The sequence below is a fragment of the Cellulosimicrobium sp. CUA-896 genome (genome assembly GCF_001942335.1).
Classification (GTDB): domain Bacteria; phylum Actinomycetota; class Actinomycetes; order Actinomycetales; family Cellulomonadaceae; genus Cellulosimicrobium.
Genome location: NZ_MKKH01000017.1, coordinates 1 through 55,440, shown reverse-complemented (window position 1 = coordinate 55,440; position 55,440 = coordinate 1). Strand labels below are relative to the sequence as shown.

The following is a 55,440-nucleotide window of genomic DNA, read 5'->3' as shown; positions in this document are numbered from 1 at the left end:
CCCGCACCCGGCGCGGACGCCGGGCGCGAGGCCCCCTGGTGCGGACGTCAGCCGCAGCTGGTCGCGTCGTACGGCAGCTCGAGCGCCGCCGTCCGACCGTCACCGGACGCGGTCACCTGGGCCGCTCCGGCGTCCACCGACGTCGCCCGCGCGGGGAACGCCTGGTAGGCCGACTTCCCGGGCTCGACGCCCTCGACCACCTTCTCGCCGAACGGCGTGGTGAGCGTGACGTCGGCCGGCACCGTGTCGGCGTTGGTCGCGCGGACCGCGACGTACGCCTTGCCGGCGAGGCACCGCACCTGGACCGTCGCGTCGACGGCCAGCTCCTCGGCCGCCGTGAGGTCCTTGACCCGGATGTTGCGGTACGAGACCGCCTCGCCCGCGCCGTGGTTCTGGATGCCGATGAACCCGCTCGACAGGTCGCGCGCCGGGTCGGTGCTCGTGAAGTCGTTGACGAGCACGTCGTTGAGGTAGATCCGGATGCGGTCTCCCTCGACGCGGATGTCGTACGCGTTCCACTGCCCGACCGGGTTGAGCGCCTCGTCCACGGCGTCGAGGTCGGCGCCCTGGAACGTGTAGATCGCACCGGTCGTGCGGTCGTCGGCGTCCGTGGCGTCGATCTGGATCTCGTAGCCCTGGTTCACGGCGACCCACGGGTCGTCGCCCGGGTTCGGGAACCCGACGAAGACGCCGCCGTTGTCGTCCTTGACGAGCTTCCAGTCGAGCTTGAGCGAGTACGCGTCGCCCAGCTCCTCCTGGGTGTACCAGAGCAGGCCCATGCCGCCCTCGCCGCGGATGGTGCAGTCGTCCTGGCGGCCGAAGCCACCCGGACCGGCCATGCGCCAGCCCTCGTTGAGGCTCTCGAGCGTGCCGTCGAAGAGGGCGGTGTAGCCGTCCTCGACGTCGGCCGGGGTGCAGATGTCCGTCGTGTCGCCGACGGACAGCACGTCGAGGTTCACGTTGCCCTCGTCGCCCTCGTCCTGCTGGACGCGATGGTGTTGACGCCGGCCTGGAGCTCGACGTCACGCGTGGCGGTGCCCCACGTCTTCCAGTCGCCGGTCGTGGGCAGCGTCCACGGCCCGATCTTCTCGCCGTTGACGTAGAGGGACACGTCCTTGTCGCGCAGCTCCGGGAACGGGTGGATGCCGTTCGCGTAGCGCAGGTGGATCGGGTACGTGCCCGCCTCGTCGACGTCCACGGAGAACTGCCGGCCGCTGCCGGTGGCCTGCATGTTCGCGGCGAAGCCGGAGCCGGAGTAGTTGCTGTGGTCGAACGCGATGGTCGACGCGCCGAGCGGCTGCGCCGTCTCGGCCTCGTACCATCCGCGCTCGGCGGGGGCGACGTAGCCCGGGACCGAGTTCATCGTGTACCACGCCTCGGTGCTGAGGAGCTCCGCACCACCCGTGGAGGCGAACGGACGCGGCGAGCGCAGGTGCACCACGTAGCCGGGCTTGAGGCCGTCGACCGTGAGGGTCACGGTGGTGCGGTCCTCGGACACGGTGGCGTCCGTGACGAACAGCGGCTGCTCGTCGACCTTCGGGCCGCCGTACTGCTGCGTCGGCACGTAGGTCCACTGCTTGAGCTGGTAGGCGTCGGCCAGGTTCGCGACGACCTCGTCGGAGACGGGGTCGGTGTACTCGATCTCGAAGCCGCCCTCGACGAGCCGCATCTCCTTCATGTCGAAGGAGTCCTCGGCCACGGGGACGAGCTTCTGCAGGCCGTACCGGAGCTTGCCGGACTCGCCCCAGTTGCCGCCCTCACCGGTGCCGCCGACGTACAGCGCGCCGTCGGGGCCGTAGAGGATGCGGTTGGCGCCGACCTCGAGGCCCGCGGTGTGGCGGAAGACCGCGCCCTGGTACTCGCCGTCGACCTTCTCGAGGAACGCGCGCTGGATGCCGCCGTAGGTGACGTCGCCGAGGAGCATCTGCCCCGCGAACTCGCCGTCCTCGACGAGGATCGGGTTGCCCGGGGAGTTGGCGATCTCGTTCTGCGGCAGCCACAGGGCCGGCTGGCTCACCGGCTGGTCGTCGAACGGACCGGCCGGGTTCGTGTAGTGGTTGTAGAAGTGGTCCGGCTGGATGTGGATGAGCTTGTTGGCCGGGAGCCACGCGCCTGGTTGTCCGTGGCGAACAGGTCGCCCTCGGGACCGAAGCCGATGCCGTTGGGGGTGCGCAGGCCGCCCGCGACGTACGTGACCTCGCCGGTCTCGCGGTCGATCTTGATCGACGTGCCGCGGTTCTCGCCCGGCTGCGGGTTCGTCGTCGCGCCGCCGTTGTCGATGGCGACGGACAGGTTGACGTAGAAGTAGTCCTCGTCGTGGACGAGGCCGAACGCGAACTCGTGGAAGTTGCCGCCGTCGGGCCACTCCGCGATCTTCGTGTGGACGTCGTAGAACCCGTCGCCGTCGGGGTCGGTGAGCTGCGTGAGCTGGTACCGCTCCGAGACGAAGATCGAGTCCTCGATGACCTGGATGCCCATGGGGTTGAGGAGCTCGTCGGCGACCTTCGTCACCGTGACGTCCTCGGGGCCGTCGGCCTCGACGGCACGTCGAGGAAGTAGACCTCGCCCGACGTGGGGTCCGGGCGCCAGCCGCCGGAGCTGACCTCGCCCGTCGTGACGACGGCGAGCTGCTCGTCCGGGGTGAACGCGAGGCCGGAGACCTTGGGCTCGAAGCCCTCGGGGCGCAGGTCGACGAGCTCGTAGTTCGGGTTCACCGAGTCGAGGCGCAGTCCGTCGCCCGCGGAGTCGGTGTCGCCCTCGCAGTACTTGTAGCCCGGGGCGGTGACGCGCACGACGCCCGCCTCGGTGCTGAGCGCCGACTCCGGGACCAGCTCGAAGGTCGAGCTGCCGGGCGCCTTCCACTCGAGGTGGAGCTCCTGGCCGCCGCCGGCCTCGAAGAACTCGACGAACAGCGCGTGCGTGCCCGCCGTGAGCGTCGTCGTGCCCTCCTTGGGCTCGGCGCCGTGCAGACCGTCGTGGTCGACGACGAGCTGGTCGTCGATGCTCAGCCGCGAGCCGTCGTCGCTCGTGAGCCGGAACGTGTACTCCCCGTCGGTGGGCACCGCGAGGTTCGCGATCACGTGCGAGACGAAGTTGTCCTCCGCGCCGAACTGCTCCGCGGTGTCCCAGCTGATCGTGGGCATGAGCTTGTCGACGTTGGGGGTCTGGCCGGACTTGAGCGTGCAGATCGCGTCCTGGCCCTGAGCGAGCTGGAAGGTGCGCAGCGTGACACCGGGCTCCTGCTCGGGGAGGTCCGCGGCCGCGGGGACGGCCCAGCCACCGACGGCGACGACGGCGCCGAGCGTCACGGCGGCGATGCCGCGGCGCCTGGTCACGGATCGCCTCGGGTCGCTGGGCGGGCGTGGGGTACGTACGAGCATCCTTGCTCCCTTGATCGTTCACCGCGTCGAGAGGATGCCCCTGCCGTCCCCGTCGACTGACAACGCTGGACAGGCTAACCGCGGTTGTGCCGCGATGTCTACAACTTCGGATCGGCGCCCGACAAAAGTGGCATGCGGGACGCGCGGCCCGGCGGCGGTGGCTATCGTCGCCCCATGAGCGCGCGGCACGCCGAGACCAGCCCGGCCAGCATGACACGGCCGGAGGCCCGTCCGTTCGCCCAGGTGGACGTCTTCACCCGCACCGCGACGCGGGGCAACCCGGTCGCCGTCGTGCTCGACGGCGAGGGCCTCGACGAGGCGCAGATGGCCGCGTTCGCGCGCTGGACCAACCTCTCCGAGACGACCTTCGTCCTGCCGCCCACGGAGCAGGGCGCGGCGGACGGCGCCGACTACCGGCTGCGCATCTTCACCCCCGCGGGAGAGCTGCCGTTCGCCGGGCACCCCACCCTGGGGTCCTGCCACGCCTGGCTCCAGGCCGGCGGGGCGTCGCGCGAGGACGGGGTCGTCGTGCAGGAGTGCGGCGTCGGGCTCGTGCGGATCCGCCGTGAGGGCGACGGCTCCCGGCTCACGTTCGCGGCTCCCGACCCGATCACCGAGACCCCGCTCGACGCGGACGAGCTGGAGGCGGTCGTCGCCGCGCTCGGCGTGCCCGCGGACGCGGTCCTCGACCACCGCCTGCTCGACAACGGTCCCGGCTGGCGCGTCCTGCTGCTCGACTCCGCGGAGCGGGTCGCGGGCATCTCCCCCGACTTCACGAGGCTGCGCGTCTCGCACCCCGACCTCTCCGTCGGCGTCGCCGGTCTCTACCCGGACGGCACGCCGGGACCGGACGGTGCCGCCGTCGAGGTGCGCGGTTTCGCGCTCGGCATGGGGATCCCGGAGGATCCCGTGACGGGGAGCCTCCAGGCGGTCGTCGGTCAGTGGCTGACGGGCGACGGGCGGCTGCCCGGGCGGTACGTCGCCGCGCAGGGCGCCGCGCTCGGCCGGGCGGGGCGCGTGCACGTCGCGCGCGACGCCGCGGGCACCGTGTGGGTCGGCGGGGACAGCGTGACGGTCGTCGCGGGCACGGTGCGCCTCTGAGACGGCAGGGCCCCGCGCGGCACCGTCAGTCGATCGGGAAGGTCACCCAGATGTTCTTGGTCTCCTCCGTCGAGTACCAGCCGACGTCGAGCGACAGCGTGCGCGCGAGGTGGAGCCCCAGGCCGCCCGCGCCGGGGATGCGCTCGCCCGCGTAGACCGGTGCCGACCCGCGGTCGTGGTCCGCGACCTCGAGCAGCCAGCACGAGTGGTCCCGCATGAGGCGCACGATGGTCGGCGGGTGGCCGTGCTCGAGCGCGTTCGTCGCGAGCTCGGACGCCACGAGCACGAGCTTCTCGGGCGTCGCGCCGAGCCCCTCGTCCGGCGCCGCGGTCCCCGTGCGCAGGATCGCTCCGAGTCCGGAGCGCAGGGCGCTCAGCTCCTCGACCCCGTCGAGCGACCACTGCTCGACGGGGTGGAAGCGCTCGGGCGGTCGCGAGAAGGGCAGCCCGGCATCGGTGGCAGGCACGTCGATCGAGACGTCCTCGGACGGGGTCACGGGCGCTCTCCTTCACGGCCGCGGTGGCGGCCTGCTGCAAGACGGGACCGGGCGTGGACCGGCCCGTACGAGACTGGCACGCGGACCGTCGGACCGCACCCGCAACCGCGACACCCGACGACCGCGCGCGGCCCCGCGCCGCGACGTCGTCGTCGGCCGGATTCGACGCCGGGCCCTGCTGCGGCAACGATGGAGACGGTCCGGGCGTGCGACCGGGAGGACGGAGAACCACGAGCGTGAGCGATCGCCGAGACGTCGAGCCGGTCCCGCCCGCCGGGGCGGTGCTGGTCCTCGACCTGACGCGCGACGCCGTCGTGCACCAGGACGAGCGGGCCCGCCGCTTCGCCCACGGGGTGTCCGCACCGGCACCCGCACTCGACTGGGCCCGCGCCGCGGACCTGCGCCACGCCGACGACGGCACCCCGGTCGACCTGCGCAAGGTGGCGACGGGACCGGCCGAGGGCATCCCCGTGGTCGCCGCCGCGCCCGACGGCGTCGCCGACACCGTGCGCTGCCTGCTCACCAGCACCGGGCCGGCGGGCGGGGACGGCACCCTCGCCGTCGTCGTGATCGAGCCGGTCGGCGCCGGGACGCTCGAGCGTCGCGCCGTCCTGGCGAGCGACCTGTCGTTCACGATCGCGGACGCACGGCTCCCCGACGTCCCGCTCGTGTGGGTCAACCCGGCGTTCACCGCGACGACCGGGTACACCGAGGAGGACGTCCTCGGGCACAACTGCCGGTTCCTCCAGGGCCCGGGCACCGACCTCGCAGCCGTGGACCGGGTCCGGGACGGCCTGCGCGCCCGGACCACGATCGGCGAGACGCTCCTCAACTACCGCAAGGACGGCACGCCGTTCTGGAACCAGCTCGTCATCTCCCCGATCACGGACGCGCGCGGCGACGTCACGCACTTCGTCGGCGTCCAGGCCGACGTGACGGCGCGCGTCGAGAGCGAGCAGGTCCGCGACCGCCAGCTCGACGACGCCCGGTCGTCGAACCGACGGCTGAGCGCCGCCATGGGCATCACGCAGCGCCTCACGCAGATCCTCGACGTGGACGACCAGCTCGAGGAGGCGGCCTGCGAGCTCGCGACGACGTTCGGCGGCTGGGCGGTGCTCATCACCTTCCCGGGCGGCCGGTCGCGGTCCGACGTGGCGACGACCGACCCCACCCTGCGCGACGCCGCGCGCCTGCTGTCGCGGGACGCCGGCTGGGCGGACCGCTCGCTCGCGGCGGTCGACGCTCTCGCGGGCGGGTCGAGCTACTCCGAGCCGTTCGACATCACGCCCGAGATGGTCTCCTCGTACGCCAGCCCTGCCCAGCGCGACGCGATGCACGCGCTCGGTCTCGGCTCGGCGATGACGGTCCCGCTGCGCGCGCGGGGCACGATCACCGGGGTCGCCGCCGTCATCAGTCCCGACGCCGGCGCGTTCGACGGCGAGGACGCGGTCATGCTCGAGGACCTCGGCCAGCGCCTCGGGCTGATCCTCGACAACGCACGGCTCTACGCGGCCGAGCGCGAGGCGGCGCGCGCCCTGCAGGAGCGGATGCTCCCGACGATCGACGACGTGGAGGGCCTCGACGTCGCGGTGACGTACCGCCCCGCCTCGGACGGGAAGCAGGCCAGCGCCTCCGTGGGTGGGGACTGGTTCGACGTCCTCGCGCGCCCGGACGGCACCGTCGCGCTCGTCGTGGGCGACGTCGTGGGGCACGACATGCACGCGGCCGCGTCGATGGGGCAGCTGCGCTCCGTCCTGCGCGCGGTCGCCTGGGACCTCGAGGACCCGGCCGCGGTCCTCGCGCGCGTGAACCACCTCGTCACGGTGCTCGCGCTCGCCGACATCGCGACGTGCGCCTTCGCGTCCCTGGGGCCCGCCGCACCCGACGGGACCCGTCGGCTCGCGTACTCCCGGGCAGGCCACCTGCCGCCGCTCCTGCTGCGCCCCGACGGCGCCGTGACGGTGCTCGACGGCGCGCTGACGACACCGGTCGGCGTGCCCGACCTCGACGACGTGACGTCGAACGAGGTCGAGCTCCCCGCGGGGTCCGTCGTCGTGCTGTACACCGACGGTCTGGTGGAGTCCCGTGCCCGGGACCAGCGCGCCGGGATCGCGACCGTCGTGCGGGCGCTCGAGGCGGCCCCACAGGACCTCGACGCGGCCGGCGTGCGCGACCTCGTGCTCGCCGCCGCGCGCACGGACCACCAGGAGGACGACCTCTGCGTCCTCGTGGTGCGCACGTAGCGCCGGCCGCGCGCTCAGCGGCCCAGGAGCCGGAGCGAGAGCTGCCACAGCCTGTCGGCCCCCTCGGGGTCGAGCGCGTAGCGCGCCACGCTCCCGGTGAGCGCCTGCGGGTCCGCGGGTCGCTCGTCGACGGTCCGGGCCTCCTGGCAGTCGTCGAGGTAGCGTCCGCCGATGCCGTCGAGCAACGGCGAGACGGCCGCGAAGACCGTGGTCGCCGCGCCCTGCCGGACCGTCTTGCGCTGCTCGGGAGGAGTGGAGAGACGCCCGCCGACATGGCGCTGCAGGTCGGTCGCGATCGCGCCGGGGTTCACCGCGTTGACGGTGATCCCGTCCTCGTGCCACCGGCTGCTGGCGCCGACGGCGAACAGGACCTGGGCGGTCTTGGACTGCGCGTAGGCGCTCAGCGGGTCGTAGGGCCGGAAGCGGTAGTCGACGTCGTCGTGGACGACGGGACCGAACAGGTGGCCGGACGAGCTGAGCACGACGACCCGGGCGCCCCCGGCCGCCGCGAGCGCCCCGTGCAGGCGGGTGGTCAGGTCGACGTGCCCCAGGTGGTTGGTCGCGAGCTGCATCTCGTGCCCCGAGGCGTCGCGGGTGAGCTCCGGGATCATCATCACCCCGGCGTTGTTGACGAGCAGGTGGAGGGGCCCCGTCCACGCGTCGGCGAACGCGGCGACGGAGCGCCGGTCGGTGAGCTCGAGCGGCGCGGCGCGCACCAGGGGGTTGCCGGTGTCGTCGCGGATCTGCTCGGCGACGCGGGTCGCGGCGTCGACCCGGCGCGCGGCGATGGTGACGTCGGCGCCCCGGCGCGCCAGGGTCCGCGCCGTCTCGACGCCGATGCCCGACGCCGCGCCCGTGACGATCGCGCGCGTGCCGGTGAGGTCGACGCCCTCGCTGACGTCGTCGGCGGTGGCGTGGCGGTCGAACGGTGAGGTGAGGAGGGTGGTCATGCCGTCCCGACCACGCGGCAGGTCGGGACGTGACACACCGGCCTAGCGACGCTCCCGGTCGACCAGGGCGGGGTGGCGCGGGTCGTCGAGGCGCACGACGACGTCCGCCGTCCGCTCGGGGTCCGTCTCGGCCGCGTACCGCGCGTACGCGGCGAGCGTCCACGCGTCGTCGGGCCCGGTGCGGCGCTCGGTCGTCGCCGCACGCAGCGCGAGGTGCACGGTGAGGTCGAGCGGCAGTCCCCGACCGAGCGCGAGCGAGCCGTCGAGCACGACGACGAGCCCCGGCTCCGCGGTCGCGTACGGCGCCCGGGTCGCGCGGTCGGTGACGGGGTCGCGCAGGCTCGGCAGGTAGCGCCCGGTCCCACCGGGCCCGACGCGTCGAGCACCTCGCGACGCAGGCCCGCGACGTCGATGCGCTCGTCGAGGAGCGCGTCGGGGTCGGTGCGCCCGCGCTCGAGGCGCAGCGACGCCGGGCGCAGAAGTCGTGCACGTGGATCCGGGCGACCGGACGGCCGGCAGCGCGCAGCGGGTCGACGAGCGCGTCCGCGAGCGCCTCGGGGTGCGTCGTCGGGTGCCCGTCGACGAGGACGCGCAGCGCGTGCCCCGGCGCCGGCCGCGCGAGGACGCGACCGACGACCCGGTCGACGAGCACCTGCTCGGTCACCGGCTCGACGCGCACCCGGCCAGCATCGCACCTCCTGGTGCCGGTGGGCGGCGGGAGCCGGCCGGCCCCGCGCGGCCCTACGCCGGCCGGCGCGGGACGGTGACGACCCAGAGGAAGTCGACGGCGTCCGAGGCGGTCCCGAACGTGACGGGCGACGTGCTCGGGAGCGTCGCCGACGCGCCCTCCGTGACGCGCAGGTCGGCGACGGCCGAGGTGGCACGGAGCACGCCCTGCAGGACGGTCACCATCGAGTCGGGGGCGTCCGCCGGGGCCGACCGGTAGGTGTCGCTCCCGGTGATGTGCCACTTCCACAGCTCCACCGACGTGTGGCTCGTCTCGACACCGTTGAGGAGGTAGGCCCAGCTCCCGGCCGGCGTCGACCACATCTCGACCCCGTCCGGCGAGGTCTCGTCCAGCACGCCGACGAGGGCCGAGAAGGTGGTCCCGAGCGCGGACGCGACCTTGTCGACCGTCGCGAGGCTGGGTTCGCCTGCCCGAGCTCGATCTGGGTGAGCATCCGCCGGCTGACGTCGCTGAGCGAGGCGAGCCTCGTGACGCTCAGGCCGGCGCTCGTCCGGGCCGCGCGGATGCGCCGGCCCACCAGCACCGCCACGTCGGGTCGTAGCCGCTCGACCACATGCCCTCGCTTCGTCGTCACGTGCACGATGGGGTGAGCAATATACTGCTCACCCCGGCGTCTCACCCCGGCGTCCGACGACGCCCGGCAGTCGCCCCGACCGTACCTGCTGGTCCCCGAGACGAGGTGAGGCGCTCTTGGCACCGACCCGCGCGCCCGCGCCGGCCTCCGCGGTGAGCACGTCCCGCGCCCGGCTCGACGTGCTGCGGTGGCAGGCCGGGTACGGCATGTTCGGCGTGCCTCAGGCCGCCGCCCCGATCGCGTTCGCGCTCGTCGCCCTGCCCCTCACCGGCACGGCGAGCTCCGGCGCCGCCCTGGTCCTCGCGATGACGGCCGCCCAGGTCCTCGGCGCCGTCCCGGTCTCGCGCCTGGGGCGCCGGTGGAACGGCGTGCGCTTCCTGCGCGCGCTCATCGCGGTCCGCACCGTCGCGCTCGCCGCCGTGACGGTGCTGGCGGCGGCGACGGCTCCGTTCGCGCTGCTCGTGGTCGCCGTGCTCGCCGCCGGCGCCGTCAACGGCGCCGCGTACGGGTACCAACGGCTCCTGCTCAACCACCTCGTCGAGCCGCGCAGCCTGCCGCGCGCGCTGGGCGTGGCCGCGACGCTGAACGAGGTCACGTTCGCGCTCGCTCCCGTGCTCGCGTCCGTGGTCGGTTCGGTGTCCCCCGTGTGGGCCATGGCGGCGGTCACGGTCCTCGGGGTCGGGCCGATGCTCCTCATGCCGAGCATCCCCAAGGCTCACGGCCTCGAGGTCGGCGGGACGTCGCGGACACGTCGGCGCGTGCCGCGCGCGGTGCTCGTGTGGCTGTGCTGCGCGGGGGCGACCGGAGGAGCAGTCGCCGCGGTGGAGGTCGGAGCCGTGTCCTTCGCGCTGTCCTTCGGGCTCGAGCCGTCCTGGGCCTTCCTCTTCGCGCTCGCGCTGTGCGCGGGCTCGGTGCTCGGCGGGATCTGGGTCAGCGTCCGCAACCGCATGCCGTCCGGGCGGAGGGTCGTCGGCTTCCTCGCCGCCACCACCGCGGGGTCCGGCGCGACCCTCGCCGGCGGGCACCTGGCGCTCACCCTCGCCGGTGCCACCGTCATCGGGCTCTTCCTCCCGATGCTGGGGACGTACTACTCCCTCGTCCTCGACCGCCTCGCCCCGCCCGGTCGACGCGCGGAGATGTTCGCCCTCCTGCGCACGTCGAGCTCGCTGGGCGTCATCGCCGTCAGCGGCCTCCTCGCCGCGTTCGGCCTCCGCGCCGCGCTGCTCGGTGGCTTCGCCCTCCTGGTGCTCGCGTCCGCGCTCGCCACGCTCCACGTCGCGCGCCGCCACGACGCCTGACGGCGGGGCCCGACCGCGACGTCAGGCCCGGGCGCCGTCCAGCGGGACGAGGCGCGCGAGCTGCGTGACGTGCCGCGGCTCGAGCTCGGCGATGCTCGTGACCTGGAGCAGCTTCATGGTGCGCTCGACCTGCTCGGTGAGGATCTGGATCGTGCGGTCGACGCCGGCCCGGCCGCCCGCCATGAGGCCGTAGAGGTACGCGCGGCCGATCAGCGTGAACCGGGCGCCGAGCGCGCACGCCGCGACGACGTCCGCGCCGTTCATGATGCCCGTGTCGACCATGACCTCGACGTCCGCGCCGACCTCGCGCACGACGCGCGGCAGGAGGTGGAACGGGACGGGCGCCCGGTCGAGCTGGCGGCCGCCGTGGTTGGACAGGACGATCCCGTCGACGCCGAGGCCGGCGAGGCGCTTCGCGTCCTCGACGTTCTGCACCCCCTTGACGACGAGCTTCCCGGGCCAGATCTCACGGATGGCGTCGAGGTCCGCGAAGCCGATGGACGGGTCCATCGCGGAGTCGAGGAGCTCGCCGACCGTGCCGCCCGTGGAGGTGAGCGACGCGAACTCGAGCTTGGGCGTCGTGAGGAAGTCGAACCACCACCACGGCCGCGGGATCGCGTCCGCGATCGTGCGCAGCGTCAGCTGCGGCGGGATGGAGAAGCCGTTGCGCTTGTCGCGCAGGCGCGCGCCGGCGACCGGGGTGTCGACGGTGAACATCAGCGTGTCGAAGCCGGCCGCGGCCGCGCGCTCCGCGAGCGCGAAGGAGATCTCGCGCTGCCGCATCACGTAGAGCTGGAACCAGTTGCGCCCGTGCGGGTTCGCGGCCCTGACGCCCTCGATCGACGTCGTGCCGAGCGTCGAGAGCGTGAACGGGATGCCCGCCGCCCCCGCCGCGCCCGCGCCCGCGGTCTCGCCCTCGGTCTGCATGAGCCGCGTGAACCCGGTCGGCGCGATGCCGAACGGCAGCGCCGACGGCCCGCCCAGCACGGTCGTGGACGTGTCGACCGTGGAGACGTCGCGCAGGATCGACGGGTGGAACTCGACGTCGAGGAACGCCTGGCGGGCGCGGGCGAGCGAGATCTCGTTCTCCGCGGCGCCTCGGTGTACTCGAACGCCGCGCGCGGGGTGCGGCGCCTCGCGACCGCGCGCAGGTCCTCGATGGTCAGGGCGGCGTCCAGGCGGCGGCGCAGCGGGTCGAGCTGCGGCTTCTTCAGGCGCACGAGCTCGAGGAGGTCGCGCGGGTCGGGGAGCTGTCGGGCGGTCACCGGTCACCTCGGGGGTCGAGTCGGACGGGGGCGAAGGAGGAGGCGACGAGCGCGCGCAGGTCGTCGAGGCCGCCGCTGACGAGGCCCGCGGCACGGGCCTGGACCAGCACGTTACCGATCGCCGTCGCCTCGACGGGACCGGCGAGCACGGGCAGGCCGGACCGGTCGGCCGTCGCCTGGCAGAGCAGCGTGTTCTGCGCTCCCCCGCCGACGACGTGGATCGCGGAGACCCTGCGGCCCGCGAGACGGGCGGCGGTGCGGACGGCGTCGGCGAACCCCTGGGCGAGGCTCTCGACGATGCTGCGGACGACCTCCCCGCGCGTCGCGGGGACAGGCTGGTCGTGCTCGCGGCACCAGTCGGCGATGCGTGCGGGGATGTCGCCGGGCGGCAGGAACCGGGGGTCGTCGACGTCGAACACGGCGACGGGGGTCGTGACGGCGGCGGCCTCGCCCAGCAGCTCCTGGAGCGAGCTCGAGCGCTGGGACGCCGTCGCGCCGCGGTCCCACGTGCGGATCGACTCCGAGAGCAGCCACAGGCCCATGACGTTGTGCAGGAAGCGGGTGCGGCCGTCGACGCCGCCCTCGTTCGTGAACCCGGCGGCGCGCGACTCCTGGGTGAGCACCGGGGCGTCGAGCTCGAGACCGACGAGCCCCCACGTGCCGCACGAGACGTACGCGACGTCGGGCTCGGTGCTCGGCACCGCGACGACCGCGGAGGCCGTGTCGTGGGACCCCACCGCGACCACGGGCACGTCCCGTCCGACGACGGCGGCGACCTCGGGCGCCATCCGCCCGAGCGCGGTGCCGGGGTCGACGAGCGGGGCCAGGACCCGCGCCGGGATGCCCACGAGCTCCGCGAGCTCGAGGTCCCACTCGCCCGTGCGCGGGTCGAGCAGGCCCGTGGTCGAGGCGTTCGTGCGCTCCGTCGCCTCGGTGCCGGTGAGCCAGTACGCGAGCAGGTCCGGCACGAGGAGCATCCGGTCCGCGAGGTCGAGGACCGGGCCCTCCGTGGCGAGCTGGAAGACCGTGTTGAACGGCAGGTGCTGCAGACCGTTGCGCTCGTACAGCCTCTCGGGGCCGAGCACCCCGTGCACCCGCTCCACGCCGGCCGCCGTGCGGTCGTCGCGGTAGTGGAACGGCACGCCGAGGAGGCGCCCGTCGCGCAGCAGCCCGTAGTCGACCGCCCAGGAGTCGATGCCGACGCTCGCGAGCTGCGCGGACGTCTCGCGCTCGGCCGCCGCGACGCCGTCGAGCACCTGCCGGTACAGCTCGAGCAGGTTCCAGTGCAGGCCGTCGCGCGTGCGCACGGGCTCGTTGACGAAGCGCGCGACGTGACGCAGCCGCAGGGCGCCGCCGTCGACGTGCCCGACGATGACCCGCCCGCTCGTCGCGCCCAGGTCGACGGCGGCGACGTCCCGGCTCGCGTCACCGGAGGAACGCCGCGGCCACGCCCGAGTCGACGGGGACGTGCAGGCCGGTGGTCTGGACGAGGTCCGGCCCGGTGAGGGCGAGGACCGCGGCCGCGACGTGCTCGGGGAGCACCTCGCGCTTGAGCAGCGTGCGCTGGGCGTAGAACGCGCCCAGGTCCTTCTCCTCCACGCCGTAGACCGCCGCCCGCTGGGCGCCCCAGCCGCCGGCGAAGATCCCGGAGCCGCGCACGACCCCGTCGGGGTTGACGCCGTTGACGCGGATCTGGTGCTCGCCGAGCTCGGCCGCGAGCAGGCGCACCTGGTGCGCCTGGTCCGCCTTCGTCGCGGAGTAGGCGATGTTGTTCGGGCCGGCGAAGAGCGAGTTCTTCGACGCGATGTAGACGATGTCGCCGCCCATGCCCTGCGCGATCATCGCGCGCGCGGCCTCGCGCGCGACGAGGAACGAGCCCTTCGCCATGACGTCGTGCTGGAGGTCCCAGTCCGCCTCGGTCGTCTCGAGCAGCGGCTTGGAGATCGACAGGCCGGCGTTGTTGACGACGAGGTCGACCCCGCCGAAGGCGAGCGCCGCGGCGTCGACCATCGCGGCGACGTCGGACGACGACGTGACGTCCCCGCCCACGGCGACCGCGACGTCCGGCCCGCCGAGGGCCTCGGCGACCTCGCGCGCCCCGTCGAGGTTGCGGTCCGCGACGACGACGCACGCGCCCTCGGCGGCGAGCCGCTCCGCGATGGCCTTGCCGATGCCGGACCCGCCGCCGGTGACGAGCGCGACGCGCGTCGCCAGCGTCTTCGGCGCCGGCATCCGCCGGAGCTTGGCCTCCTCGAGCGCCCAGTACTCGATGCGGAACTTCTCGGACTCCTCGATGGGCGCGTACGTGCTGATCGCCTCGGCGCCGCGCATCACGTTGATCGCGTTGACGTAGAACTCGCCCGCGACGCGCGCGGTCTGCTTGTTCCGGCCGAACGAGAACATGCCGACGCCCGGGACGAGCACGACCGCCGGGTCGGCGCCGCGGATCGCGGGGCTGTCCGGCGTCGCGTGCCGGTCGTAGTACGCGCGGTACGCCTCGCGGTACGCCGTGTGCGCCTCGCGCAGTGCCGCGACCGTGTCCTCGACCGACGCGTCGGCCGGGACGTCGACGACGAGCGGGCTGACCTTGGTGCGCAGGAAGTGGTCGGGGCAGCTCGTGCCGAGCGCGGCGAGCAGCGCGAGCTTCTCGCGGGCCAGGAAGTCGAGCACGACGTCGGAGTCCGTGAAGTGCCCGACCTGCGGCGCGTCGGTCGACGCCAGGCCGCGGATCGTCGGCGCGAGCGCGGCGGCCTTGGCGCGGCGCTCGGCCTCGGGCAGGGCCTCGTGGCCAGGGCGCACGGCGCCGAAGGGGTGCTCGGCGAGCTCCGCCGTCCGGCGCGCGATGAACTCCTCCGCCGTGCGGACGATCCGCAGCGAGCGCTCCTCGGCCTCGGCCGAGGTGTCGCCCCAGGCCGTGATGCCGTGCCCGCCGAGGACGCAGCCGATCGCCTGCGGGTTGTCGGCCTTGATGGCGGCGATGTCGAGCCCGAGCTGGAAGCCGGGCCGGCGCCACGGCACCCACACGACCTCGTCGCCGAACACCTCGCGGGTCAGCGCCTCGCCGTCGGCCGCGGTCGCGAGGGCGATGCCCGCGTCCGGGTGCAGGTGGTCGACGTGCACGGCGTCGACCAGGCCGTGCATGGCCGTGTCGATCGACGGCGCGGCGCCGCCCTTGCCGTGCAGGCAGTAGTCGAACGCCGCGACCATCTCGTCCTCGCGCTCGACGCCCGGGTAGACGCCGGTCAGCGCGCGCAGGCGGTCGAGGCGCAGCACCGCGAGGTTCTTCTCGGTCAGCGTGCCGAGGTCGCCGCCGGAGCCCTTGACCCACAGCAGCTCGACGTCCTCGCCCGTCACCGGATCCGTCGCCGTGCCCTTCGCGGACGTGTTGCCGCCCGCGTAGTTCGTCACGCGCGGGTCGGAGCCGAGCCGGTTCGAGCGCGCGACGAGGTCGGCGACCGTCCCGGCCGCGGAGGTCGACGTGGTCGTGCCGGTCATCTCAGGCTCCCCATCCGGCCTGCGTGCCACCGACACGCTCGGCCACGATCGTCTCGGTGTAGCCCGACGCCGCGAACGCGGCCATCGGGTCGGGCGCGAGGCCCTGCTCGGTGCGCAGGTCCGCGAGCAGCGGCCGCACGTCCGTGCTGTACGCGTCCATGAGGACGCCGTTCGCCGTGAGGACGTCACCGGAGACCTGCGCGGCCTCGAGCGCCTCGACGTCCACGAGCAGCGCCTTCGCCGTCGCCTCCTGGACGTTCATCACGGACCGGATCTGGCCCGGGATCTTCGCCTCGACGTTGTGGCACTGGTCGAGCATGAAGTTCACGCCGCTGTCCGGGGCCAGCGCCCCGGCCTGGACGATCTCGTGCATGATCCGGAAGAGCTGGAACGGGTCCGCCGCGCCGGCCATGAGGTCGTCGTCGGCGTAGAACCGCGAGTTGAAGTCGAACGCCCCGAGCCGGCCCTGGCGCAGGAGCTGGGCGACGATGAACTCGATGTTCGTCCCGGGCGCGTGGTGGCCCGTGTCGAGCACGACCTTCGCCCGGTCCCCCAGCGCGAGGCAGTGCAGCAGCGACGTGCCCCAGTCCGGGATGTCGGTCGCGTAGAACGCGGGCTCGAAGAACTTGTACTCGAGCACGAGCCGGTTCTCCGGGTGCGCGGCCGTGAGCGCGGCGTAGACCTCCGCGAGGGAGTCCGCGAGACGGTCCTGGCGCGCGCGGATCGAGTCCTGGCCGGGGTAGTTGATGCCGTCCGGGAGCCACAGCTTGAGCTCGCGCGAGCCCGTCGCCGCCATGACGTCGATGCACTGGAGGTGGTGCGCGACCGCCTTCTTGCGCACGACCGGGTCCGGGTGCGTGAGCGAGCCCAGCTTGTAGTCGTCGTCCTGGAACAGGTTCGAGTTGATCATGCCGATCGACACGCCGAGCTCCGCCGCGTGACGCGACAGGTCCGCGTAGTCGTCGACCAGGTCCCACGGGATGTGCAGCGACACGCGCGGCGCGACGCCGGTGTAGCGGTGCACCTGCGCCGCGTCCGCGATCTTCTCGTACGGGTCGCGCGGCACGCCCGGCTGGGCGAACACCTTGAACCGCGTCCCCGAGTTCCCGAACGCCCAGGACGGCAGCTCGATCGTCTGCTGCCGGAGCGCGGCCCGTGCCGCCTCGATGCGGTCGCTCATGGTCCTCCTCGCGCACCCGTGCGCAGCCGTGCAGGACCGTCGGCGGCCGCGCCGGGATCCTCGCGTGAATCGTTTCAATGCTCACCGTAGGGGTGTGCGCGACGGCGGTCAAGGGCCGCGGAGACCGCCGCCGCACCACCGCCGTCCGCGCTCAGCCGGTCGGCAGGCCCGCGCGCTCGAGCTGCGCCTCGAGGTGGAAGACCTCGTCGAGCACGACGAACCCCTCGTCCGGGTTCCCGCCGTCGACGAAGAAGTCGCCCATCGCGGCCTGCCAGCGCGCGTTGACCGCCGTGCGCGCCATGGCCTCCTGGGCGGCCGCGTAGTCGTCGGTCTCCAGGAACCCGACGAGCAGGCCGTCGGGGCGCAGGAAGAGGCGGTAGTCGCGCCATCCGGCGTCGCGCAGCGCCTCGAGCATCTCCGGCCAGACCTCCGCGTGCGCGGCGCGGTACGCGTCGAGACGGTCGGGGCGCACCTGGGACGTGAAGCAGACGCGGGCGGGACGGCGGTCGGGCATCGGTGGCCTCCGGGTGGTGTCGGTCGGTGCCGCTCACGAGGGATGAATCGGTTCAGCAGCCTAGCTCCGAGACGTCAGGCGGTCGCGTGCGCGCCCACGACCGACAGGAGCTGCAGCTTCTCGTAGCTCTCGCTGCCCGGAACCGCGGTGTACACGAGCAGCAGGTGCGACTGCTCCGGGTCGACCAGCGTCTGGCAGTGCAGCTCGAGCGCTCCGACGTCCGGATGGAGGAACCGCTTCGTCGCCTCGGGCTGGAGGCGGTGGCCGACCTCGTGCGTGTCCCACAGCCGGCGCAGCTCCTCGCTGCGCGCGAGGGCGACGTCGGCCAGGCGGGCCGCCCGCGAGCCGGGCCCGCGCAGGGTGACGACCTGGCGCAGGTGCGAGGCGTACACGCGCGACATGCGCTCGTGGTCGTCCGGCGGGTACAGCGCTCGGGTGGCCGGCTCGGTGAACCACCGGAAGCCGACGCTCCGGGCGGGGCCGACGTGCCGCGTCGCGTCGCCGGTCAGGGCCACGCTCAAGGACGTCTGCCGCAGCGTCTCCCCCAGCTCCGTCACGACCTCCGCGGCGGTGTCGGTCAGCCGGTCGAGGATGCGCAGCAGGCCCGGGCTGACATGGTCGCTCACCGCTCCGCGCGGGGGCGGCTGGTGGCCTGCGAGCCGGAAGAGGTGGTCGCGCTCGTCGAGACCGAGATGCAGCCCTTGCGCGATCGACGCGACCATCTGCGCGGACGGGTGGGGACCACGCTCGCGCTCCAACCGCGCGTAGTAGTCGGTCGACATGTGGCACAGCGCCGCGACCTCCTCGCGGCGCAGCCCGGCCGTCCGGCGACGCTGCCCGCGGGGAAGGCCGACGTCCTCCGGCTGCAACGCCCGCCGCCGGGAGCGGAGGAACTCCGCGAGCCCTGCTCTGTCGATCATCGCTCCACGTCCTCCCCGCCGGTCCGGCTCCTTTCCTACCGCGTGCGCGCGGCGCGAGCCACGGTCTGCCGATCCCCCTCTGCGCGCCCGTCAGGGGCGGATCGCCAGGCCCTGGATGCACCACCGACGCGGTGTGACCGTGGCAGCACGAGTCCACCCCTCATGACAGGAGCACCACCATGCCCCGCACACCCCGTCTCGACCTGCCCGACCTCTCCGGCCGGCGCGCCCTCGTCACCGGAGGCAGCGACGGCATCGGTCTCCGCATAGTGCAGCGCCTCGCCGCCGCCGGGGCCGAGGTCGTCGTCCCGGTCCGCAACCGCGCCAAGGGCGAGGCGGCGGTCTCGACGATCCGCCGCACCCACCCCACCGCCCACGTCGTGGTCAAGGACCTCGACCTCGCGTCCCTGGGCTCCGTCGCCGCCCTGGGCGACGAGCTGCGCGCGGAGGGCCGCCCGATCCACGTGCTCGTCAACAACGCCGGTGTCATGGTCCCGCCCCAGCGGCGGACCACCGACGACGGGTTCGAGCTGCAGCTCGGCACCAACCACCTCGGGCACGTCGCGCTCGTCGCCCACCTGCTGCCCCTGCTGTCCGCAGGAGAAGCCCGGGTCACCTCCCAGCTCAGCATCGCCGCCCGCAGCGGAGCGATGCACTGGGACGACATCAGCTGGGAGACCCGGTACGACGCACGACGCGCCTACAGCCAGTCCAAGATCGCCCTCGGTCTCTTCGCGCTCGAGCTCGACCGGCGCAGCCGGGCCGCCGGCTGGGGCATCACGAGCAACGCCTCTCACCCCGGCGTCGCCCCGACGAGCCTTCTCGGGGCGCGGCCCGAGATCGGACGGGACCGCGACACCCCACAGAACGCGCTCATCCGGCGGCTCTCCCGCGCGGGGATCCTGCTCGGGACCCCCGAGAGTGCGGCGCTCCCGGCGCTGTTCGCCGCCACGTCGCCGCGGGCCCGCGGTGGCGCGCTCTACGGCCCCGACGGCCTCGGCAACCTCGGCGGCGCCCCCGCGGAGCAGCGCCTGTTCCGCCCGCTGCGCGACCCCGCGGAGGCCGACCGCGTCTGGCGGGTCTCCACGGAGCTGTCGGGCGTGTCGTTCACGACGGCCGCCCGTACACCCTGAGCGGACGCGGGGTCCGCCGGCTCCGCCACGTGCGGCAGGATGACGGGGACGCGTCGCGGCGGCGCGCGCGTCCCCGTCACCGAGGAGGACGTATGACCACGGCGAGCCCGCGACGTCGGGCGTCGGTCAGCGACGTCGCGCGCCACGCCCAGGTCTCGGTCGGCACGGTCTCGAACGTGCTCAACCGGCCCGACCGCGTCTCCGAGGCCACGCGCGACCGCGTGCTCGCCGCGATCGCCGAGCTGTCGTTCGTCCCGAACGGCCCGGCACGACAGCTTCGCGCGGGCACGATCACCACGGTCGGCGCCATCGTGCTCGACATCGCGAACCCGTTCTTCACGGACGTGGCGCGCGGGATCGAGGACCGGCTCGCGCGCGACGACTACACGCTCATGGTCGCGAGCTCCGAGGAGGACCCCGAGCGCGAGTCGCGGTACCTGCGGCTGTTCGAGGAGCACGGCGTCCGGGGCGTCATGGTCGTCCCTGCCACCGACGACGTCGGCCACCTCCTGACTCTGCAGGCCCGAGGGGTCGGCGTCGTGCTGCTCGACCGGCCGTCGCCGACGCCGGCGCTGTCGTCCGTCGCCGTCGACGACGTGCACGGCGGCGAGCTCGCCGCACGGCATCTCCTGGAGCAGGGCCACCGGCGGATCGCGTTCCTCAACGGGCCGCACTCCATCCGGCAGTGCGCGGACCGGCTGCGCGGCGTCGAGACCGCGCTCGCCTCCGCCGGGCTCGACCCCGCCGAGCACCTCGTCGAGATCGCGCTCGGCTCGCTCAACGCCGACGGCGGCGAGTCCGCGACGAACGCCCTGCTCGCGCTCGAGGACCGGCCCACCGCCGTCTTCTGCGTCAACGACCTCGTGGCGCTCGGGGCGCTGCGCACGCTGCGGCGCGAGGGCGTCGACGTCCCGGGCGACATCGCGGTGGTCGGCTACGACGACGTCGCGTTCGCCGCCGAGCTGTTCACCCCGCTCACGTCCGTGCGCCAGCCGACGCACCGCCTCGGCGAGACCGCGGCGGACCTGCTGCTCGCGGGCCACGACGCCCCCGCCGAGCACGTCGTCTTCGAGCCCGAGCTGGTCGTGCGCACCTCGAGCACCGCCCCCGGCGGGGCGTGATCCTGCCGCGCGTCCACGGCTCGGCGACCGTCGCCGTCCAGCGATCGGCGAGGCTCAGGGAACGGCAGGGAGGACCGCCGTGTGCACGCACCGCCACCGGCCGTCGCGGTGCACGAACGTGTCGACGGACCACTCCTCGTCGCGGAACGGCGTGCCGCGCCACGTGCCCGCGGAGACGCCACGCGCGAGGGTGACCGCGACGTCGTCGTGCACCCGCACGGACACCAGCTCGGACGACATCTCGGTGTGCACGAGCTCGCCGGAGGCGACGAGCGCGAGGAAGCCGGCGCGCTCCTGCACGTCGCCGTCGGTGCCGGCGATCGTCCAGCCGGGGTCGACGAACGCGTCGACCGCGGCGGGGTCGTTCGCGACGATCGCGTCGCCCCACGCGCGCAGGAGCCCCGCGAAGCGTCGTGGGCCGCGCCGTCGCCGAGGTCGCCGGCCGGGCCGCCGGGCCCGTCCGCGGTCATGACGACGTCCACTCCTTGCGCTCGGCCGCGGGCAGCTTCTCGACGGCCGCGCGCAGCGCCGCGGCCTCCATGGCCCCGGCGTGCTGGGCGAGGAAGCCGCGGAGCCGGTCCGGCTCGACGTCGCCGACGGTGCGCAGCATCCACCCGATGCCCCGCTGGACGTACGGCTCGGGGTCGTCGCGCAGCCGCTCCGCGAGCGCGAGCGTGTCGTCGACCTGGCCCTGGCGCAGGAACGCGGCCGTCGCGACGATCGCGGTGCGGCGCCGCGGCCAGTCGCGCGCCTCGGCGAGCTCGTACAGCGGGTCGCGGGGGCGGTCGAGCAGCCAGGTGCCGAGCACCTGGTGGGCCGTGAGGTCGACGAGGTCCCACGTGTCCACCCGGTCGTGGCGGCGCAGGAACAGCGCGACGAGCTCGGCGTGCCGCTCCGGCGCGACGCGGCGCGCGGTCGAGGCCTTGCCCATGATCGAGCAGGCGCCGGCGCGGACCTCGTGGACGTCGTCCTCGAGCAGCGTCTCGATCTCCGCGACCGGCAGCTCGATCGCCGCCTTGGCGAGCGTGAACACGTCCCCCATCCGCACTCCCGCGAACGAGTCGTCGCCGGGGAAGAAGCGTGCGTACTTGCGGCGCTGCTCCGCGGACGCGAGGGCGAGCAGCTCGGTGCGGAACACGGCGGCGCTCTGCGGCGGTGCCGCGGGGGGCGTGCCGCGCGCACCGGGGCGCGGCACGCCCGCTCGCGCCCGGCGCCCCCGCACGCCGCTCGCGGGTGCCGTCCTCCTCGTGGGCATGGTCCTCGCTCCTTCGTCGTCTCGCGGCGTCGCGGCAGGCCCGGCGGTCACCGCGGCGCCATGCGGATCGCCCCGTCGAGGCGGATCACCTCGCCGTTGAGCATGGGGTTCTCGACGACGGCGCGGACGAGCCGCGCGTACTCCTCCGGCCGGCCGAGGCGGCTCGGGTGGGGCACCTGCGCGGCGAGAGACTCCTGCGCCGCCTCGGGTAGCGACGCCATCATCGGGGTGCTGAAGATCCCCGGGGCGATCGTCGCGACGCGGATGCGGTGCTGCGCGAGGTCGCGCGCGAGCGCGAGCGTCATCCCCGCCACCCCGGCCTTGGACGCCGCGTACGCGGCCTGGCCGACCTGCCCGTCGAACGCCGCGACCGAGGCGGTGTGGACGAGCACGCCGCGCTCCTCGCCGTCCGGCGCGAGGGGGTCGAGGCGCAGCATGCGCTCCGCCGCGAGCCGCGCGACGTTGAACGTGCCGACGAGGTTGACGTCGACGACGCGGCGGAACGCGTCGAGCGGGTGCACCCCCGACCTCCCCAGCACCCGCTGGGCGAGCACGACCCCGGCGCAGCTCACGACGACGCGTGCCCCGCCGAGCTCGTCGGCGGCGTCGAGGGCCCGAGCGACGTCGTCCTCGCTCGTCACGTCCGCGGGGACGAAGCGCGCCGCGTGGTCGAGCGCGTCGGCGACCGCCGCGCCGTCGGACGACGCCAGGTCGGCGACGACGACGCGCGCGCCCGCCGCGGCGAGGCCCTCCGCCGTCGCCCTCCCGAGCCCGGACGCTCCTCCGGTCACCAGGGCGACGCTGCCCCCGATCTGCATGCCTGCTCCTCCGTCGGCTCCGTCGTCCGTGCACGGGCCGCGGTGCCCGCACGACGACCGTACCCAGGTCGGCCGGTCCGCCGCGACGTCGGCCCGGCACGGGCGACCGACCGCGTGCCCCCGGACCGCTCCCCGCGGTGCAGGATGGGGGCACCACGACGAGAGGTGAGCCGATGAGCCTGTACGACATCCCCTTCCAGGCGATGGACGGGTCGACCCGCACGCTCGGCGAGCACCGCGACGAGGTGGTCATGGTCGTCAACGTCGCGTCGCGGTGCGGGCTCGCGCCCCAGTACGCGACGCTCGAGACGCTGCAGCGCACCTACGGCGACCGCGGCTTCCAGGTGATCGGCTTCCCCAGCAACCAGTTCCTCCAGGAGCTCGGCAGCAACGACGCGATCCAGCAGTTCTGCTCGACGACGTACGGCGTCACCTTCCCGGTGGTGGACCGCGTGCGCGTCAACGGCCGGCACGAGCACCCGCTGTACACCGAGCTGAAGAAGACGCCCGACGCCGACGGCAGGGCCGGGCGCGTGACGTGGAACTTCGAGAAGTTCCTCGTCGTCCCGGGCGGCGAGGTGCACCGGTTCCGGCCGCGCACCGAGCCGGACGAGCCCGCGGTCGTCGGGCTCATCGAGAAGCACCTGCCGCGCTGAGCCACCGGCCCGGGGCCGCCTCCGGGGTCGCTAGGCCGTCGTCGCCGTCGCCGCGGACGTCGCCGGCGTCGCGGGTGCGCCCTCCGGGACGCGCTCCTCGGGCCCCGTCCGCAGCGCCACGATGGCGACGTCGTCCTCGCCCGGGCCCGGAAGCATGCGAGCGAGCGCGGTCTTGACCACCTCGTCGACGCTCAGCGTGTGCGAGCCGTGCAGCGTCCGCGCGAGCTCCGCGATGTCGGCGCGGAGGTCGTGGCCGCGACGCTCGACGAGCCCGTCGGTGTAGAGCACGAGGGTCTCGTCGGGCCGGAGCTCGACGGAGTGGTCGTGCCGGGGCGTGCCGGGGCAGAGACCGATCGGCAGGTCGGTGCGCCGCTCGAGGACGTCGACGCTGCCGTTGGCGCGCACCAGCAGCGGCGGCAGGTGCCCCGCGCTCGACCACCGCACGGTGCGCACGCCGAGGCGGCGCTCGTCCTCCGTCTGCTCGATGCGCGCGACGATCACCGTCGCGATCGCGGAGTCGCCGAGCGCGAGCCCGCGGACGGCGTCGTCCACGCGCTCGAGCACGCGCGCCGGTGCCTCGCCGCTGTCGTACCCGATCGCGCGCACGAGCCCCCGCAGCTGCCCCATCGTCGCGGCCGCGGTGAGGTCGTGGCCCACGACGTCACCGATGACGAGCGTCGTCGCACCGTCGCGCGTCACGAACGCGTCGTACCAGTCCCCACCGATGTCGCGCTCGAGCGCCGCGGGCTGGTAGTGCGCGGCCAGCTCGAGGTGGTCGGGGGCGGGCGGCGCGGTGAGCACGGCCTGCTGCAGCGCGAGGGACACCTCGCGCACGCGCGCGGCCTCCTGCTCCGAGCGCTGGGCACGCTGGCGCAGCGCGTCGAGCGTGGAGCGCAGCCGCACGGCGTCGCGCAGGGCGGCGCCGATCGTCGACGCGAGGACGGACAGGTAGCGGGCGTAGTCGCCGTCCCACGGCCGGCCGGTGGCGGCGCGGAGCACCACGATGCCGGCGATCCCGCCGCGGCTCGTGTCGCGCAGCGGCTTGACGACGAGACCGTCGACGACCTCGCGCTGATGGGTCGCGAAGGCACGGGCGACGAGCCGCCGCTCCTCGTCGTCCGCCGGATCACCCGTCTCCAGCAGGAGCGCCGGCCGGGTGCCGTCGACGTCGTAGAACACGGCGCGCGCGACGTCCGCGCACTCACCGAGCACCGCGACGACCGGGCGGGCGAAGGAGCGCAGGTCGCCGAACCGCGTCGGGAGCGCGGCGTGCAGCTCACCGAGCGTCACGAGGCGCCGCTGGTTGACGACCTCCTGGGTGGTCTCGGTCGAGATGTCCAGCACGCCGGCGATGCGCCCGCCGTCGTCGCGCAGCGGACTGTAGGAGAAGGTGAAGAACGTCTCTTCGTCGAACCCGGACCGGTTCACGATCAGCCGCAGGTCCTCGTGCCACGTCGCGCGCCCGCTGCGGAGCACCTCGTCGAACAGGGCCCGACGTCGGCCCACACCTCGCGCCACACCACCGCGGCCGGCGCGCCCAGCGCCGCCTGGTGCTTGTGGGTGCCGAGCATCGCCCGGTAGCCGTCGTTGTAGATCAGCGTGAGGTCCGGGCCCCAGACCATCATGATGGGGAACTTCGACGAGAAGCACAGGCGCACCGCATGGCGCAGCGCGTGCGGCCAGGTCCCCGGGTGGCCCAACGGGGTGTCCTCCCACGCGACCTCGCGCGCCTCGAGGCCGACGGCGCTGCCCGACGTCGCCTCGACGAACCACTCCGCATCCATCCGTGAATCGTACGGTCCGGTGCGACGGCACCCCCGCCATGACCGGTCGGTGGCGCGGGTCAGTGCGCCGGCATCTCCAGGCACCCGCCGTCGGCGATCGGACGCCCGAGTCGAGCGTGACGCCGTCGGGCGCGACGCCACCGAACACGCACCCGCCCGGCACGCTCACGCCGACGCCGAAGCTCGTCGCGACCAGACCGAGCGGCGACGTCTCCGGCGTGACGGCCGCGTGCTCGAACCCGGCGCCGCGGAGCGCGGCCACGACGTCGTCGCGCTGGAGCGGCTCGCCGGTGACGAGCGGCGCGAGCGCGGCCTCGACGGCCGGGACGGACTCCGCCGCGAGCGCGTCGCCCTCGGGCGTGCCCGAGCGCTGCCGGTACGCCTCGTTCGCCCGCATCGCCGCGTCACCGTCGACCGTGACCTCGGCCGACGGCGCGCCGGTCGCCTCGGGTGACGCGGCGTCGTCGGCCCCGTCGCTCCACGCCCCGACGGCCACGACGACGAGGACGACGTACCCGAGGAGCGCAACGACGCCCAGGCCGAGGACCCACGCGACGACGCGCGCGAGCCGGCCCGGGACCGGCGAGCTGTTCTCCTCCATGACGGCACCCTCGCACAGGCTCGCGGCTCGTGGGACGGCCCGCCGCCCGGTCTGCACCACGTCCGCACACCGTGGCCGCCGGCACGACCGGGAGATCGGGCGCGTGCGCTCCGGCGTGTGAGCGCGTGGCGCCAGTGCTTCACTGGCGGACACCCCACCGAGAGGAGCGACGGATGCGAGCGCTGACCTGGCAGGGACGCGAGCACGTGAGCGTCGAGGACGTCCCGGACCCGCGCGTCGAGGAACCCACGGACGCCGTGATCCGTGTGACGTCGACCGCGATCTGCGGGTCCGACCTGCACCTGTACGGGGTGCTGGGCATGTTCCTGGACCGCGGCGACGTTCTGGGGCACGAGGCGATGGGCGTCGTGGAGGAGGTGGGCGCGGCGACGGGCGATCTCAAGGTCGGCGACCGCGTCGTCGTGCCGTTCAACATCGCGTGCGGCCGGTGCTGGATGTGCCAGCGGGGCCTGCAGACCCAGTGCGAGACGACGCAGGTGCGCTCGCAGGACAAGGGCGCGGCGCTCTTCGGGTACACGAAGCTCTACGGGCAGGTGCCGGGCGGGCAGGCGCAGTACCTGCGCGTCCCCCAGGCGCACTACGGCCCGGTGGTCGTGCCGGACGACGGCTCGCCCGACGAGCAGTACCTCTACCTCTCCGACGTGCTGCCGACCGCGTGGCAGGCCGTGGAGTACGCGGAGGTGCCGGAGGGCGGGAGCGTCGTGGTGCTCGGGCTGGGCCCGATCGGCCAGATGTCGGCACGCATCGCGCGGCAGCGCGGCGCGGGGCTCGTCGTCGGCGTCGACCTCGTGCCGGAGCGCCGCGCGATGGCGGAGCGGCACGGCGTGCGCACGATCGACCCGGCCGCCGTCGGCGACCTCCACGACGCGGTCCGCGACCTCACCGGCGGACGCGGGCCCGACTCGGTGATCGACGCCGTCGGCATGGAGGCGCACGGCTCCCCCGTCGCCGAGGCGACGCAGAAGGTCGTCGGCACGCTGCCGGACGCCCTCGCCGCCCCGCTCACCGAGCGCGCGGCCACAGACCGGCTCGCCGCGCTGTACACCGCGTTCTCGCTCGTGCGCCGCGGGGGCACCGTGTCGATCTCGGGCGTGTACGGCGGGGCCAAGGACCCGCTGCCGATGATGCAGCTCTTCGACAAGCAGCTCACGCTGCGCATGGGCCAGGCGAACGTGCGCCACTGGACCGACGACGTCCTGCCGCTCGTGCAGGACGCGTCCGACCCGCTCGGCGTGCTCGACCTGCGCACGCACCGCGTGCCGCTCGAGAAGGCCCCCGAGGCGTACAGCACGGTCCAGCGCAAGGAGGACGGCTGCATCAAGGTCGTGCTCGACCCCTGGGCGGATCAGGCCTGAGGCACGGGCTCGGCGGTCCGCACCCGGCGCGCGACGCGTCGGTTCAGGCGCTCCGACATGACGACGCCGAGCACCACGAACACGGCGAGGAACAGCGGGAGCACCCAGGTGCCCGTCCAGGCGGAGAGCGCGCCGAACGCCGGTGGTGCGAGCGTCGAGCCGGTGTAGGCCGCGGCCATCTGGATGCCGACGACGGCCTGCGAGCTCCGGCGGCCGAAGTTGGCCGGGGTCGAGTGGATGATCGCCGGGTAGATCGGCGCGCAGCCGAGACCGGCGACCACGAGCCCCACGAGCGCGAGGACGTCGGTGCCCACGGGGAGGGCGATCATGAGCACGCCGAGCCCGACCGTGGCGAACCCGCCGCGGATCAGCTGCGTGTCGCCGGCCCGGTCGGCGAAGAACCCGGCGAGGAACCGCCCGGCGGTGATGCCCAGGAGGAAGAGCGAGGCGAACGCGGCGGCGGTGGCCGGGGCGACCCCGCGGTCGGTGACCAGGTAGGTCGACGCCCACAGGATCGCGGTGCTCTCCACGGCGCAGTACGCGAAGAAGGCCGTGAGCATCAGCACGACTCCCGGGATCCTCAACGCCTGCGCGAGCGGCACGTGGGACCCGGCGCGACCGGGTGGCCGGTCGCCTGCGCCGTCCGCGCCGTCCGCGCCGTCCGCGCCGTCCGCGTCATCGTGCTCGTCGGCGTGCCCGACGGGAACGACCGGGTTGACCCTCCCCCACAGCGGGAGGCTGACGAGGAGGACGACGGTGAGGGCGCCTGGACGGCCCCGATGACGAGGTAGGCGCCACGCCACCCCGGTCCGGACGTGAGGGCGTAGCTCATGACGAACGGGCTGATCGACGCGCCCACGCCCCAGAAGCTGTGCAGCCAGTTCATGTGGCGCGCGGCGTAGTGCAGGGCGACGTAGTTGTTGAGGGCCGCGTCGACCGCGCCCGCGCCGAGCCCGTAGGGCACCGCCCACAGGCACAGCATCCAGAACGAGCCGGAGAGGGAGAAGCCCCCGAGCGCCGCAGCGGTCATCCCGACGCTGACGGCCGTGACGACGCCGACGCCGAACCGGCGCGTGAGCCGCTCGGAGGCGAGGCTGGAGGCGATGGTGCCCGCGGCGATGATCGTGGTGACGATGCCGGCGAACGCGACGGGGACGCCGAGGTCCCGATGCATCACGGGCCAGCCCGCCCCGACCAGGGAGTCGGGCAGCCCGAGGCTGACGAAGGCGATGTAGATGATCGCGAGCAGGAGCGAGTACACGGGTGGTCGGTCTGCCTTTCGCGAGGGCGCCGGACGGCACGGACGGCGAGCGGCCGTCGGTCGGCGGACTTCACGCGCTCGGACGCTCTGGGTACGAGCGTACACAGCGAGTGTACGTTCGTACACACTCGCGGTAGGTTGGGACGCATGGCCATCGACCACTTCGCCGGCGACCCGCGGACCAACCGGGAACGGATGCTCGCCGGGGACCTCTACATCGCCGACGACCCCGAGAACGAGCGGCTGCACCGGCGGGGCGTCCGGCTCGCCGACGACTACTACCGCGCCGACGTCGCGGGCGACCCCGGCGCGCGACGCCTCCTCGCCGAGCTGCTCGGCTCGCTCGGGGAGGGTGCCCACATCAACCCGCCGCTGTTCGTGGACTACGGCGAGAACATCCACGTCGGCGCGAGGACCTTCGTCAACTACCACCTCACCGCGCTGGACGTGGCGACCATCACGATCGGCGAGGACTGCCAGATCGGACCCAACGTCCAGCTCCTCACCCCGACCCACCCCGTCGACCCGGAGCCCCGCCGCGACAAGCTCGAGGCCGCGAGGCCGATCACCATCGAGGACAACGTGTGGCTCGGCGGTGGCGTCATCGTCTGCCCGGGCGTGACCATCGGGCGCAACTCGGTGGTCGGCGCCGGGTCGGTCGTCGTCAAGGACGTCCCGCCGGACGTCGTCGCCGTCGGCAACCCCGCCCGCGTGGTCCGGACGATCGGCTAGCCCGATGGACGCGCACGACCGGCCGCCGGGCTCGCGGCTCGGACGCCGCAACGACCCCGACCGACGCGACCGCATCATCGACGCCTGCCTCGAGGTCGTCGCCGGCTCCGGGGTCGCCGGCACCTCCCACCGCAAGGTCGCCGCTCGCGCCGACGTCCCGCTCGGCGCGATGACGTACTACTTCGACGGCATGGACGACCTCCTGCGCGAGGCCTTCACGCGGTTCGCGACCAGCGTCAGCGACCGGTTCGAGCGGCGCATGGCCGAGGCACCCGACGTCGACGCGGCGCGCGAGGCGGTCGTCGCGATCATCCTCGAGGACGTGTTCGGCGACGACCGCGACCTCGTCCTGTCGCACGAGCTCTACACCCTCGCCGCCCGCGAGCCGGCCTACCGAGCCATCACCGCCGGCTGGATGGCCCGCAGCCGCGCGGCGCTCGAGCGTCACTTCGACCCCGACACCGCGCGCGTCCTGGACGCGCTCATCGAGGGGCTCACCATCACCGCGCCCTGGACTCCCAGGCCCGCGACCCCCGCGAGGTCGAGCTCGCGGTCCGACGGATCACCGCGGGGTAGCGCGGCCCCGACCTGCCGGGCGGCGGCCGGCGGCCGGCGTCACCACTGACACGAGCGACCGCGGCATAGAGGCCGCGCGGATGCATCTGACGGAACGTTCCTGCTCGACGCGCCGGTGCGAGCGAGGCGACGGACGAGGCGCCCGGTGACCACGGCGCGCGACGGCGCCCCGGCCACTCTCCGCCGCCCATCGCGCACCATCCCACCTCCATCGAGGAGCGACCATGAAGGTCCGTCGTACCGCAGCCGCCTCCGCCGTCTCGGCAGCACTCGTCCTGGGTGCTCCTCTCGCGGCGCACGCGTCCGACACCGAGGCGACGCCCGTCGCCGACCCCGCCACCACCACGGCGACGTCCTCCGAGCCCAGCGCGACGGACCTGACGCCCGTCGAGCCGGACGACCCGGGTCAGCCGGACGCGGCGGTCGAGCCGGTCGCCGAGGAGACGGTCGCCGAGGAGACGACCGCGACGCCGGACCTTCCGGCGGACGGGATCGCGGCGCCCGCCGGCGCGGTCGGGACGGCGTCCGAGGACCTCGCCGCCGACGCGGGCGCACCGGCACCCGCCGACCCCGTCGCGGTGGGCACCGAGCCCAAGGAGGACGCGACCGGCGTCGACGCCCACGAGGACGACGTCGACCCGCTCCACGACCACGACCACGACCACCCGGTGGGCGTCAGCGCGTCCGTGGCGATGATGGCGGCGACGTCGGCCGCGACGACGCTGGCCGCGGACCAGGCGGCGTACCCGCACCCCGAGTACGAGGCGCACTGGCACGACGGCGGCGCCGACGGCTTCGGCTGCGACTACTGGTACTTCCACGACCCCGTCGTCGGCGGGTCCGGAAAGGACTGGAGCGGCTGGTCGAACAACCCGCAGCTGCACTTCCTGCACCACACGATCGTGGAGGCCGACGGGACGACGAACCTCGCCTACGACCGGGACATCGCGGCGTCGTGGTGGCACGCCTGGAACGGCGAGGTGGTGCACGCCGACCCGGAGGGCATGACGTGGGACAACACCGATGCCCACCAGACGGTGCTGTTCAACGGGTACGCGGGCGGCGCCGACCTCGCGGCGCGCGCGGTGAGCGCGCGCGACCTCCTCGCCCGGGCGGGTGTCACGTCGGCCTCGTCGGCGACGGACGACCGGACCGCGGAGTACACCGCGTACGAGGCGACGCAGTTCGCCGTCTGGTACTTCTCGACCGGCCGCGACGTCATGGGCCTGTTCTTCGACGTCGACAGCGCCAACCGGGTCACGGTGAGCGACATGGCCCGTCAGGAGCTCGCGGGCTCGTGGTCGTCCGGGGCGAGCGACCGGACCGCGACCATGGAGGTCGCGGCGTGGCTCATCGAGAAGGCGCTGACGGAGAACGTCGTGGTCCCGCAGCCCGGGTTCGTCCCCGACGGGTTCGTGCGCAACGGTGACGGCTCGACCGACTACGGGTTCACGTCCACGCTGCTCGGCGGCACGGGCGACGTGCACGTCGAGCTGCGCACGGCCGACGGGTCGCCGATGCCGGCGGGGATCGTCCTCGTCGACGCCCAAGGGCGCGTCGTCACGTCCGTGACGCCCGGGCAGAAGGTGTTCGTGCGCGTCCCGGCGGGCACGGACGTCACGCGCCTGCCGGCGTTCCAGGTGTGGGGTTCGGCCGTGGGCACGACCATGGGCAGCCCGCGGTTCTACACCGGGTGGGACAACATGACCTCGCCCGGTCAGCAGCACTGGCTCATCGGACTGGGCGCCCTCGACCAGCCGTCCGTCGCGTGGGGCTGGACCGGCGTGACCCTCGCGGACCTCGTGGCAGGTCCGGGCGGCCCGGTGCGCGGCGACACGGGCACGGCCGTGCCCGTCGGGGCACCGTCGACCGACCCGGCCAACCTGGGACTGTCCGACGCGCAGCCGGTCGCCGCCGTCGCGGCGGCGAGGACGGCGACCGCGCTGGCGTCCACGGGCGGCGACACCGGCGCCTTGCTGGCGACTGGGGCGCTCGTCGTCCTCGCCGGCACGGGCCTGGTCCTGGTGAGCCGCCGCCGCGCCGTCGCTCCCTGACGGGCGCGCAGCGCGGGCCCGGCCCCCACTCGGGGTGCCGGGCCCGTCGGCGGCAGGCCGGGCGGTCTCACGCGGCGGGCGGTAGGGCCACCACCTTGCCGTGGACCTCGCCCGCGTCGGACTGCCGGTGGATCTCCGGCAGCTCGCTCAACGGCACGCGGCGGGCGATCTCCACGCGCAGCTCGCCGCTGTCGACGAGCGCGACGAGCCGGGAGAGCACGTCGCGTCGGGGTGGACGTAGATCGTCACGGCGCGCACGCCGCGGTCCTCGTCGCTCGGCGTCGTGACCATCGGGGTGGTGGACACGACCACGCCGCCGTCGCGAACGCGCGGCACCAGGGCGGTGAAACGCTCGGGCGTGATGGGCGCCAGGTTGAGCAGCACGTCGACCGGCTCCTGGACGGCGTCGAGCAGGGACGTCGTCGTGTGGTCGACCACCTGGTCCGCGCCCGACGCCTCGACGACGTCGCGGCTGCGCGGGCTCGCGGTCGCGACGACGTACGCCCCGGCGCGCTTGGCCAGCTGGACGGCGTACCCGCCGACGGGACCGCCGGCCCCGTTGACGAGGACGCGCTGCCCGGCCTCGAGCCCGCCCGCCTCGAACAGCGCCTGCCAGGCGGTGAGGGCGACCGACGGCAGCCCGGCGGCGTCGGCCAGCGGGATGCGCGTCGGCGCCGTCACCAGGGCGTCCGCCGGCGCGACGACGTGCTGCGCCGCCGAGCCGTCCGCGGCCATCGGGATGAACCCGACGACCTCGTCGCCGACCGCGAGCCCGTCCACGCCGTCGCCGATCGCGTCGACCGTCCCGGAGACGTCGTAGCCGGGGGTGTGCGGCAGGGTGATCGGGATCGGCAGGAACCCGCCGCGCATCCCGCCGTCGGCCGGGTTGAACGCGGAGCCCGCGACCCGCACGCGCACCTCTCCCGCGCCCGGGACCGGCACGTCGACGTCCTCGTACCGCAGGACCTCGGGACCGCCCGTCTCGTGGAACCGCATTGCCTTCATGGTGTCCTCTACTCGTATTGCTTCGGATTCGAAGCGATTGATCGTGACGCTACACCTCCTTCGAATTGGAAGCAACCCCTGCGGATTCGAAGCACCGGTAGTCTGACGACATGCCCTCTGCACCACGCCCCCTGGACGCGACACAGCTCGGGGCGTACTTCGCCCTCATCGAGGCGAGCAGCCTGCTGCGGCACGCCGTGGAGCAGCAGCTGCACGAGGCCGGGGACCTCAGCTACGTCCAGTTCCAGCTCCTGGCCACCCTCGGCGACTCGCCCGCGGGCAGCCGGCGGATGACCGACCTGGCCGACGGCGTCGTCTACAGCCGCAGCGGGCTGACCTACCAGGCCCAGACGCTCGAGAAGCGGGGGCTCGTCACCCGCTCCCCGTCGCCGGACGACGAACGCAGCGTGACCGTCACCATCACCGACGCCGGGCGTGCCGTGCTCGCCGACGTCTTCCCGGGGCACGTCGGCATCCTCGAGGAGCTGCTGTTCGCCGCGTTGTCGCGCGCCGACGTCGAGGCGTTGGCCGACATCCTCGGTCGCGCACGGGACCACATGCGCCAGGCACCCCCGCGGTCCGCGGCGCCGCGGCGGCGCAGGAGCGCGGCCGGGAGGACACCGGGCTGACGACGTCCGGAGCCTCGTCGACGAATCTCGCGCCGCGCCGGCTCAGCCCATGAACGGCGCGACGACGGCGGCGACAGCCCCGGCGGCACCGTCGGGGTCGCCGACGGCGATCGCGTCGACCAGCTCACGGTGGTGGCGGTGCGCCGTCTCCGGGTCCCCGCCCTCGTCGTCGCGCATGTGGACGGCGAAGACGTCGAGCATGCTCGAGTACAGCGTGACGTACAGCGGGTTGTGCGTCGCCTCGACGACCGCGCGGTGCAGGGCGAGGTCTGCGTGCGCGCGGGCGTCGGGGTCGTCGCTCGACCAGGCGGCCTCCCGGCGGTCGCACAGCTCGCGCAGCAGAGCGACGTCCGCGTCGGTGCGGCTTCGCGCGGCGAGCGACGCCGCGGTGCTGTCCAGAGCGAGCCGCAGCTCCAGGTAGTGGCGCCGCGTACCGCCCGCGAGCTGCCGCTCGAGCGTGCCGGTCAGCTCGGAGCTGGAGATGACGAAGGTGCCGCGCCCCTGCTCCCGGCGCAGCAGCCCGGCGTGCACGAGCGACTGGAGCGCCTCGCGGACGGTGTTCCGCCCGACGCCGAACTCCGCCACGAGCGCCGGCTCGGTGGGGATCCGCTCGCCGACCGGCCAGCGGCCGGAGACGACCTCGTCGCGGAAGCGCGCGGCGGCCTGGTCGATGAGACCCACTCGACGCATCGGCCCGCCTGTGGAAGACTCCCCGCGATTCATCCCATGATCCCATCACCCGTCGACACCGCTCGGAGTCTAGCGTGACCACACTCGTCCGAGACCGCGTCCCCGCGCGGCGTCCGACCCTCGCCCTGTGGGCGGGGCTCGCCATCGCGCTGACCGCGGTCAACCTCCGGACGGCGGTGACCGGCTTCACCCCGCTCCTGGAGATCATCGGTGCCGACCTCGGCTTCGGGGTGGCGCTGGCGGGGCTGCTCGGCACCGTCCCGGCGGCGTCGTTCGCCGTCTTCGGGTTCCTCGCCCCGGTCGTGACCCGGAGGTTCGGGCTCGAACGCACGGCGACGGTGGCGCTCGGGCTGACCGCCCTGTCGCTCCTGCTGCGCGCCCTCTCCCCGACGCCGGTCGTGCTCGTGGCGTCGACCGTCCTGGCCCTCGCCGGGATCGGGGCCGCGAACGTCGTCATCGTCCCGCTGGTCAAGACCTGGTTCCCCGACCGGCTCGCCCTGTGGACCTCGCTCTACCTGCTCCTCATGCAGACCGGCCAGTTCGTCGCCCCGCTCCTGGCGGTCCCCGTGTCCGACGCCGCGTCCTGGCGGGTCTCGGTCGGGGTCTGGGCGGCGCCGGCCGCGGTGGCCGCCGCCGTCTGGTTCGTCCTGGCCGCGAGGCTCCCCGCCGCCCGCCGCCCGCCCGGCCCGCGGCAGCGGCCGCGACGCCGACGACGGCCGCGACGACGACCGCGACGGGGCGACGGATCAGCAGGTCGTCGACCGTCTGGGGACTGGTGGTCCTGTTCGCGACGCTGTCGCTGTCCAACTACGGGATCATCACCTGGGTGCCGGCCGTCCTCACCGCGCCGGAGGCAGCGCCGCCCTGGGCGGCTCCATGGTGGCGCTCTACTCGGCCTGGGGCGTGGTCGCGGCCCTCGTGGTCCCTCAGGTGGCCACCCGCACGGCCAACCCGTTCGCCGTGGTGGTCGCGAGCTCGGTCTTCCTCGTCGCGGGGTACCTGGGCCTGCTGCTGTCCCCGCTCGACGGCACGCCGGTCTGGATGTGCGCGCTCGGCATCGGGGTGAGCACCTTCCCGCTCTGCATGACGCTCATCAACCGCCGGACCAGGACGCCGCAGACGGCCTCGGCCGTGTCGGGCTTCGTCCAGGGGATCGGGTACGGACTGGCGTGCCTCGGGCCGATCGGGCTGGGCCTCCTGCGCGAGGCGACCGGGTCGTGGTCGGTGCCGCTGCTGGCGCTCGCCGCGACCGTGGTCCCCGGCGCGGTCGCCGGCTGGTACGCCTGCCGGCCCCGCTTCGTGGAGGACCCCGCACCAGGTCCGCGGAGCACGACGCCGACCGGCGCCCGCACCAGGAGGAGCCCGCACGCTGACCTCTCGCCGGTTCCCTCGCCGCGGTCAGTCCCCCGCGGGTCCCAGCGCGAAGCGCAGGGAGAACGGGTCGAGCGTGCCCGGCAGCGCGGCGTCCGGGTCGAGCGGGTGCCGCCCCACGAGCCGCGGGCCGTCCTCGCCGCTCGCGTCGACCAGGAGCGCCAGCACCGTGCTCGTCACGTGCAGCACGAGGTTGCGGCCGGGGCACTCCGCCGGCCCGGCGCTGAACGGGACGAGCGGCCAGTCGGCCTCGGTCCGCGGCCCCGTCCACAGCTCGGGGGCGAACCTGTCGGCCTCCTCGAGCCGCTCGTCGTCGCGGTGGAAGTACGGCGCGTAGGTGAGGACGAGCGTGTCCTCCGGCACGCGCCTGCCCTCCCAGCGCGTGGGCGCCGTCGTCTCGCGCAGCAGCGCGGGCGTCGTCGGCCACAGGCGCAACGACTCGAGCACGACGGCGCGCAGGTACGGCAGGTCCTGCGTCACCGAGAGGTCGCGCCCGGCGATCTCCTCGCGCGCCCGCGCGAGCGCGTCGGGGTGGCTCGCGAGCAGCGCGAGCGCCCGGTAGCTCGCCCACGCGGCGGCGTCGAACGCGAAGAGCCACTGCGGCACCTGCTGCTCCGGCTCGGTGCGGCCGGTGACGTGCGCGAACGGCATCGAGGCGGCGAGGCTTCCCGGCTCGGCGAACGCGATCCGGCGCCGGACCGCCTCGAGGAAGCGGTCGCGGCGTGCACGGCGCGCGGGGTGGAGGAACGCCCAGTTCGCCGTCGCGCGCAGCACGTGCAGGTCGTCGGTGAGCGCCTCGTCGTCGCGGGCGCTCGTGCCGAGCACGAGCTGGCGCACCATCCGCCACCACGTGCGCGCGTACGCGTCCCAGTCGAGCTCCCCGTCGCGCGCGGCGACGTCGACCAGGTCCGCGACCTCGCGGCGGACGGCCGCGACCATCGCGTCCGCGGTGCGGTGCACCGCGTGGCCGCTGTCGAGGACGTCCTCGGTGAAGCGGCGCCGGTCCGCGCGGTCGCGCCGGTGGAGATCAGCACGCCGTGCGGCTGGAAGTGCCCGAGCGCCGACGCCTTCTCCTTCGTGGCGGGCGAGAACGGGTCGGGCGACTCCGCGAGGACGCGGTGCACGTGCTCGGGGGCCAGCAGCACGACGACACGCCGCCCCGGGACCCGCAGTCGCAGCGGTCCGGCGCCGTACGTGCGGCGCAACCGCTGGAACAGGCGGACGCCCTGCCGGTCGGCGTCGACGGCCTCGGCGCGTCGCACGACGCCGGGACGGCGCACGATCAGCCCGCGCGCGAGCAGCGGGACGGCGACCGTCCCGGCCACGCGCAGGGTGTCCGACACCGACGCGCGCGGCAGCGACCGCGGTGGGAGGGACTGCTGGGCGGGTGCGGCGGCGTCGGGCACGGGACCTCCTGGCAGGGACGGACCGCCACCGTAGGCGGCGCCCGGCGCACTCGCAGGCCCGGGGTCAGGTGCTGGTGCGGCCGGCGTCGAACACCTCGCGATAGAGCCGGCCCGCCTCCGCCACGACCGACGGGTCGATCGAGGCCACCGGGGTGGTGTCGACGAGGAGCGGCTCGCAGTCCGGCCCCCGCCCGACGACCGTGCCGGTGAGCAGCCAGGGGAAGCGCTCGGGGGTCATGAGGTACGCGTACTGGCACAGCTGGCGCGCGACCCAGTGCTCGGCCGGGCGGTCCCACCACGGCTCCGGGGTGAGCGGGTTGACGCTCAGGCCCGGGAGCACGCACCCGCTCTCGTGGTCGCGGCTCGCGACGGCGGCGTCAGACGCCGGTCCCCCGCTGAACCGCACGTACAGGGGCGCCACGACGCCCGCCAGCTCCGCCACCTCGGCGACGCTGCGCAGCCGGGGGTGACCAGCCAGGGAGGGGTCCATCCGCTCCGGCACCTGGTCCGACATCGCGACCTCCGCGTCCTCGCGCGTTCGAGCCGCTTCTCGACCCCTCGGTACCGCTCGGTCACCAGGCTAGGCAGGAGCGCCCGTCCAGGCACGCCCCGGCGGCGAGACCTGCGACCGTCGCGTGCCGGCGCACGAGGGCGTGCGTGGCCGTGACCGGCGTGCCACGGTGAGTGACCGCCGCCCCGCAGGACACCGGGGCGCGCGCCGCACCGCGAGGAGGACGACATGAGCAAGAGCAGCCAGCGCAACGACGGCTACGACCCGAGCCAGGACCCCGACGCGGACCCGGCGTCCCTCAACCCGCGCACGGGTGCGGAGGCGCAGGCGCGGGGACCGCGGACGGCGGCGACACGGACGCCGACCCGGCGAGCATGAACCCGCGGACGGGAGACCAGGCGTCGGACCACTCCGACGCCTGAGGCCTGCACACTTCGCGCGCGGACGGGGGCGCCGGTGCTCGGTGCCGGCGCCCCCGTCCGTGCGTCCCGGTCCGCGCGGCCCGACGACCGGGGCACGCGGACCGGACGTGCTCACCGCGCGGTCGTCCCGGTCGCCGGCTGCTCCCGACGGGCGGGCCACAGCGCGATCGCGAGGCCCGCGGCGGCGCTGACGGCGTGCAGCACGTTGTCGGCGCCGTTGATGTTGAGGATGTTCGCGTCCTCGTTGTTCACGACGATCAGGCCGTAGACGAACGTGGCGCCGTACCCGATCGCGAGGATCCACCCGTAGGTGCGGGCGCTCGCCGACCGGCTCCACAGGAGCACGCCGAGCAGTCCGACGAGGAGGTGGACGACGTTGTGGAGCGGGTTGATCGCGAACCCGAGGAGCGTCTGCGAGTGGTCGTGCTCGAGCCACCCGTCGAAGCCCGTGATCGCGAACCCGATGACCCCGATGAGCAGGTAGACGATCCCGATGATCAAGCGCGAGGTACTGGTGGACACCTCGTGCGGTGCGGGCCGGGCGTGCGGTCGAGCCGGATGCGGATGATGCGGTCATGTCGTCCCCCTTCATTCCTTGTGCAGGGCGTCCTTGACGACCCCTGTGGCCTTGTCGAGCGTCGACGGCTTGGCGGTCGTCCCGTGGAACCGCGGGTCGGGCTGCGTGGGCGGCGGCATCGGCACGCCGGGCGGCGGGGTGGCGACGTACTCGAACGTGCCCTTGCCGTCCGGCGTCGGTCCGCTCGCCCAGCGCCCCTCGGACGCGTGCTCGCCGTCCGAGAAGTTGATGTACTGGTAGGACGACTCGGTGTGCTCCTTGTTCTGCGGGAACGTGCTGGGCACGGGCAGCTCCTCGATCCCCTCGTCGCGCAGCTCCTGCGCTGCGGCGAGCCACTGGTTCTGGTGCATGGTGTCCCGCGCGAGCAGGAACGCCAGGAGGTCCTTCACCCCGCGGTCGTCGGTCATGTGGTACAGCCGGGACACCTGGAGCCGGCCCTGCATCTCGGCGTTCGCGTTCGCCGTGAAGTCGGCGAGCATGTTGCCGCTCGCGGTCACGTAACCGGCGGTCCACGGGTTTCCGTTGGAGTCGACCGGGCGCGCGCCCGCGCCCGCGACGATCGCCTGCTGCGGGTCGGTCCCGCCGACGATCGCGGCGACCGTCGGGTCGTCCTGCACCGCGCCATCGACGACGCCGAGCGGGGCGTCCGCGAGGAGCTGGGAGATCATCGTCGCGAGCATCTCGACGTGCCCCATCTCCTCGGCACCGATGCCGTAGAGCAGGTCGCGGTACTTGCCGGGCAGGTGGGCGTTCCACGACTGGAACCCGTACTGCATGGCGACGGTGATCTCGCCGTACTGCCCGCCCAGCACCTCCTGCAGCTTGCGGGCGTAGACGGCGTCGGGCTTGTCGGGCTTGGCCTTGTGCTGGAGCTCTTGACGGTGGAAGAACATCGTCTCTCCCTCGGGAGTCCGGACGTCCCGCCGCTGCGCGGGACGTCCACGGCACGCGCCTGCTTCTCGACGCGACGAGCGGACGTCCAGCGTCGGGCGGGGTCGTCCCGGTCGCATCTGGGGACGGCGTCGACGCCCGGCCGTCCCACCAGGAGGAGCGGCCGGTTCCGGGAGAGCGCTCGGCTACCCCGCGAGGAGGGCGGCCCGGGCGGCGCTCGCGAGGACGTCGGCGAGCTCGCCGACGCGCGCGGGGTCCGCCGGGATCTGCGGCGTCGCCACGCGGAGCCACGCGGGCCGCGGCGGGCTCACGAAGGTGCGCGACGACGGCGTGAGGACGATCCCGCGCGCGCCGAGCTCGGCGAGCGCCTCGTCCTCGTTCTCGGCGCGCACCCACACGACGAGGCCGCCCGGAGGGGTCGAGGTGCGCACGTCGTGGGCCGCGAGCGCCGTGGCGAGGTCGGCCGCGCGGTCGGCGTACCAGCGCCCGGAGTCCGCGACCAGCGTCCCCACGCTCGGCGTGACGAGCAGGTGGGCGAGCGCGTTCTGGAGGATGCGGCTCTGCGCGAGGATGCCGTGGCTGCGCAGGCGGCGCACCCCCAGCACCACCTCGCGCGCACCGCCGACGACCGTGGTCCGCAGGTCGAGGCCGAACGCGCGGCAGAACGACGTGACGCGCACGACCCGGCCTGGCAGCAGCTCGCCCAGGCTGAGCGGCCGCACGGGCGCGAGGGGGCCGAGCACGTCCTCCTCGAGCACCCACGCGTCCGGGGCGTGCGCGCGCAGCACGTCGGCGAGCTCGGCGAGGCGCTGCGGGGTCACCCCGCCCTCGAGCGAGAACTCGCCGCCCGGCTGGTACACGAACGTCCGCGCGCCCGCGGCGAGGGCGCGCTCGAGCGCCTCCGGCACGGGACCGGACGCGTCGGACGCGACCCCGACGACCTCGAAGCCCACCGAGCGCAGGTTGCCGATCGTCCCGGAGACCGCGGGCTCCTGGACGGCGACGAGGCCGCCCGGGGCGGTCGCGGCCTCCGCGGTGAGGAGCGTGGCCTCGCCCGCGCCGCTCACCGTGACCCACTCGGCGGCGTCGAAGGGCCAGTCCTGGCGGACGGCGTCGAGCAGCGCCGGCGTGATGGCCTCGCGGCGCAGCGAGTTGGTGTGGGGCTCGCGCAGGCTGCGCTCGAACGCCTCGAGGAGGTCGGGGAGCCGGTCGCCGTCGGGTGCGCGGACGCGAGGTCCACCGAGGACCAGCCGGCGAACACGGGCGGCTCGCCCGCGCGGGGCCAGGCGGGGGCGCTCGGCGGGCCGACGACGATCGTCCCGCCCCGGCGGCGGGTCTGCACGAGCCCGCGGTCGACGAGCAGCGACCACGTCCCGGCGACGGTGGACCGCCCGAGGCCGGACGCCGTGGCGACCTCCTCGATCGTGGGCAGACGGGTGCCGGGCGCGAGGACGCCCTGCTCGATCCAGGACGTGATCCGCTCGGCGAGCACGGGCCCGGAGACGCCGCGCACCGAGGCGAACAGGTCGGGATCGACGCCCGGGGGTGCGCCCCCGCCGTCGGGTCGTGTCGTCGTCATGGCTCCTCGCCGGTCCGTGCGTGCCCGCGTGCGCTGGCGAGCGTTTTCATCCAGATGTATACCAGGCGATTCCGCGACCGCGCCGCTTCCGGGGTCAACCCGCCACGCCCGTCTCAGCACCTGGACCCTGCAGGAACCGGCTTGGAGCGGTCGCCGTCCGATGGTTAACGTCTACCCGTGACCCCGAATCTTCCATCACATATGTCGGTGATGGACACGGCTGCCCGGATCCGGTCCGGCAGCACGACCGCGCGCGCCGTCGCGGAGGCGGCGCTCGCCCGTGCCGACGCCGTCGACCCGGCCGTGCGGTCGCTCGTGTGGCGCGACGACGTCGCGACGCTCGCGGCGGCCGACAAGGTGGACCGGGCGGTCGACCGGTCGCGGGCCGCCGGGGCGCCGCTCGCGCCCTTCGCGGGCGTCCCGCTGACCGTGAAGGACACGTTCTCCGTCGCGGGCCAGCGTGGACGCGCGGCTCGCTCGCGATCGACGAGACCCCCGCCGACGCGACCGACCTCCTCCCGGCGGCCGCGTTCGCCGCGGGCTTCGTCCAGGTCGGCCGCGCCGCGACGCCCGAGCTCGCGATGACCACGTCGTGCGAGAGCCCGCGTTCCGGCACCACGCACAACCCGTGGGACCTCGACCGCTCCCCCGGCGGGTCGAGCGGGGGGTCGGCCGCCGCGGTCGCGGCCGGCATCGTCCCCGTCGCGCTCGCGAGCGACGGCGGCGGCTCGCTGCGCGTCCCCGCGGCGTTCTGCGGGCTCGTCGGGCTCAAGCCCTCGCGCGGCCTGCTGCCCCAGCGTGTCCAGGGCTGGGAGGGTGGCGCGACCGAGGGCGTCGTGACGTGGACGGTGCGCGACACGGCGGCGGTCGTGTCGCGGCTCGCCGCGCCGGACCCGCTCGCGTGGCAGGTCCCGTCCTCGTCGCCCGACCTCCTCGCCGACCTCGACCGCGCGCCCGACCCGCTGCGCGTCGGGCTGCTCACGCGGTCCTCCGACGCCCGGATCGCCGTCGACGCCGCGTGCGTCGCCGCGGTCGAGGACGTCGCCGACGTGCTGCGCTCCCAGGGCCACACCGTCGTCGCGCTCGACCCGCCGGACGAGGGCGCCGAGCTCATGGACCTCTACCCCGGGGTGGTCATCCCGGCCTGGCTGCAGCAGACGCCGCTCGACCACCCGGAGCTGCTCCAGCCCTACATCCACCGCGTCATGGCGCAGGCGGACGGCCTCTCGGCGGCCGACTACGTCCGCGCGGCCGTCCGGGTCCGCGCCCTCGCCCGCGCGACGACCGCGGCGCTGTTCCGTGACGTCGACGTCGTGCTCACCCCGACGACGGCGACGCGCGTGCCCGCGGTGGGCGTCGTGCTCGACGAGCTCGCGCGCCAGGCCCCGTCGCGCGAGTCCGTCGTCTACGAGCGCACACTGGCCTTCACGACGGTGCCCAGCATGATCGGCGTGCCCGCCCTCACCCTGCCCACGCACCTCGACGACGACGGCCTGCCGCTCGGCACGCAGCTCGTCGCCCCGCAGGCCGCGAGGACTGTCTCCTGCGGCTCGGTCAGGTCCTCGAGCGCCACTACGCCTGGGACCGGCGCCGGCCGCCGCACCACGCCGACGCCTGACCCGCCCGGCACCCCTCCCGTCCCCGCCGCGGTCCCCACGACCCGGTGCACGACCCGAAGGAACGAGATCCCCATGACCTCCCGCACCCCGCGTCGAGCCGCCCGCACCGGGCTCCCCCGCACGCTCGCCGTCACCTCCACGCTCGCGCTGACCGCCGGGCTCGCCGCGTGCTCGTCCGGCTCCGACACCGACACCGGCTCGGGCGACGACGCGTCGGGCGACCTGTCGGGCCGCACGCTCACGGTCGCCGTCTACGCCGGCTCGTGGGGCGAGTCGTTCACCGAGGCGTTCGTCGAGCCGTTCGAGGAGGACACGGGCGCGACGGTCGAGCTCGTCCCCGGCGGGCCGGCGGACTGGCTGACCGCGCTGCGCTCGACGCAGGGCGGCACGCCGGCCTACGACGTCGTCGCGTTCACGCCCAACGTCATCCCCAGCGCCGTGTCCGCGGGCGTCGTCGCCGAGCTCGAGACCGACCGCATCGCCGAGTTCGACCAGCTCAACTCCGTGCTCGTGGAGCAGAGCAACGTCGACGGCACCCAGTACGGCGTCCCGCTGACGGTCGGCTCGACCGGCATCGCCTACCGCACCGACCAGGTCGACGAGCCGCCGACCGCGTGGTCCGACCTCCTCGACCCCGCGTACTGCGGGCACGTGGCGGTGTCCCCGCTGACGTTCAACACGGGCGTGGAGTTCCTCGCCGGCCTGATCGACGAGGCGGGCGGCACGATCACGAACCCCGACGACGTCGACGCGGCCTTCGAGCAGCTCGAGACGCTCGCGGACTGCGCGTCGGCCTTCCCGGCGGACGGCACGAGCGTCGAGACCGCGCTCGCCAACGGCGACGCGTGGGTCGCGGCGCACTGGGACGGGCGCGCGTTCGTGCAGCAGAACCAGGGCGAGCCGATCGGCTACTCCTACCCCGAGTCGGGCTCCGTGGGCGCCCTGACGTCGCTCTTCGTCGCGGAGGGCACCGAGGAGGAGGACCTCGCGTACGAGTTCCTGAACTACGTCGCCTCGAGCGAGTACCAGCCCGTCTTCTCCGAGGGCACCTGGTACGCGGCGTCCAACGACGAGAACGTCTACCCGGCGCAGTTCGACGAGCAGATCGCCAGCGGCGAGGGCGCGTACGACGACTTCGTGTGGGTCGACTACGAGGCCATCACGCCGCAGCTGCCCGACCTGCAGGCGCGCTGGCAGCAGATCTTCGGCTGATGACGGCACCGACGACGGCCCGCACGACGGGCACGACGACGCAGGGCGCGTGGAGATCCGCGGGCTGAGCGTGGGCTACGGCGGCCCGCCCGTGCTCGAGCTCGACGAGCTGACGATCGAGGCGGGCGAGTTCGTCTCCGTCCTCGGCCCGTCGGGCTGCGGCAAGTCCACGCTCCTCAGCGTGCTCGCCGGGTTCGTCGCGCCGACGACGGGGACCGTCGCCATCGACGGCCAGGACGTCACCCACGTCGCCCCGAACCGGCGCGAGACGGGGCTCGTCTTCCAGAGCTACGCCCTGTTCCCCCACATGACGGTGCGGCGCAACCTCGAGTACGGGCTGCGCACGCGCCGCGTGCCGCGCGCGGAGCGGGACGAGCGCGTGGCCGACGCGCTGCGGCTCGTCCACCTCTCCGACTACGCCGACCGGTACCCGCAGCAGCTCTCGGGCGGCCAGCAGCAGCGTGTCGCGATCGCCCGCGCACTCGTCACCCGGCCGCGCGTGCTGCTGCTCGACGAGCCACTGTCGAACCTCGACGCGAAGCTGCGCCGGCAGATGCGCCACGAGCTGCGCGAGCTCCAGCGCGAGGTCGGCACGACGACCGTGTTCGTCACGCACGACCAGGCGGAGGCGCTCGCGCTGTCGGACCGTGTCGCGCTGCTCGCGCACGGCGGGCTCGAGCAGCTCGGCACGCCCGAGGAGCTCTACCGCGCCCCGCGCACGCGCTTCACCGCCGACTTCGTCGCGCGGCGAACCTGCTGCCGGTGCGCGAGGCGGACGGGCGGCGCACGGTGCTGGGCCGCGCCGTCCCGCGCACCGAGCGGTCCGAGACCGTCGCGCTGCGTCCCGAGCACGTCGTGCTCGTCGACCCCGCCGGCACCGCGCCCGCCGACGGTGCCGGCACCGGGGACGGTGCCGCGCGCGCACGGTCCTGTCCGTGGGCTTCACGGGCGAGCGCTACGAGTACCGCCTGCGCGCCGCCGACGGCACCGAGCTGCTCGCGTGCCCGCCCGGCACGCGGCGCTTCGCCGAGGACGAGCCGGTCGGGATCACGTGGTCCGACGACGACCTCCTGCTCCTCGGGACGGCGACGTGACGACGCCCCCCGTCCCCGCCGACCCGGCCGCGGAGGCACCGGCGAGCGCGCCGTGCGGGCGCCGCGACGCCGGCGCGAGCTGCGCGGTCACGTCGCGGCGATCGCGCCCACCGCGTTCGTCGTGCTGGCGTTCCTCGTGCCGCTCGCCGGTCTCCTCGTGCTGAGCCTGCGCCCCACGGACGCCATGAACAACCCGCTGCCGGGGCTCACGCTGGCGCAGTACGGCGAGGTGTTCTCCACGCCGTACCTGTGGGGTTCCGTCGTCGAGAGCCTGTGGCTCGCGGTCCGGGTGAGCCTCACGTGCCTCGTGCTCGGGTTCCCGGTCGCGTGGTACCTCGCGCGCTCGACGTCGCCGGTCGGCAAGGCCGTGGTGTTCGTCGTCACGCTGTCGCCGCTGCTGACGAGCGAGGTCGTGCGCTCGTTCGGCTGGCGCGTCGTCATGGCGGGCGAGGGCCCGGTCAACGTGGCGCTCCAGGCGCTCGGTCTGACCGACGAGTCCCTGCCGCTGCTGCGGTCGCCGTGGACGGTGTTCCTCGCCGTCGTGCACGTGCTGCTGCCGTTCGCCGTGCTGGCGCTGTCCGCGTCGCTCGGCGCGATCGACGCGAACCTGCTGCGCGCGTCGGCCGACCTCGGCGCGTCCGGCGTGCGCACGTTCCGCTCCGTCGTCCTGCCGCTCGCGACGCCCGGCGTCGTCGCGGCGCTCGTCATCGTGTTCTCGCTGAGCATGGGCGTGTACGTGACACCCATGCTCGTGGGCGGCGCGAACCAGTCGCTCGCGGGGCTGCGCATCCAGACGGAGGCGATGGTCGCGTTCGACCAGCCGCGCGCCGCCGCCCTGAGCTTCGTGCTGCTCACGGTGACCCTCGTCGGGTGCGCCCTCATCGGCCTCCTGGGCCGCGCGGCCGAGAGGGGGCGACGTGGCTGACCGTCGGACCCCCCGCGCCGCGGGTCGCCGCAGCCCGGTGCGCCGGGTCCTCGGGCTGGTGCCCCTCGTCCTCGTGTGCGCGTTCCTGCTGCTGCCGCTCGTCGTCGTCGCCGTGAGCTCGTTCAACGACGGCAACAACTTCCGGTTCCCGCCCTCCGGGTTCTCCCTGCGCTGGTACGCCGAGGTCTTCGGCTCGCCGCAGTGGCTCGACTCGCTGGCCTACTCGCTGCGCGTCGCGCTCCTCGTCGTCCCGGTCGTCGTCGTGCTCGGCACGCTCGGCGGGTACGCCGTGGGGGCGGGCACGTTCCCCGGGCGCCGCGCGCTCGGGCTGCTCTTCCTCTCCCCCATGGCCGTGCCCGGCGTCATGGTCGGCCTCGCGTTCCTCTACCAGCTCCAGCGCACCGGCATGGTCGGTTCCGCGGAGGGGCTGTGGCTCGCGCACCTCGTCGTGACGTTCCCGTTCTGCGTGCGCGTCGTGGCCGTCAGCGCCGCCGCGCTGGACCCGCAGCTGCCCCGCGCGGCGCGCTCGCTCGGCGCGTCGCCCGTGCGCACCTTCCTCACGATCACCGTGCCCCTCCTGCGCCCGGGGATCGTCGCCGGCGCGTTCCTCGCCGCCGTCATCTCGCTCGGCGAGGTCGCGGTGTCCGTGCTCGTCGCGCGCGGCGCAGTCCACCGTCCCCGTCGGCATCTACTCGGCGGTGCAGGTCCAGCTCGAGCCCTCGGTCGCAGCCGTCTCCACGCTGCTGCTCCTCGTGAGCGTCGTGACCATCGCCGTGCTCGACCGCACCGTCCGCATCTCGAGGTTCCTGTAGACCATGGCATCCCCTCTTCCCCGCCATCGCTGGCGCATCGGCATCGACGTCGGCGGCACGTTCACCGACCTCGTCGCCGTCCCGGGCGACGGCACGTCGTGGTCGCTCGCGGACGCGATCACGCACAAGGTGCCGAGCACGCCGCACGACCCGTCGGAGGGCGTGGAGACCGGGCTCGCGCAGCTCCTCGCGCGCGGGATCGACGTCGCGGACGTCGCCGCGGTCTCCCACGGCACGACGATCGGGCTCAACGCGATCCTCCAGGGCCGCGTCGCGCGGGCCGCGCTCGTGACGAGCCACGGGCACCGGGACGTGCTGCAGATCGCGCGCGCCCGCATGCCGCGCTCGTTCGACCTCCACGCGACGCCCGCCCGGCCGATCGTCCCGCGCGAGCACGTGCTCGAGGTGGAGCACCGGTTCACCGCGGGCGGGGACGCCGTCGGACCCGAGGTGGCCGACGCCGAGCTGGCCCGCCTCGTCGCGCGCCTCGAGGCCGTCGCGCCCGAGGTCGTCGCCGTGAGCCTGGTCGGCGGGTACGCCGCGCGCGACGCCGAGCAGCGCCTCGCCGCGCGGCTCGAGGCGGCCCTGGACCTGCCCGTGACGTCCGCCGCCGCGGTCTGGCCCGAGGCGGGCGAGTACGAGCGCACGACGCTCGCGCTGCTCGACGCGCAGATCACCCCGCTCATGACCGCGTACTTCACGGCCCTGCGCGAGCGCCTCGCACGGCTGGGCGTGGACGCCCGCGTGTACATCACGACGTCGAACGGCGGCTCCGTGTCGATCGGGTCCGCGATGCGGCGCCCGGTGCAGACCGTGCTGTCCGGGCCCGCCGGCGGGGTGTCCGCCGCGGCGACGGCGTGGCCCGGCACCGACATGGTCACGCTCGACATGGGCGGGACCAGCAGCGACATCGGGGTGCTGCGGGGCGGCCGCCCGGTCCTCACCACGACGGCCACGGTCGGCCAGCACCCGCTCATGACGCCGGTCGTCGAGGTCTCGGCGATCGGCGCCGGCGGCGGCTCCGTCGTGCGGGGCGACCGGTCGGGCGCGCGGCCCGTGCTGCGCGTCGGCCCCGCGAGCGTCGGTGCCGTGCCCGGCCCGGCCGCGTACGACGCGGGCGGGACCGAGCCCGCGCTCACCGACGCCTACGTCCACGCGGGCGTGATCGACCCGCACACCTTCCTCGGCGGGACGTTCCCGCTGCGCGCGGACCTCGCGACGCAGGCGCTCGCGCGCGTCGCCGACGACCTGGAGCACGACGGGCCGCGCACCGAGGTGGCCGACCGGCCCGACGGGGCCGACCGGGCCGGTGGGGCCGCGCACCAGGCCGACGGCGTCGCCGACGCGGCGTTCCGGGTGGCGTCGGCGGGCATGGCCGCGCGGCTGCGCACCGTGCTGGCCGCGCACGGCGAGGTGCCCGAGCAGTACACGTTCGTCGCGTTCGGCGGCGCCGGCGGCACGCACGCGGCCCTGCTCGCGGACGAGGTCGGGGTCGGGCGCATCGTCGTGCCCGCGGCCGCCGGCACGTTCTGCGCGCTGGGTGCGGCCATCGCGCCGGTGCGCCGCGACGTCGCGCGCACCGTGCGCACGACCCTCGCCGACGACACGCTCGACGCCCTGACCGCGGTGTGCGCCGAGCTCGAGGCGGAGGTCCTCGGCTGGCTGCGCACGCAGGAGGTGGACGCCACCGGAACGGTGACGCTGAGCGCCGACCTGCGGTACGCGGGTCAGCCCACGACGCTCGAGGTGGTCCTCGCGGAGCGCTCGACCGGCGACACCGGGTCGGAGCCGCCGCGGGTCGCGGTCGACGCGACGCTCCGCCGCTTCGCCGAGCAGCACGAGCGCGTGCACGGGTTCGTGGACCACGCCGCCACGGTGCGTGCCGAGACCGTGCGCGCGAGCGTCACCGTGCGGCTCGGCGACGTCCGGCCGGGCAGCGTCGGCGGCACGTTCGTGAAGACCGGTGCGCGCGACGTCCGGTACGACGGGACGCCCCGCGCCGCGACCGTGCACGCGCTCGTCCCGCACGGCGGCGAGGCGTCGGTCGCGGGGCCGGCCGTCGTCGAGAAGGCCGACACGACCGTGCTCGTCCCCGTGGGGTGGACGGCGACGAGCGACGACGGCGGCAACCTGCACCTCGTGCGGGACCGCGCCGAGACGGAGGGCTGAGCGGTGCTGACGACGGTCGAGAAGGACGTCGCCCAGACGCGGCTGCAGGCCGCGGTCGAGGAGATGTGCCTGACGCTGCGCCGGGCGAGCCGGAGCCTGTACGTGCGCGACGCCGCCGACTTCGCGTGCGCCGTCGCGGACCTGTCGGGCCGGTTCGTCGCGTACCCGCAGGACGTCGGCGTCTCCGGCTTCGTCGGCCTCGACCTCACCCCGGCGATCGAGGCCGCGACCGCGGACGGCCCGCTCGCACCGGGCGACGTCGTGCTGACGAACGACCCGTACCTGTCCGGCGGGCTGTCGACGCACCTGCCCGACGTGCACGCGATCGCGCCGTACTTCGACGGCGACGAGCTCGTGGGCTACGGCTGGGCGTTCGTGCACGTGTCCGACGTCGGCGGGCGCGTCCCGTCGTCCGTGAGCGTGCTCAACGACTCGGTCTTCGCCGAGGGGCTCCGGGTGCCGCCGCTGCGGTACGTGCGTGCCGGGACGGTCGTGCCCGAGGTCGAGGCCATCCTCGCGGCGAACTCGCGCACGCCCGAGGCGAACCGCGGCGACCTGCACGCGATGCTCGCCGCGCTCGACACCGGGCGGCGTCGCGTCGGCGAGCTCACCGACGCGCTCGGCCCGGCGGGGCTCGCTGACGTCGGCCGGTTCGCCCGCGAGCAGAGCGCCGCCCGGGCGCGCACCGCGCTGCGCACGCTCGCCGACGGCACCTACCGCTTCGAGGACTTCCTCGACAACGACGGCGTGAGCGACGTCCCGCTGCGCGTCGTCGTCACGGCGACGGTGGACGACGGCACGGTGCACCTCGACCTCACGGGCACCGACCCCCAGGTCGAGGCCGCGCTGAACATGGTGACGTTCGGTCGCGCGCACTCGTGGGTCGTCACGCGCCTGTTCGCGATCGTCGGCACGCTCGACCCGGCCGTGCCGCTCAACGGCGGGCTCATGGACGTCATCGGGTTCACCGCGCCCGCGGGCACGCTGCTCAACGCGACGGGTACCGCCGCGACGGGCGTGCGGCACGCGACGACGTCGCGCGTCAACGACGTCGTCTCCGGCGCGCTCGTCCAGGCGGCGCCCGAGGTGCTGCCCGCGGCGTCGAGCGGGCTCGTCGTCCCGGTCGTCTTCGCGGCGGCGGACGGGTCGCGCGTCGACGTCGTCGAGCCGATGGTCGGGGGCACGGGCGCCGGCACGGCGCGGACGGCGCCGACGGCCGCGACTCGGGCATCTCCAACCTGTCGAACAACCCCGTGGAGACCGTCGAGGCGAACGTCGCCGTGCGCGTGCTGCGCTACGCCCTGCGCACCGACTCGGGCGGCGCCGGGCGCTGGCGCGGCGGGAGCGGCCTCGAGCTCGAGTTCGAGGCGCTCACCGACGGCTCGCTGCTCGCGCGCGGCCTCGAGCGCCTGCGCTTTCGCCCCTGGGGATTCGCGGGCGGCGCGCCGGGTGCGCTGACGGAGCTCGTCGTCAACGAGGGCCGCGCGAACGAGCGACGGCTCTCCGTCGTCGACGTGCACCCGCTGCGCGCGGGCGACCGCGTCGTGCTGCGCACCTCCGGCGCGGGCGGGTACGGCGACCCGCTCCGGCGCGACCCGCACGCGGTGCTCGACGACGTCGCGGCGGGGCTCGTCTCCACGGGGCAGGCGCTCGAGGCCTACGGCGTCGTCGTGCGCGACGGCGCTCTCGACGAGGCCGCGACCACGGCGGAGCGCGCGGGGACGGCCGGGCCCGACCGCACGGAAGGGCCCCCGACCCACGCGCTCGGCCCGGAGCGCGAGCACTGGGAGCGGGTCTTCCCCGGTGCGCTGGCCGACCGCCTCGACCGGCATCTGCGGACGCTGCCCACGACCGTGCGCGCGGCGCGCCGCCGGGAGATCCTCGGCGGCGTCCTCGCCGGCCTCCCGGCCCGGTTCCCGGGCACGCCGGCCACGGACGCCGCGCTGGACGCCGCGGCGCGGGCGTTCGCCGACGCCGTCTCGGGGCTCGACGCGCCGGAGCCGATGGTCGCAGCGGCAGCGGGCCCCGGTGTGACGCCGCCCGCATGACCGGAGCGCCACGCGCGGACCGGCCTGCACTCGACGCGATCGTCGTGGGCGGCGGTCCGCGGGCGGTCGCCGTCGTCGCCCGGCTCGCGGCCCGGCGCCGGCCGGACGCCCCCTGGGGTGCGGACCCGGACCCGTCGCTGCCGGTGCTGCGCGTCGCCGTCGTCGACCGCGTGGAGGTCGGTGCCGGCGCGACCTGGCGGACGGACCAGTCGCCGCTCCTGCTGAACAACACGTGGGCGGCCCGCACGACGGTGCACGCCGACGCCTCGACGCCCATGGCCGGTCCCGTCGTCACGGGGCCCGACCTGGTCGACTGGGCGCGGGCGACGGCCGCCGCCGGGGAGACGGGCACCGTCCGCGGCGGCGGGGCCCTCGCCGTCGTCGTCGACGAAGCTCGCCGGACCGGCCCCGGCTCCTACCCGTCGCGACGCCTGCAGGGCGCGTACTACCTCGACCAGCTCGACGAGGCCGCGCGTCGCGGGAGCATCGAGGTGGTGCCGGTCCCCGGGACGGCCGTCGACCTGCGCACCCCCCGGCCGGGGTGGCGCGAGGTCGTGCTCGCCACGGGCGACGGCGCGACGACGCTCGAGGCGCCCGTCGTCGTGCTCGCCCAGGGCATGGTCCAGGCCGTGCGCTCGGCCCGGACCGAGCGGTTCGCCGCGGCCGCGCGCACGCACGGGCTCGTCTACGTCGAGCCCGGCATGCCCGCCGAGCGCGACTGGGACGCCGTCCCGGCCGGCGAGGACGTGCTCGTCGCGGGGCTCGGCGCGAACTTCTTCGACGTCCTCGCGCTGCTCACGGTCGGGCGCGGCGGGCGCTTCGTCGACGCCCGCACGGGGTCGCCTCTCGACGCGGCCGGGCGCTCGTGCGACGACGGCGGGGCCGACGGCCCGCACGCCGGCGACGCGCTGCGGTACGTGCCGGGCGGGGCCGAGCCGCACCTGCTCGCCGGGTCGCGCCGTGGGCTGCCGTACCGCGGCAAGGGTGCGCTGGCCGACGGCCTGCCGGCCCCGTACCGGGCGCGGCTCGCGACCCGTGCCCGCTTCGACGCCCTCCTCGGGCGAGCCGACGGGCGCCCGGTGCTCGACCTCGCACGCGACGTCTGGCCGCTCGTCGCGCGCGAGCTCGTCGTCGCGCACCTGACGGCCCTCGTCGAGCACCGGCCGTCGTCGCTGCGGGAGGAGGTCGACGTCGACCAGCTCGTCGCGCGCCTGGACGCGGCCGACGACCCCGCCCGGGTCGCGGCGGACCTCGTGCGCGACCCGGCCGACGCGCTCGATCCCCGCCCCGCGCCGACCGGCCGCCGCCGCTGGGGGCGGACGGGTGGCCGGCGTGGGTGGAGCGCTGGGTGCGCGAGGAGCAGGAGTCGGTGTCTTCGCCGAGCACGTCTCCGCGGGCGCGCGTCAACCAGGCGATGGAGACCTTGCGCGGCGAGGTCGCGCGGCTCGTGCGGTCCGGGGTCGTGGACGGCGCGTCGCTCGAGGGATTCGGCGAGGGCTTCCTCACGCCGCTCGGCCTCGCGCTGGCGTCGGGGCCGCCGCCGCGCCGCACGGCCCAGCTCCTTGCGCTCGTGCGCGCGGGCGTCGTCGAGCTGCTGGGCGAGGACACGCGGGTCGACGTCGAGGACGACGCTTCGTGGCCCGCAGCCGGGTGCGGGGACCGGTCCGGAGCCGGGCGTTCGTCGAGACGCGGATGTCGCGGGGCGCCGTCGGGCCGACGGACGACCCGCTCCTGCGCGCGCTGCTCGACTCGGGCCGCGCGCGACGCCACCCGCTGCCCACCGCGGCCGCCGGCACCGTGGCGTCCGAGAGCCTCGACGTCACGCCCGGCGGCTTCGCGCTCGTCGACGCCGCGGGCGCCGTCGACGACCGCGTCGTCGTGCTCGGCATCCCCGCCGAGGCCGTGCAGCGCGGCTCCGCCATCGGCGCGAGCCCCGGCGTGCCGTCACCCCTGCTCGCGGGCGCGGACGTCGCGGCGCGCCGGACCCTGGCGTAGCAGGGCCGCGGCTCCCCGCGCGGGGTCGGTGCGGCGGCGTCCGCGTGCGCCACCGGGGCACCCCTGGCAGCATCGCGCGAGAAGTCGCATGGCTCGGCCGGCGCTCGTCGGCCACAGGTCCGACCGCGCGGACGGGGGCACGAGCATGACGCAGGACGGCACGTCGACCGCGACGAGCAGCACGACGAAGGTCTCGGTCCTCACGCTCACGTCGATGGTCGTGGGCTCGATGGTCGGCGCCGGCGTGTTCTCCCTGCCGCGCCGCTTCGCGCAGGAGACGGGGGTCCTCGGGGCGCTCGTCGCGTGGGCCGTGGCGGGCGCCGGCATGCTGACGCTCGCCCTCGTGTTCCAGCGCCTCGCGGTGCGCAAGCCCGAGCTGGACGCCGGCGTCTACGCCTACGCCAAGGCGGGCTTCGGCGACTTCACCGGGTTCTTCTCCGCGGCGGGGTACTGGGCCAGCGCCTGCGTGGGCAACGTGACGTACTGGGTGCTCATCATGTCCACGCTGGGCGCCTGGTTCCCCGCCCTCGGCGCCGGCGACACGGTGCTCGCGGTGGCGCTCTCGTCGGTCGGTCTGTGGCTGTTCTTCCTCATGGTGCGGCGCGGCATCAAGGAGGCGACGGCGATCAACCGGGTCGTCACCGTCGCGAAGCTCGTGCCGATCCTCGTGTTCGTCCTGCTGGCGCTGCTGGTCTTCGACCCGGCCGTGTTCGCCGAGAACCTGCGTGGCGCGGACTACACGGGGTCGCTGTTCGACCAGGTGCGCGGCACCATGCTCGTCACGGTCTTCGTGTTCCTCGGCGTCGAGGGCGCGAGCGTGTACTCGCGCTACGCCCGGCGTCGCGAGGACGTCGGGCGCGCGACGATCCTGGGCTTCTCGAGCGTGCTCGCGATCTTCGCCTCCGTGACGATCGTGTCGTACGGCGTCCTGCCGATGGCGGAGATCGCGGAGCTGCGCCAGCCGTCGATGGCCGAGGTGCTCGGTGCTGCCGTCGGCGAGTGGGGCAGCACGTTCGTGGCCGTCGGCCTGGTCGTCTCGGTGCTCGGCGCCTACCTCGCGTGGACCCTCATGGCGGCGGAGGTGCTGTTCGTCGCCGCGAAGGACCGCGACATGCCGCGGTTCCTCGCGCGCCAGACCGACCGGGACGTACCGGTGAACGCGCTCCTGCTGAGCACCGCGCTGTCCCAGGTGGTCCTCGTGGTGACCTACTTCTCGGAGGACGCGTTCGACTTCGCGCTGGACCTCACCGCCGTGACGAGCCTGATCCCGTACCTGCTCGCCGCCGCGTACGCGGTGCGGCTGCGGGTGACCCGCGAGACGTACGACGGCGCCTCGGCGTCGACGCTGCGCGGGGACCTCGTCGTCGCGGTGCTCGCCACCGCCTACACCGCCTTCCTGCTCTTCGCCGCGGGTCTCGACCTGCTGCTCGTCTCGTTCATCGTCTACGCCCCGCTCACCGTCCTGTTCGCCATGACGCGACGCGAGCAGGGCCGGAGGGTCTTCCGGCCTGCCGAGCTCGTGGCGTTCCTCGCCGTCGTGCTCGTCGCCCTCACGGGCGTCGTCGGCCTCGGCGCCGGGTGGATCTCCCTCTGACGTCCGACACCGTCCTCCCGCCGACGAAAGGTCTCCCCGCATGAGCGTCCCCGCCGCCCCCGTCCGCCACGGCGTCCACTCGGAGGTGGGCCGGCTGCGCAAGGTGCTGGTCTGCTCGCCCGGTCTCGCGCACGAGCGGCTGACGCCCACGAACTCCGACGACCTGCTGTTCGACGACGTCATGTGGGTCGAGGCCGCGCAGCGCGACCACCTCGACTTCGTCAACAAGCTGCGCAACCGCGGCGTGGAGGTCGTCGAGCTGCACGACCTGCTCGCGCAGACTATGGCGATCCCCGACGCGCGGGACTGGCTGCTCGACCGCAAGGTCGTCGCGAACCGTGTGGGCATGGGCCTGGTCGAGGGGACGCGCGCCTACCTCGACACGCTGCCCGACCGCGCGCTGGCCGAGGTCCTCATCGGTGGGCTCGGGACGGCCGACCTGCCGGACGACTACCGCACCGACTACATCTCCCTCGCGCGCGAGACGCCCGACGCCCGCGAGTACCTGCTCCCGCCGCTCCCCAACACGCTCTACACCCGCGACACGACGTGCTGGGTCTACGGCGGGCTCACGCTCAACCCGCTGTACTGGACGGCTCGCAAGGACGAGACGCTGCTCATGAAGGCGATCTACTCCTTCCACCCCGAGTACCGGCAGTCGAGCGTGTGGTGGGGCGACCCGGAGCAGGACTGGGGACAGGCCACGATCGAGGGCGGCGACGTCATGCCCGTCGGCAACGGCGTGCTGCTCGTCGGGATGAGCGAGCGCACCTCTCGGCAGGCCATCACGCAGCTCGCGCGCGCGCTCTTCGACGCCGGCGCCGTCGAGCAGGTGGTGGTGGCCGGGATGCCCCAGCTGCGGGCCGCGATGCACCTCGACACCGTGTTCACGTTCGCCGACCGCGACGTCGTGACCGTGCACCCGACCATCGTCGACGGCATCCACCCGTTCGTGCTGCGCCCCTCCGACCGCGCCCCGGGCGTCTCGGTGAGCGACGAGGGCGGCACCCCGTTCGTCGACGTCGTGGCGCGCGCGATGGGCCTCCCGCGGCTGCGGGTCGTGGAGACCGCCGGCGACGTGTACGCGTCCGAGCGCCAGCAGTGGGACTCCGGCAACAACGCCGTCGCGCTCGAGCCCGGCGTCGTCTTCACCTACGACCGCAACACCCAGACGAACGCGGCGCTGCGCCGCGCGGGCGTGGAGGTGATCACCATCGTCGGCGCCGAGCTCGGCCGGGGACGCGGGGGCGGGCACTGCATGACGTGCCCGATCGCGCGGGACCCGGTGGAGTGACGTCCCCGGGCGGGCGGGCGGGCGCGCGCGGCGGTGAGGACCTGCGCCGTCGAGCCCGGCCTCGCG

The 55,440-nt window shown here is 74.6% G+C and carries 52 protein-coding genes and 6 pseudogenes; 24 read left to right on the top strand and 34 right to left on the bottom strand.

From position 1 onward, the window contains the following. Nucleotides 1-47: 47 nt before the first annotated feature. Genes BJF88_RS21620 through BJF88_RS21605 form a run of 4 tightly spaced genes read right to left on the bottom strand, consistent with a single transcriptional unit; the run spans nucleotide 48 to nucleotide 3,335 of the window. Nucleotides 48-959, bottom strand: coding sequence for a DUF1080 domain-containing protein (locus tag BJF88_RS21620; protein ID WP_075828322.1), 912 nt, complete (start codon nucleotides 957-959; stop codon nucleotides 48-50). Next, nucleotides 956-2,017 carry a CBM35 domain-containing protein gene (locus BJF88_RS21615; protein ID WP_075828321.1) on the bottom strand — a complete coding sequence of 354 codons (1,062 nt, stop codon included), beginning with the start codon at nucleotides 2,015-2,017 and terminating at the stop codon, nucleotides 956-958. The genes BJF88_RS21620 and BJF88_RS21615 overlap by 4 nt, the downstream gene beginning before the upstream one ends. Continuing rightward, nucleotides 2,014-2,511 (bottom strand): hypothetical protein, encoded by a 498-nt coding sequence (locus BJF88_RS21610; protein WP_075828320.1) that lies wholly within the window; start codon nucleotides 2,509-2,511, stop codon nucleotides 2,014-2,016. Before BJF88_RS21610 ends, BJF88_RS21615 begins: the two co-directional genes overlap by 4 nt. Next, entirely contained in the window at nucleotides 2,508-3,335 is an 828-nt protein-coding gene (locus tag BJF88_RS21605) for a PA14 domain-containing protein (RefSeq protein ID WP_075828319.1), read from the bottom strand. Before BJF88_RS21605 ends, BJF88_RS21610 begins: the two co-directional genes overlap by 4 nt. A gap of 219 nt (nucleotides 3,336-3,554) precedes the next feature. On the opposite strand from BJF88_RS21605, the gene BJF88_RS07275 reads away from it, so the two are divergent. Further along, nucleotides 3,555-4,481 carry a PhzF family phenazine biosynthesis protein gene (locus BJF88_RS07275; RefSeq protein WP_255371843.1) on the top strand — a complete coding sequence of 309 codons (927 nt, stop codon included), beginning with the start codon at nucleotides 3,555-3,557 and terminating at the stop codon, nucleotides 4,479-4,481. Nucleotides 4,482-4,506: 25 nt separating this feature from the next. Here the strand turns inward: BJF88_RS07275 and BJF88_RS07270 are convergent, their stop codons facing one another. Further along, nucleotides 4,507-4,977, bottom strand: a complete 471-nt coding sequence (locus tag BJF88_RS07270; protein WP_222843946.1) for an ATP-binding protein — start codon at nucleotides 4,975-4,977, stop codon at nucleotides 4,507-4,509. Nucleotides 4,978-5,213: 236 nt separating this feature from the next. On the opposite strand from BJF88_RS07270, the gene BJF88_RS07265 reads away from it, so the two are divergent. Continuing rightward, nucleotides 5,214-7,220, top strand: coding sequence for a SpoIIE family protein phosphatase (locus BJF88_RS07265; protein ID WP_083648955.1), 2,007 nt, complete (start codon nucleotides 5,214-5,216; stop codon nucleotides 7,218-7,220). Between the two features lie 14 nt (nucleotides 7,221-7,234). Here the strand turns inward: BJF88_RS07265 and BJF88_RS07260 are convergent, their stop codons facing one another. The 4 genes and pseudogenes from BJF88_RS07260 to BJF88_RS23260 all read right to left on the bottom strand — a co-directional run. Further along, nucleotides 7,235-8,170 carry an SDR family NAD(P)-dependent oxidoreductase gene (locus BJF88_RS07260; RefSeq protein WP_075828328.1) on the bottom strand — a complete coding sequence of 312 codons (936 nt, stop codon included), beginning with the start codon at nucleotides 8,168-8,170 and terminating at the stop codon, nucleotides 7,235-7,237. A gap of 42 nt (nucleotides 8,171-8,212) precedes the next feature. Further along, nucleotides 8,213-8,440, bottom strand: a complete 228-nt coding sequence (locus BJF88_RS21600) for a hypothetical protein (RefSeq protein WP_255371842.1) — start codon at nucleotides 8,438-8,440, stop codon at nucleotides 8,213-8,215. A 471-nt stretch (nucleotides 8,441-8,911) separates the two neighbouring features. Then, nucleotides 8,912-9,253 carry a hypothetical protein gene (locus tag BJF88_RS21595; protein ID WP_255371846.1) on the bottom strand — a complete coding sequence of 114 codons (342 nt, stop codon included), beginning with the start codon at nucleotides 9,251-9,253 and terminating at the stop codon, nucleotides 8,912-8,914. Nucleotides 9,254-9,324: 71 nt separating this feature from the next. Next, nucleotides 9,325-9,435, bottom strand: a pseudogene (locus BJF88_RS23260) (helix-turn-helix domain-containing protein); the annotation flags it as partial. A gap of 173 nt (nucleotides 9,436-9,608) precedes the next feature. On the opposite strand from BJF88_RS23260, the gene BJF88_RS07245 reads away from it, so the two are divergent. Beyond that, nucleotides 9,609-10,790: an MFS transporter gene (locus BJF88_RS07245; protein ID WP_075828318.1), complete on the top strand. Its 1,182-nt coding sequence runs from the start codon at nucleotides 9,609-9,611 to the stop codon at nucleotides 10,788-10,790. A 21-nt stretch (nucleotides 10,791-10,811) separates the two neighbouring features. Here the strand turns inward: BJF88_RS07245 and BJF88_RS07240 are convergent. The 6 genes and pseudogenes from BJF88_RS07240 to BJF88_RS07215 form a co-directional block, all read right to left on the bottom strand. Next, nucleotides 10,812-12,055: pseudogene (locus tag BJF88_RS07240) on the bottom strand (alpha-hydroxy-acid oxidizing protein). Next, nucleotides 12,052-13,452, bottom strand: coding sequence for a rhamnulokinase family protein (locus BJF88_RS07235; protein ID WP_075828317.1), 1,401 nt, complete (start codon nucleotides 13,450-13,452; stop codon nucleotides 12,052-12,054). Before BJF88_RS07235 ends, BJF88_RS07240 begins: the two are co-directional and overlap by 4 nt. A gap of 28 nt (nucleotides 13,453-13,480) precedes the next feature. Beyond that, entirely contained in the window at nucleotides 13,481-15,550 is a 2,070-nt protein-coding gene (locus BJF88_RS07230; protein ID WP_075828316.1) for a bifunctional rhamnulose-1-phosphate aldolase/short-chain dehydrogenase, read from the bottom strand. 1 nt (nucleotide 15,551) lies between these two features. After that, nucleotides 15,552-16,730: an L-rhamnose isomerase gene (gene rhaI, locus BJF88_RS07225; RefSeq protein ID WP_075828315.1), complete on the bottom strand. Its 1,179-nt coding sequence runs from the start codon at nucleotides 16,728-16,730 to the stop codon at nucleotides 15,552-15,554. Between the two features lie 151 nt (nucleotides 16,731-16,881). Continuing rightward, on the bottom strand, nucleotides 16,882-17,244 hold the full coding sequence (locus tag BJF88_RS07220; protein WP_075828314.1) for an L-rhamnose mutarotase: 363 nt from the start codon (nucleotides 17,242-17,244) through the stop codon (nucleotides 16,882-16,884). A 74-nt stretch (nucleotides 17,245-17,318) separates the two neighbouring features. Further along, nucleotides 17,319-18,164, bottom strand: a complete 846-nt coding sequence (locus tag BJF88_RS07215; protein ID WP_075828313.1) for a helix-turn-helix transcriptional regulator — start codon at nucleotides 18,162-18,164, stop codon at nucleotides 17,319-17,321. A gap of 179 nt (nucleotides 18,165-18,343) precedes the next feature. Between BJF88_RS07215 and BJF88_RS07210 the strand changes: the two genes are divergently transcribed. After that, on the top strand, nucleotides 18,344-19,297 hold the full coding sequence (locus tag BJF88_RS07210) for an SDR family oxidoreductase (RefSeq protein WP_075828312.1): 954 nt from the start codon (nucleotides 18,344-18,346) through the stop codon (nucleotides 19,295-19,297). A 92-nt stretch (nucleotides 19,298-19,389) separates the two neighbouring features. Continuing rightward, nucleotides 19,390-20,418, top strand: a complete 1,029-nt coding sequence (locus tag BJF88_RS07205; RefSeq protein ID WP_075828311.1) for a LacI family DNA-binding transcriptional regulator — start codon at nucleotides 19,390-19,392, stop codon at nucleotides 20,416-20,418. Between the two features lie 54 nt (nucleotides 20,419-20,472). Here the strand turns inward: BJF88_RS07205 and BJF88_RS07200 are convergent, their stop codons facing one another. The 3 genes from BJF88_RS07200 to BJF88_RS07190 form a co-directional block, all read right to left on the bottom strand. Next, nucleotides 20,473-20,814 carry a nuclear transport factor 2 family protein gene (locus BJF88_RS07200; protein WP_075828327.1) on the bottom strand — a complete coding sequence of 114 codons (342 nt, stop codon included), beginning with the start codon at nucleotides 20,812-20,814 and terminating at the stop codon, nucleotides 20,473-20,475. A gap of 70 nt (nucleotides 20,815-20,884) precedes the next feature. After that, nucleotides 20,885-21,673 carry a DNA alkylation repair protein gene (locus BJF88_RS07195; RefSeq protein WP_083648954.1) on the bottom strand — a complete coding sequence of 263 codons (789 nt, stop codon included), beginning with the start codon at nucleotides 21,671-21,673 and terminating at the stop codon, nucleotides 20,885-20,887. Between the two features lie 47 nt (nucleotides 21,674-21,720). Next, complete coding sequence (locus BJF88_RS07190) at nucleotides 21,721-22,491, bottom strand: SDR family NAD(P)-dependent oxidoreductase (RefSeq protein WP_075828310.1); 771 nt, start codon at nucleotides 22,489-22,491, stop codon at nucleotides 21,721-21,723. A gap of 173 nt (nucleotides 22,492-22,664) precedes the next feature. Between BJF88_RS07190 and BJF88_RS07185 the strand changes: the two genes are divergently transcribed. After that, nucleotides 22,665-23,147, top strand: a complete 483-nt coding sequence (locus tag BJF88_RS07185; RefSeq protein WP_075828309.1) for a glutathione peroxidase — start codon at nucleotides 22,665-22,667, stop codon at nucleotides 23,145-23,147. 30 nt (nucleotides 23,148-23,177) lie between these two features. Here BJF88_RS07185 and BJF88_RS07180 read toward each other — a convergent pair whose 3' ends face one another. Then, nucleotides 23,178-24,623 (bottom strand): PP2C family protein-serine/threonine phosphatase, encoded by a 1,446-nt coding sequence (locus tag BJF88_RS07180; RefSeq protein WP_075828308.1) that lies wholly within the window; start codon nucleotides 24,621-24,623, stop codon nucleotides 23,178-23,180. Beyond that, a complete protein-coding gene (locus tag BJF88_RS07175) occupies nucleotides 24,578-24,931 on the bottom strand; it encodes a hypothetical protein (RefSeq protein WP_075828307.1) in 354 nt (117 codons plus the stop codon). The genes BJF88_RS07180 and BJF88_RS07175 overlap by 46 nt, the downstream gene beginning before the upstream one ends. Before the next feature lie 116 nt (nucleotides 24,932-25,047). Between BJF88_RS07175 and BJF88_RS07170 the strand changes: the two genes are divergently transcribed. Next, nucleotides 25,048-25,653, top strand: a complete 606-nt coding sequence (locus tag BJF88_RS07170) for a hypothetical protein (protein ID WP_075828306.1) — start codon at nucleotides 25,048-25,050, stop codon at nucleotides 25,651-25,653. Nucleotides 25,654-25,705: 52 nt separating this feature from the next. Beyond that, nucleotides 25,706-26,908 (top strand): zinc-dependent alcohol dehydrogenase, encoded by a 1,203-nt coding sequence (locus BJF88_RS07165; protein WP_075828305.1) that lies wholly within the window; start codon nucleotides 25,706-25,708, stop codon nucleotides 26,906-26,908. Here BJF88_RS07165 and BJF88_RS21585 read toward each other — a convergent pair. Further along, nucleotides 26,899-27,468: a sugar MFS transporter gene (locus tag BJF88_RS21585; RefSeq protein ID WP_083648957.1), complete on the bottom strand. Its 570-nt coding sequence runs from the start codon at nucleotides 27,466-27,468 to the stop codon at nucleotides 26,899-26,901. The two genes, BJF88_RS07165 and BJF88_RS21585, sit on opposite strands and share 10 nt — an antisense overlap. A 20-nt stretch (nucleotides 27,469-27,488) precedes the next feature. Then, a complete protein-coding gene (locus BJF88_RS21580; RefSeq protein ID WP_083648953.1) occupies nucleotides 27,489-28,169 on the bottom strand; it encodes a sugar MFS transporter in 681 nt (226 codons plus the stop codon). A 147-nt stretch (nucleotides 28,170-28,316) separates the two neighbouring features. Between BJF88_RS21580 and BJF88_RS07155 the strand changes: the two genes are divergently transcribed. The 3 genes from BJF88_RS07155 (at nucleotide 28,317) to BJF88_RS07145 (ending at nucleotide 31,531) form a co-directional block, all read left to right on the top strand. Then, nucleotides 28,317-28,901 carry a sugar O-acetyltransferase gene (locus BJF88_RS07155; RefSeq protein ID WP_075828304.1) on the top strand — a complete coding sequence of 195 codons (585 nt, stop codon included), beginning with the start codon at nucleotides 28,317-28,319 and terminating at the stop codon, nucleotides 28,899-28,901. 4 nt (nucleotides 28,902-28,905) lie between these two features. After that, a complete protein-coding gene (locus tag BJF88_RS07150) occupies nucleotides 28,906-29,526 on the top strand; it encodes a TetR/AcrR family transcriptional regulator (protein ID WP_139315956.1) in 621 nt (206 codons plus the stop codon). A gap of 175 nt (nucleotides 29,527-29,701) precedes the next feature. Continuing rightward, the gene (locus tag BJF88_RS07145) at nucleotides 29,702-31,531 is read left to right on the top strand and encodes a Cys-Gln thioester bond-forming surface protein (protein WP_075828303.1); all 1,830 of its coding nucleotides are present in this window, start codon (nucleotides 29,702-29,704) and stop codon (nucleotides 31,529-31,531) included. A 67-nt stretch (nucleotides 31,532-31,598) separates the two neighbouring features. Here the strand turns inward: BJF88_RS07145 and BJF88_RS23255 are convergent, their stop codons facing one another. Further along, nucleotides 31,599-31,706, bottom strand: coding sequence for a hypothetical protein (locus BJF88_RS23255; RefSeq protein ID WP_369824510.1), 108 nt, complete (start codon nucleotides 31,704-31,706; stop codon nucleotides 31,599-31,601). Continuing rightward, entirely contained in the window at nucleotides 31,679-32,536 is an 858-nt protein-coding gene (locus BJF88_RS07140; protein ID WP_369824509.1) for an NADP-dependent oxidoreductase, read from the bottom strand. Before BJF88_RS07140 ends, BJF88_RS23255 begins: the two co-directional genes overlap by 28 nt. Nucleotides 32,537-32,646: 110 nt before the next feature. On the opposite strand from BJF88_RS07140, the gene BJF88_RS07135 reads away from it, so the two are divergent. Beyond that, nucleotides 32,647-33,165 (top strand): MarR family winged helix-turn-helix transcriptional regulator, encoded by a 519-nt coding sequence (locus BJF88_RS07135; protein WP_075828302.1) that lies wholly within the window; start codon nucleotides 32,647-32,649, stop codon nucleotides 33,163-33,165. Between the two features lie 42 nt (nucleotides 33,166-33,207). On the opposite strand, the gene BJF88_RS07130 is transcribed toward BJF88_RS07135, so the two are convergent. Next, nucleotides 33,208-33,846, bottom strand: a complete 639-nt coding sequence (locus BJF88_RS07130; protein ID WP_222843945.1) for a FadR/GntR family transcriptional regulator — start codon at nucleotides 33,844-33,846, stop codon at nucleotides 33,208-33,210. 83 nt (nucleotides 33,847-33,929) lie between these two features. Here BJF88_RS07130 and BJF88_RS23250 point away from each other — a divergent pair. After that, nucleotides 33,930-34,562, top strand: a pseudogene (locus BJF88_RS23250) (CynX/NimT family MFS transporter); the annotation flags it as partial. Between the two features lie 219 nt (nucleotides 34,563-34,781). Here the strand turns inward: BJF88_RS23250 and BJF88_RS21575 are convergent. The 3 genes from BJF88_RS21575 to BJF88_RS07115 form a co-directional block, all read right to left on the bottom strand. Next, nucleotides 34,782-34,940, bottom strand: a complete 159-nt coding sequence (locus BJF88_RS21575) for a hypothetical protein (protein ID WP_255371841.1) — start codon at nucleotides 34,938-34,940, stop codon at nucleotides 34,782-34,784. A gap of 313 nt (nucleotides 34,941-35,253) precedes the next feature. Next, on the bottom strand, nucleotides 35,254-36,165 hold the full coding sequence (locus tag BJF88_RS07120) for a cytochrome P450 (protein WP_222843944.1): 912 nt from the start codon (nucleotides 36,163-36,165) through the stop codon (nucleotides 35,254-35,256). A gap of 531 nt (nucleotides 36,166-36,696) precedes the next feature. Then, on the bottom strand, nucleotides 36,697-37,146 hold the full coding sequence (locus tag BJF88_RS07115; protein ID WP_075828299.1) for a DUF6098 family protein: 450 nt from the start codon (nucleotides 37,144-37,146) through the stop codon (nucleotides 36,697-36,699). A gap of 225 nt (nucleotides 37,147-37,371) precedes the next feature. Between BJF88_RS07115 and BJF88_RS19520 the strand changes: the two genes are divergently transcribed. After that, nucleotides 37,372-37,521 carry a hypothetical protein gene (locus BJF88_RS19520; RefSeq protein WP_158068896.1) on the top strand — a complete coding sequence of 50 codons (150 nt, stop codon included), beginning with the start codon at nucleotides 37,372-37,374 and terminating at the stop codon, nucleotides 37,519-37,521. A 155-nt stretch (nucleotides 37,522-37,676) separates the two neighbouring features. Here BJF88_RS19520 and BJF88_RS07110 read toward each other — a convergent pair whose 3' ends face one another. From BJF88_RS07110 to BJF88_RS07095, 4 genes are all read right to left on the bottom strand, one after another. Then, the gene (locus BJF88_RS07110) at nucleotides 37,677-38,087 is read right to left on the bottom strand and encodes a DUF4383 domain-containing protein (protein WP_255371840.1); all 411 of its coding nucleotides are present in this window, start codon (nucleotides 38,085-38,087) and stop codon (nucleotides 37,677-37,679) included. 66 nt (nucleotides 38,088-38,153) lie between these two features. Next, on the bottom strand, nucleotides 38,154-39,035 hold the full coding sequence (locus BJF88_RS07105) for a manganese catalase family protein (RefSeq protein ID WP_075828298.1): 882 nt from the start codon (nucleotides 39,033-39,035) through the stop codon (nucleotides 38,154-38,156). Nucleotides 39,036-39,218: 183 nt separating this feature from the next. Then, nucleotides 39,219-40,100: an aminotransferase class I/II-fold pyridoxal phosphate-dependent enzyme gene (locus tag BJF88_RS07100; protein ID WP_075828297.1), complete on the bottom strand. Its 882-nt coding sequence runs from the start codon at nucleotides 40,098-40,100 to the stop codon at nucleotides 39,219-39,221. Then, complete coding sequence (locus BJF88_RS07095; RefSeq protein ID WP_075828296.1) at nucleotides 40,097-40,612, bottom strand: winged helix-turn-helix domain-containing protein; 516 nt, start codon at nucleotides 40,610-40,612, stop codon at nucleotides 40,097-40,099. The genes BJF88_RS07100 and BJF88_RS07095 overlap by 4 nt, the downstream gene beginning before the upstream one ends. A gap of 201 nt (nucleotides 40,613-40,813) precedes the next feature. On the opposite strand from BJF88_RS07095, the pseudogene BJF88_RS23245 reads away from it, so the two are divergent. The 5 genes and pseudogenes from BJF88_RS23245 to BJF88_RS07075 form a co-directional block, all read left to right on the top strand. Beyond that, nucleotides 40,814-42,078 (top strand): annotated as a pseudogene (locus BJF88_RS23245) (amidase); the annotation flags it as partial. After that, nucleotides 42,055-43,443, top strand: coding sequence for an extracellular solute-binding protein (locus tag BJF88_RS23240; RefSeq protein ID WP_369824512.1), 1,389 nt, complete (start codon nucleotides 42,055-42,057; stop codon nucleotides 43,441-43,443). The pseudogene BJF88_RS23245 and the gene BJF88_RS23240, both read left to right, overlap by 24 nt. A gap of 49 nt (nucleotides 43,444-43,492) precedes the next feature. Next, a pseudogene (locus BJF88_RS23235) lies at nucleotides 43,493-43,906 on the top strand (ABC transporter ATP-binding protein); the annotation flags it as partial. Continuing rightward, entirely contained in the window at nucleotides 43,905-44,537 is a 633-nt protein-coding gene (locus BJF88_RS23230; protein ID WP_369824511.1) for a TOBE domain-containing protein, read from the top strand. The pseudogene BJF88_RS23235 and the gene BJF88_RS23230, both read left to right, overlap by 2 nt. Before the next feature lie 121 nt (nucleotides 44,538-44,658). After that, entirely contained in the window at nucleotides 44,659-45,462 is an 804-nt protein-coding gene (locus BJF88_RS07075; RefSeq protein ID WP_222843943.1) for an ABC transporter permease, read from the top strand. 219 nt (nucleotides 45,463-45,681) lie between these two features. Here BJF88_RS07075 and BJF88_RS21565 read toward each other — a convergent pair whose 3' ends face one another. Both BJF88_RS21565 and BJF88_RS21560 read right to left on the bottom strand, forming a co-directional pair. After that, on the bottom strand, nucleotides 45,682-45,828 hold the full coding sequence (locus BJF88_RS21565) for a hypothetical protein (protein WP_255371838.1): 147 nt from the start codon (nucleotides 45,826-45,828) through the stop codon (nucleotides 45,682-45,684). A gap of 18 nt (nucleotides 45,829-45,846) precedes the next feature. Then, entirely contained in the window at nucleotides 45,847-46,029 is a 183-nt protein-coding gene (locus BJF88_RS21560) for a hypothetical protein (RefSeq protein WP_255371837.1), read from the bottom strand. A 248-nt stretch (nucleotides 46,030-46,277) separates the two neighbouring features. Between BJF88_RS21560 and BJF88_RS07065 the strand changes: the two genes are divergently transcribed. The 5 genes and pseudogenes from BJF88_RS07065 to BJF88_RS07045 all read left to right on the top strand — a co-directional run bounded on the left by BJF88_RS07065 (nucleotide 46,278) and on the right by BJF88_RS07045 (nucleotide 55,374). Continuing rightward, nucleotides 46,278-48,443, top strand: coding sequence for a hydantoinase/oxoprolinase family protein (locus tag BJF88_RS07065; protein WP_075828292.1), 2,166 nt, complete (start codon nucleotides 46,278-46,280; stop codon nucleotides 48,441-48,443). A gap of 63 nt (nucleotides 48,444-48,506) precedes the next feature. Further along, nucleotides 48,507-50,491: pseudogene (locus BJF88_RS23225) on the top strand (hydantoinase B/oxoprolinase family protein). Further along, the gene (locus tag BJF88_RS07055) at nucleotides 50,488-52,635 is read left to right on the top strand and encodes an FAD/NAD(P)-binding protein (protein ID WP_222843942.1); all 2,148 of its coding nucleotides are present in this window, start codon (nucleotides 50,488-50,490) and stop codon (nucleotides 52,633-52,635) included. The pseudogene BJF88_RS23225 and the gene BJF88_RS07055 overlap by 4 nt, the downstream one beginning before the upstream one ends. Continuing rightward, nucleotides 52,632-54,080: a basic amino acid/polyamine antiporter gene (locus BJF88_RS07050; RefSeq protein WP_075828325.1), complete on the top strand. Its 1,449-nt coding sequence runs from the start codon at nucleotides 52,632-52,634 to the stop codon at nucleotides 54,078-54,080. Before BJF88_RS07055 ends, BJF88_RS07050 begins: the two co-directional genes overlap by 4 nt. 40 nt (nucleotides 54,081-54,120) lie before the next feature. Next, complete coding sequence (locus tag BJF88_RS07045) at nucleotides 54,121-55,374, top strand: arginine deiminase (RefSeq protein ID WP_075828290.1); 1,254 nt, start codon at nucleotides 54,121-54,123, stop codon at nucleotides 55,372-55,374. The last annotated feature ends 66 nt before the right edge of the window (nucleotides 55,375-55,440 follow it).

Excerpts from the sequence above, each read along its gene's own strand:
- BJF88_RS07220 (WP_075828314.1), bottom strand. The coding sequence starts at position 17,244 with ATGCCCGACCGCCGTCCCGCCCGCGTCTGCTTCACGTCCCAGGTGCGC.
- BJF88_RS07275 (WP_255371843.1), top strand. The coding sequence starts at position 3,555 with ATGAGCGCGCGGCACGCCGAGACCAGCCCGGCCAGCATGACACGGCCG.
- BJF88_RS23240 (WP_369824512.1), top strand. The coding sequence starts at position 42,055 with ATGATCGGCGTGCCCGCCCTCACCCTGCCCACGCACCTCGACGACGAC.
- BJF88_RS07175 (WP_075828307.1), bottom strand. The coding sequence starts at position 24,931 with ATGGATGCGGAGTGGTTCGTCGAGGCGACGTCGGGCAGCGCCGTCGGC.
- rhaI (WP_075828315.1), bottom strand. The coding sequence starts at position 16,730 with ATGAGCGACCGCATCGAGGCGGCACGGGCCGCGCTCCGGCAGCAGACG.
- BJF88_RS07135 (WP_075828302.1), top strand. The coding sequence starts at position 32,647 with ATGCCCTCTGCACCACGCCCCCTGGACGCGACACAGCTCGGGGCGTAC.
- BJF88_RS07210 (WP_075828312.1), top strand. The coding sequence starts at position 18,344 with ATGCCCCGCACACCCCGTCTCGACCTGCCCGACCTCTCCGGCCGGCGC.
- BJF88_RS07065 (WP_075828292.1), top strand. The coding sequence starts at position 46,278 with ATGGCATCCCCTCTTCCCCGCCATCGCTGGCGCATCGGCATCGACGTC.
- BJF88_RS07260 (WP_075828328.1), bottom strand. The coding sequence starts at position 8,170 with ATGACCACCCTCCTCACCTCACCGTTCGACCGCCACGCCACCGCCGAC.
- BJF88_RS07150 (WP_139315956.1), top strand. The coding sequence starts at position 28,906 with ATGGACGCGCACGACCGGCCGCCGGGCTCGCGGCTCGGACGCCGCAAC.
- BJF88_RS07215 (WP_075828313.1), bottom strand. The coding sequence starts at position 18,164 with ATGATCGACAGAGCAGGGCTCGCGGAGTTCCTCCGCTCCCGGCGGCGG.
- BJF88_RS07185 (WP_075828309.1), top strand. The coding sequence starts at position 22,665 with ATGAGCCTGTACGACATCCCCTTCCAGGCGATGGACGGGTCGACCCGC.
- BJF88_RS07105 (WP_075828298.1), bottom strand. The coding sequence starts at position 39,035 with ATGTTCTTCCACCGTCAAGAGCTCCAGCACAAGGCCAAGCCCGACAAG.
- BJF88_RS07115 (WP_075828299.1), bottom strand. The coding sequence starts at position 37,146 with ATGTCGGACCAGGTGCCGGAGCGGATGGACCCCTCCCTGGCTGGTCAC.
- BJF88_RS07095 (WP_075828296.1), bottom strand. The coding sequence starts at position 40,612 with ATGACGACGACACGACCCGACGGCGGGGGCGCACCCCCGGGCGTCGAT.
- BJF88_RS07195 (WP_083648954.1), bottom strand. The coding sequence starts at position 21,673 with ATGCCCACGAGGAGGACGGCACCCGCGAGCGGCGTGCGGGGGCGCCGG.
- BJF88_RS07145 (WP_075828303.1), top strand. The coding sequence starts at position 29,702 with ATGAAGGTCCGTCGTACCGCAGCCGCCTCCGCCGTCTCGGCAGCACTC.
- BJF88_RS21565 (WP_255371838.1), bottom strand. The coding sequence starts at position 45,828 with ATGACGCCGGGCACGGCCATGGGGGAGAGGAAGAGCAGCCCGAGCGCG.
- BJF88_RS07155 (WP_075828304.1), top strand. The coding sequence starts at position 28,317 with ATGGCCATCGACCACTTCGCCGGCGACCCGCGGACCAACCGGGAACGG.
- BJF88_RS07165 (WP_075828305.1), top strand. The coding sequence starts at position 25,706 with ATGCGAGCGCTGACCTGGCAGGGACGCGAGCACGTGAGCGTCGAGGAC.
- BJF88_RS07120 (WP_222843944.1), bottom strand. The coding sequence starts at position 36,165 with ATGGTCGCGGCCGTCCGCCGCGAGGTCGCGGACCTGGTCGACGTCGCC.
- BJF88_RS07190 (WP_075828310.1), bottom strand. The coding sequence starts at position 22,491 with ATGCAGATCGGGGGCAGCGTCGCCCTGGTGACCGGAGGAGCGTCCGGG.
- BJF88_RS07045 (WP_075828290.1), top strand. The coding sequence starts at position 54,121 with ATGAGCGTCCCCGCCGCCCCCGTCCGCCACGGCGTCCACTCGGAGGTG.
- BJF88_RS21585 (WP_083648957.1), bottom strand. The coding sequence starts at position 27,468 with ATGCTCACGGCCTTCTTCGCGTACTGCGCCGTGGAGAGCACCGCGATC.
- BJF88_RS07140 (WP_369824509.1), bottom strand. The coding sequence starts at position 32,536 with ATGAAGGCAATGCGGTTCCACGAGACGGGCGGTCCCGAGGTCCTGCGG.
- BJF88_RS07055 (WP_222843942.1), top strand. The coding sequence starts at position 50,488 with ATGACCGGAGCGCCACGCGCGGACCGGCCTGCACTCGACGCGATCGTC.
- BJF88_RS07205 (WP_075828311.1), top strand. The coding sequence starts at position 19,390 with ATGACCACGGCGAGCCCGCGACGTCGGGCGTCGGTCAGCGACGTCGCG.
- BJF88_RS19520 (WP_158068896.1), top strand. The coding sequence starts at position 37,372 with ATGAGCAAGAGCAGCCAGCGCAACGACGGCTACGACCCGAGCCAGGAC.
- BJF88_RS07050 (WP_075828325.1), top strand. The coding sequence starts at position 52,632 with ATGACGCAGGACGGCACGTCGACCGCGACGAGCAGCACGACGAAGGTC.
- BJF88_RS21575 (WP_255371841.1), bottom strand. The coding sequence starts at position 34,940 with ATGCAGAGCGGGAAGGTGCTCACCCCGATGCCGAGCGCGCACATCCAG.
- BJF88_RS07230 (WP_075828316.1), bottom strand. The coding sequence starts at position 15,550 with ATGACCGGCACGACCACGTCGACCTCCGCGGCCGGGACGGTCGCCGAC.